The organism is Deltaproteobacteria bacterium (assembly GCA_020848745.1).
In the GTDB taxonomy this organism is placed as follows: Bacteria; Desulfobacterota; Binatia; order UTPRO1; family UTPRO1; genus UTPRO1.
The window spans coordinates 1-52,923 of record JADLHM010000155.1 but is presented as its reverse complement, the minus strand read 5'-3'; the positions used below and the strand labels follow the sequence as shown (position 1 = coordinate 52,923).

At 71.8% G+C, this 52,923-nt stretch carries 45 protein-coding genes; 44 read left to right on the top strand and 1 reads right to left on the bottom strand.

Features of this window, described 5'->3' with window-relative positions; translation table 11 throughout:
- Positions 1-206: 206 nt before the first annotated feature.
- The 43 genes from trpD to IT293_22125 all read left to right on the top strand — a co-directional run bounded on the left by trpD (position 207) and on the right by IT293_22125 (position 49,861).
- Positions 207-1,229, top strand: coding sequence for an anthranilate phosphoribosyltransferase (gene trpD / locus IT293_22335; protein ID MCC6767398.1), 1,023 nt, complete (start codon positions 207-209; stop codon positions 1,227-1,229).
- Entirely contained in the window at positions 1,226-1,999 is a 774-nt protein-coding gene (gene trpC / locus IT293_22330; GenBank protein ID MCC6767397.1) for an indole-3-glycerol phosphate synthase TrpC, read from the top strand. Before trpD ends, trpC begins: the two co-directional genes overlap by 4 nt.
- A gap of 5 nt (positions 2,000-2,004) precedes the next feature.
- Positions 2,005-2,628 (top strand): phosphoribosylanthranilate isomerase, encoded by a 624-nt coding sequence (locus tag IT293_22325; protein MCC6767396.1) that lies wholly within the window; start codon positions 2,005-2,007, stop codon positions 2,626-2,628.
- Positions 2,612-3,829 (top strand): tryptophan synthase subunit beta, encoded by a 1,218-nt coding sequence (gene trpB / locus IT293_22320; GenBank protein MCC6767395.1) that lies wholly within the window; start codon positions 2,612-2,614, stop codon positions 3,827-3,829. Before IT293_22325 ends, trpB begins: the two co-directional genes overlap by 17 nt.
- The gene (locus IT293_22315; GenBank protein MCC6767394.1) at positions 3,826-4,629 is read left to right on the top strand and encodes a tryptophan synthase subunit alpha; all 804 of its coding nucleotides are present in this window, start codon (positions 3,826-3,828) and stop codon (positions 4,627-4,629) included. The genes trpB and IT293_22315 overlap by 4 nt, the downstream gene beginning before the upstream one ends.
- A gap of 25 nt (positions 4,630-4,654) precedes the next feature.
- Positions 4,655-5,479 carry an acetyl-CoA carboxylase carboxyltransferase subunit beta gene (locus tag IT293_22310; GenBank protein MCC6767393.1) on the top strand — a complete coding sequence of 275 codons (825 nt, stop codon included), beginning with the start codon at positions 4,655-4,657 and terminating at the stop codon, positions 5,477-5,479.
- A 6-nt stretch (positions 5,480-5,485) separates the two neighbouring features.
- Positions 5,486-6,799: a bifunctional folylpolyglutamate synthase/dihydrofolate synthase gene (locus IT293_22305; protein MCC6767392.1), complete on the top strand. Its 1,314-nt coding sequence runs from the start codon at positions 5,486-5,488 to the stop codon at positions 6,797-6,799.
- On the top strand, positions 6,793-9,273 hold the full coding sequence (locus IT293_22300) for an LPS-assembly protein LptD (GenBank protein MCC6767391.1): 2,481 nt from the start codon (positions 6,793-6,795) through the stop codon (positions 9,271-9,273). The genes IT293_22305 and IT293_22300 overlap by 7 nt, the downstream gene beginning before the upstream one ends.
- A complete protein-coding gene (locus tag IT293_22295) occupies positions 9,273-10,034 on the top strand; it encodes an NTP transferase domain-containing protein (protein MCC6767390.1) in 762 nt (253 codons plus the stop codon). The genes IT293_22300 and IT293_22295 overlap by 1 nt, the downstream gene beginning before the upstream one ends.
- Positions 10,031-10,486: a dTDP-4-dehydrorhamnose 3,5-epimerase family protein gene (locus IT293_22290; GenBank protein MCC6767389.1), complete on the top strand. Its 456-nt coding sequence runs from the start codon at positions 10,031-10,033 to the stop codon at positions 10,484-10,486. The genes IT293_22295 and IT293_22290 overlap by 4 nt, the downstream gene beginning before the upstream one ends.
- 4 nt (positions 10,487-10,490) lie before the next feature.
- Positions 10,491-11,534, top strand: coding sequence for a dTDP-glucose 4,6-dehydratase (gene rfbB / locus IT293_22285; GenBank protein MCC6767388.1), 1,044 nt, complete (start codon positions 10,491-10,493; stop codon positions 11,532-11,534).
- Positions 11,531-12,493, top strand: a complete 963-nt coding sequence (gene gmd, locus IT293_22280) for a GDP-mannose 4,6-dehydratase (protein ID MCC6767387.1) — start codon at positions 11,531-11,533, stop codon at positions 12,491-12,493. Before rfbB ends, gmd begins: the two co-directional genes overlap by 4 nt.
- 3 nt (positions 12,494-12,496) lie before the next feature.
- Positions 12,497-13,471, top strand: coding sequence for a GDP-mannose 4,6-dehydratase (locus IT293_22275; protein ID MCC6767386.1), 975 nt, complete (start codon positions 12,497-12,499; stop codon positions 13,469-13,471).
- Positions 13,472-13,537: 66 nt separating this feature from the next.
- Positions 13,538-15,256, top strand: coding sequence for a type II secretion system ATPase GspE (gspE, locus tag IT293_22270; protein MCC6767385.1), 1,719 nt, complete (start codon positions 13,538-13,540; stop codon positions 15,254-15,256).
- Positions 15,253-16,227 carry a glycosyltransferase family 2 protein gene (locus IT293_22265; protein ID MCC6767384.1) on the top strand — a complete coding sequence of 325 codons (975 nt, stop codon included), beginning with the start codon at positions 15,253-15,255 and terminating at the stop codon, positions 16,225-16,227. The genes gspE and IT293_22265 overlap by 4 nt, the downstream gene beginning before the upstream one ends.
- 18 nt (positions 16,228-16,245) lie before the next feature.
- Positions 16,246-17,616: an alkaline phosphatase family protein gene (locus IT293_22260; GenBank protein MCC6767383.1), complete on the top strand. Its 1,371-nt coding sequence runs from the start codon at positions 16,246-16,248 to the stop codon at positions 17,614-17,616.
- Positions 17,617-17,624: 8 nt separating this feature from the next.
- Positions 17,625-18,791 (top strand): glycosyltransferase family 4 protein, encoded by a 1,167-nt coding sequence (locus IT293_22255; GenBank protein MCC6767382.1) that lies wholly within the window; start codon positions 17,625-17,627, stop codon positions 18,789-18,791.
- A 28-nt stretch (positions 18,792-18,819) separates the two neighbouring features.
- Positions 18,820-20,049: a type II secretion system F family protein gene (locus tag IT293_22250; protein MCC6767381.1), complete on the top strand. Its 1,230-nt coding sequence runs from the start codon at positions 18,820-18,822 to the stop codon at positions 20,047-20,049.
- Positions 20,050-20,067: 18 nt separating this feature from the next.
- The gene (gene gspG, locus IT293_22245; GenBank protein ID MCC6767380.1) at positions 20,068-20,514 is read left to right on the top strand and encodes a type II secretion system major pseudopilin GspG; all 447 of its coding nucleotides are present in this window, start codon (positions 20,068-20,070) and stop codon (positions 20,512-20,514) included.
- A 7-nt stretch (positions 20,515-20,521) separates the two neighbouring features.
- Complete coding sequence (locus IT293_22240; GenBank protein ID MCC6767379.1) at positions 20,522-20,998, top strand: prepilin-type N-terminal cleavage/methylation domain-containing protein; 477 nt, start codon at positions 20,522-20,524, stop codon at positions 20,996-20,998.
- Positions 20,995-21,426: a prepilin-type N-terminal cleavage/methylation domain-containing protein gene (locus tag IT293_22235; GenBank protein ID MCC6767378.1), complete on the top strand. Its 432-nt coding sequence runs from the start codon at positions 20,995-20,997 to the stop codon at positions 21,424-21,426. The genes IT293_22240 and IT293_22235 overlap by 4 nt, the downstream gene beginning before the upstream one ends.
- Entirely contained in the window at positions 21,423-22,175 is a 753-nt protein-coding gene (locus IT293_22230) for a prepilin-type N-terminal cleavage/methylation domain-containing protein (protein ID MCC6767377.1), read from the top strand. The genes IT293_22235 and IT293_22230 overlap by 4 nt, the downstream gene beginning before the upstream one ends.
- Positions 22,172-23,164 carry a general secretion pathway protein GspK gene (locus IT293_22225; GenBank protein ID MCC6767376.1) on the top strand — a complete coding sequence of 331 codons (993 nt, stop codon included), beginning with the start codon at positions 22,172-22,174 and terminating at the stop codon, positions 23,162-23,164. The genes IT293_22230 and IT293_22225 overlap by 4 nt, the downstream gene beginning before the upstream one ends.
- A 3-nt stretch (positions 23,165-23,167) precedes the next feature.
- A complete protein-coding gene (locus tag IT293_22220; protein ID MCC6767375.1) occupies positions 23,168-24,589 on the top strand; it encodes a PilN domain-containing protein in 1,422 nt (473 codons plus the stop codon).
- Complete coding sequence (locus IT293_22215) at positions 24,586-25,284, top strand: type II secretion system protein M (protein MCC6767374.1); 699 nt, start codon at positions 24,586-24,588, stop codon at positions 25,282-25,284. Before IT293_22220 ends, IT293_22215 begins: the two co-directional genes overlap by 4 nt.
- On the top strand, positions 25,284-25,967 hold the full coding sequence (locus IT293_22210) for a hypothetical protein (protein ID MCC6767373.1): 684 nt from the start codon (positions 25,284-25,286) through the stop codon (positions 25,965-25,967). Before IT293_22215 ends, IT293_22210 begins: the two co-directional genes overlap by 1 nt.
- Positions 25,968-25,985: 18 nt before the next feature.
- On the top strand, positions 25,986-28,439 hold the full coding sequence (gene gspD, locus IT293_22205; GenBank protein MCC6767372.1) for a type II secretion system secretin GspD: 2,454 nt from the start codon (positions 25,986-25,988) through the stop codon (positions 28,437-28,439).
- Positions 28,440-28,458: 19 nt separating this feature from the next.
- Positions 28,459-30,060 carry a tetratricopeptide repeat protein gene (locus IT293_22200; GenBank protein MCC6767371.1) on the top strand — a complete coding sequence of 534 codons (1,602 nt, stop codon included), beginning with the start codon at positions 28,459-28,461 and terminating at the stop codon, positions 30,058-30,060.
- Entirely contained in the window at positions 30,057-30,920 is an 864-nt protein-coding gene (locus tag IT293_22195) for an ABC transporter permease (GenBank protein MCC6767370.1), read from the top strand. Before IT293_22200 ends, IT293_22195 begins: the two co-directional genes overlap by 4 nt.
- A complete protein-coding gene (locus IT293_22190) occupies positions 30,917-32,113 on the top strand; it encodes an ABC transporter ATP-binding protein (GenBank protein ID MCC6767369.1) in 1,197 nt (398 codons plus the stop codon). Before IT293_22195 ends, IT293_22190 begins: the two co-directional genes overlap by 4 nt.
- The gene (locus IT293_22185; protein MCC6767368.1) at positions 32,095-33,105 is read left to right on the top strand and encodes a lysophospholipid acyltransferase family protein; all 1,011 of its coding nucleotides are present in this window, start codon (positions 32,095-32,097) and stop codon (positions 33,103-33,105) included. Before IT293_22190 ends, IT293_22185 begins: the two co-directional genes overlap by 19 nt.
- A complete protein-coding gene (locus IT293_22180) occupies positions 33,095-33,550 on the top strand; it encodes a hypothetical protein (GenBank protein MCC6767367.1) in 456 nt (151 codons plus the stop codon). Before IT293_22185 ends, IT293_22180 begins: the two co-directional genes overlap by 11 nt.
- Positions 33,551-33,825: 275 nt before the next feature.
- Positions 33,826-34,893 carry a hypothetical protein gene (locus IT293_22175; protein MCC6767366.1) on the top strand — a complete coding sequence of 356 codons (1,068 nt, stop codon included), beginning with the start codon at positions 33,826-33,828 and terminating at the stop codon, positions 34,891-34,893.
- 152 nt (positions 34,894-35,045) lie between these two features.
- Entirely contained in the window at positions 35,046-36,455 is a 1,410-nt protein-coding gene (locus IT293_22170) for an exo-alpha-sialidase (protein ID MCC6767365.1), read from the top strand.
- Positions 36,456-36,510: 55 nt separating this feature from the next.
- Positions 36,511-39,321, top strand: coding sequence for a hypothetical protein (locus IT293_22165; GenBank protein MCC6767364.1), 2,811 nt, complete (start codon positions 36,511-36,513; stop codon positions 39,319-39,321).
- Complete coding sequence (locus tag IT293_22160; GenBank protein ID MCC6767363.1) at positions 39,318-41,177, top strand: hypothetical protein; 1,860 nt, start codon at positions 39,318-39,320, stop codon at positions 41,175-41,177. Before IT293_22165 ends, IT293_22160 begins: the two co-directional genes overlap by 4 nt.
- A gap of 29 nt (positions 41,178-41,206) precedes the next feature.
- The gene (locus IT293_22155) at positions 41,207-43,285 is read left to right on the top strand and encodes a methyltransferase domain-containing protein (GenBank protein ID MCC6767362.1); all 2,079 of its coding nucleotides are present in this window, start codon (positions 41,207-41,209) and stop codon (positions 43,283-43,285) included.
- Entirely contained in the window at positions 43,282-44,412 is a 1,131-nt protein-coding gene (locus tag IT293_22150) for a glycosyltransferase (GenBank protein MCC6767361.1), read from the top strand. Before IT293_22155 ends, IT293_22150 begins: the two co-directional genes overlap by 4 nt.
- 12 nt (positions 44,413-44,424) lie before the next feature.
- Positions 44,425-45,498 (top strand): hypothetical protein, encoded by a 1,074-nt coding sequence (locus IT293_22145; protein ID MCC6767360.1) that lies wholly within the window; start codon positions 44,425-44,427, stop codon positions 45,496-45,498.
- Between the two features lie 192 nt (positions 45,499-45,690).
- The gene (locus IT293_22140) at positions 45,691-46,656 is read left to right on the top strand and encodes a glycosyltransferase (protein MCC6767359.1); all 966 of its coding nucleotides are present in this window, start codon (positions 45,691-45,693) and stop codon (positions 46,654-46,656) included.
- On the top strand, positions 46,653-47,498 hold the full coding sequence (locus tag IT293_22135) for a glycosyltransferase family 2 protein (protein MCC6767358.1): 846 nt from the start codon (positions 46,653-46,655) through the stop codon (positions 47,496-47,498). Before IT293_22140 ends, IT293_22135 begins: the two co-directional genes overlap by 4 nt.
- Positions 47,495-48,451 (top strand): glycosyltransferase family 2 protein, encoded by a 957-nt coding sequence (locus IT293_22130; protein ID MCC6767357.1) that lies wholly within the window; start codon positions 47,495-47,497, stop codon positions 48,449-48,451. The genes IT293_22135 and IT293_22130 overlap by 4 nt, the downstream gene beginning before the upstream one ends.
- A 6-nt stretch (positions 48,452-48,457) precedes the next feature.
- Entirely contained in the window at positions 48,458-49,861 is a 1,404-nt protein-coding gene (locus IT293_22125) for a sugar transferase (protein MCC6767356.1), read from the top strand.
- Positions 49,862-49,876: 15 nt separating this feature from the next.
- Here the strand turns inward: IT293_22125 and IT293_22120 are convergent, their stop codons facing one another.
- A complete protein-coding gene (locus IT293_22120) occupies positions 49,877-50,665 on the bottom strand; it encodes an enoyl-CoA hydratase/isomerase family protein (GenBank protein ID MCC6767355.1) in 789 nt (262 codons plus the stop codon).
- Positions 50,666-50,838: 173 nt separating this feature from the next.
- Between IT293_22120 and IT293_22115 the strand changes: the two genes are divergently transcribed.
- Entirely contained in the window at positions 50,839-52,344 is a 1,506-nt protein-coding gene (locus IT293_22115; GenBank protein ID MCC6767354.1) for an aldehyde dehydrogenase family protein, read from the top strand.
- The last annotated feature ends 579 nt before the right edge of the window (positions 52,345-52,923 follow it).

Genomic DNA, 52,923 nt, shown 5'->3' with positions numbered 1-52,923 from the left:
TCCCCTCCCGTCGCCGGGCTTCAGAGCGCCGTCGCATCGCGGCGTCGCACGTCCTCGGAATACCTTCCAGGTATTCCTGCGGGTTGCTCCTTGCGCTGCTCGGCGCTCTTCGCCCGGCTCGGTCCGGAGATTTCTTCACAACCTCTGAGGCGCGAGACGGCGTGACGGGCTCCGGCAGCGAGGCCGCGGACGCGGCGGCACGGCGCGTGCGCGAGGCGATCGCGGCGGCGATCGCGGGTCGCGATCTCGGCGAGCAGGCCATGCAGGAGGTCGTCGACGTGATGATGAGCGGCGCCGCGACCCCGGCGCAGATCGGGAGTCTGCTCACGGCGCTTCGTATGAAGGGGGAAAGCGTCGACGAGCTCGTCGGGACGGCGCGCGCGATGCGCGCCCACATGCTCCGCGTACCGTGGGGGGGCCTCGCCGTCGACACCTGCGGCACCGGGGGGGACGGCGCCGACCTCTTCAACGTCTCGACGGCGGTCGCGTTGGTCGTGGCGGGCGCGGGCGTCGCCGTCGCGAAGCACGGCAATCGCGCCCAGTCCGGCCGCGTCGGCGGCGCCGACGTGCTCGAGACGCTCGGTGTTCGCATCGACCTGCCGCCGGACGGCGTCGCCCGTTGTCTCGAACGGGCGGGCGTCGGCTTCTGCTTCGCGCCTCGCTTCCACGCGGCCATGCGCTACGCCGCGGGTCCGCGTCGCGAGATCGGGCTCCGCACGATCTTCAATTTGGTCGGTCCGCTCGCCAATCCCGCCGGAGCGACGGTGCAGCTCGTCGGTGTCTCGGAGCCGCGGTGGACCGCGCCGATGGCCGAGGCGCTCCGCCGACTCGGCACGACGCGCGCCCTCGTCGTGCACGGCTCGGGGCTCGACGAGATCAGTACGATCGGGCCGACGCGGGTGAGCGAGGTCGGATCCGACGGCGTCCGCACCTATGACCTGGCGCCCTCCGACTTCGGGCTCGCTCGATGCGACGCGCCGCCGCGCGTCGCCGACGCCGCCGGCAGCGCGGCGATCCTCCGCGACGTGCTCGCCGGAGTCGGGGGAGGTGCGCGCGACCTCGTCCTGGTGAACGCCGCGGCGACGCTGGTACTCGCCGGTCGCGCCGCGGACTGGCGCGTGGGCATGGCCGTCGCGGCGGCGACGATCGACGGCGGCGCGGCGGCGCGGGCGCTTGCGCGTCTCGTCGAGACGAGCAACGAGTACGAGGACGGAGCCCGACCCGCATGAGCACGCTCCAGGCCATCGTCGACCACACCGCGCGGGAGCTCGAGGCGCGTCGGCGCGCCCGGCCTCTGCGGGCGCTCACCGAGGCGCCGCTCTTCGCGCGCCCGCGCCGCGACTTCGCAGCCGCGCTCCGCGCACCGGGACGACGCATCGTCGCGGAGGTGAAGCGCGCGTCGCCGTCGCTCGGCCGCATCCGCGACGATTTCGATCCGGTGGCGATCGCGACCGGCTATGCGGCCGCGGGCGCTGCCGCGATCTCCGTGTTGACGGAGGAGCGCTTCTTCGAGGGGAGCCTCGACTACTTGGCCGCCATTCGCGAGGGCGTCGACGTTCCGCTTCTTCGCAAGGATTTCCTGTTCGAGCCGTATCAGGTGTACGAAGCGCGGGCAGCGGGCGCCGACGCGTTCCTCCTGATCGCCGCCATCCTGCGGACGGAGATCATTCGCGAGCTCGTGGCGCTCGGCCGCGAGATGAGCATGACGGCGCTCGTCGAGGTTCACACCGCCGAGCAGTTGGAGCGCGCGCTCGCCGCCGACGCGAGCGTCGTCGGCATCAACAATCGCGACCTGGACACGTTCGTCACCCGCCTCGAGACCGGTCTCGAGCTCGTCGGCTCCGTGCCCGCCGACCGCACGGTCGTCGTCGAGAGCGGGCTCAAGACCGCCGCGGACGTCGGGCGCTTCGAGGCGGTCGGCGTCCGTGCGTTCCTGATCGGCGAGGCGTTCATGCGCGCCCCGGATCCCGGGGCGGCGCTGCGCGGGCTCCTCGCGTGACCGCAGTGCGCGAACGCCCCCTCTGCGTGAAGGTCTGCGGCATCACGCGCCCCGAGGACGCCGTCGCCGCAATCGAGTCCGGCGCCGATCTCCTCGGCTTCAATTTCTATCCGAAGAGCCCGCGGTACATCGCCCCGGATGACGCGGCGCCCATCGTCGCGTTGCTGCCGCGCCGGGTGCTGGCCGTCGGTGTCTTCGTGGACGCCGAGCGGCCGGCCGTGGAGCGCGCGCTCGCGACGGCGAAGCTCGGGCTCCTGCAGTTCCACGGCCACGAGAGCCCGGACTACTGCCGGGGCTTCGCGGTACCGGCGATGAAGGCGCTCCGCGTGGCGAGCCTCACCGATCTCGAGACGGCCGCCGCGCCGTACCCCGAGGGGTGGCTGCTCGTCGACGCGGCCGACCCGACCCGCTACGGCGGCACAGGCCGGGCGCTGCCGATCGAGCCGGTCGCGCGGGACCTCGCGCGGCGGCTCTTCGTCGCGGGCGGCCTCGCGCCCGACACCGTCACCGACGTCGTGCGCCGCCTCCGTCCGCTCGGCGTCGACGTCTGCTCGGGTGTGGAGCGCGCGCCCGGCATCAAGGACCACGCGCTCCTGAGAGATTTCGTGACCCATGCCAAGACTGCCTGATCAGCGCGGCCACTTCGGTCCGTACGGCGGCCGCTACGTGAGCGAGACGCTGATGCCGGCGTTGCTCGAGCTCGAGCGCGCGTACAACCGCCTCCACAAGGAAGCGCGCTTCAGGCGCGACCTCCGTGAGCTGCACGAGCGCTACACCGGACGCCCGACGCCGCTCTACTTTGCGGAGCGCCTCACACGCGCGCTCGGCGGGGCGCGCATCTACTTGAAGCGCGAGGATCTCTGCCACACCGGCGCGCACAAGATCAACAACACGCTCGGCCAGATCCTGCTCGCGAAGCGCATGGGCAAGACGCGCATCATCGCCGAGACCGGTGCCGGTCAGCACGGCGTCGCGACGGCCACCGCGGCGGCGCTCTTCGGCTTCAAGTGCGAGGTCTACATGGGGAGCGAGGACGTTCGGCGTCAGGCGCTGAACGTCTTCCGCATGAAGCTCCTCGGGGCGACCGTCCACCCCGTCGACTCGGGGAGCCGCACGCTCAAGGACGCGCTCAACGAAGCGATGCGCGACTGGATCACGAACGTGCGCGACACCTTCTACATCATCGGCTCCGTGGCGGGTCCCCATCCGTACCCGATGATGGTGCGTGACTTCCAGTCGGTGATCGGCCGCGAGGCGCGCCGGCAGATCCGGCACGTCGCCGGGAAGCTTCCCGACGTGCTGATCGCGTGCGTCGGCGGGGGCAGCAACGCGATCGGCCTCTTCCACCCGTTTCTCGGCGACCGCAACGTGCGGATGATCGGCGTCGAGGCGGCGGGGCGCGGCGTCGAGACCGGCCAGCACGCCGCCTCGTTGACGGCGGGCCATGTCGGGGTCCTCCACGGCAACAAGACGTATGTGCTCCAGAGCGAGACGGGGCAGGTGCAGATCGCGCACTCGATCTCGGCCGGGCTCGACTACCCGGCGGTCGGCCCCGAGCACAGCTATCTCAAGGACAGCGGCCGCGTCGGCTACGAGACCGTCGGCGACGAGGCCGCCGTGGCGGCGCTCCGCATGCTGGCGGAGCGGGAGGGCATCCTCGCCGCGCTCGAGAGCTCGCACGCCGTGGCCGCCGCGATGCGCGTCGCGCCGACGCTGCCGCGGCGCGCGATCGTCCTCGTGAACCTCTCCGGACGCGGCGACAAGGACATGGAGACGGTCGCGGACTACCTGGGGATCCGGCTTCGCGAGCCCGGGGAGGAGCGCGCATGAGCCGGATCGCCGAGACCTTCGCCCGGCTCCGGGCCGAGAAGCGCGCGGGGTTCATCCCGTTCATCATGGCGGGCGATCCGGACCTCGACGTCACGCGCGAGCTGCTGCGGGCGGCGCTCGACGCCGGCGTCGATCTCATCGAGCTCGGGGTGCCGTTCTCCGATCCGATGGCCGACGGACCCGCGCTGCAACGCTCGGCGGAGCGCGCGCTCGCCGTCGGCACGACGCTCACGGGCGTGCTCGATCTCGTGGCCGAAGTGCGGCGGGACTCGCCGGTGCCGATCGTGCTCTTCGGCTACGCCAACCCGTTCCTGCGTTACGGCGCCGAGCGGCTTGCCCGGGACGCGGCGGCGAGCGGCGTCGACGGCGTCCTCTGCGTCGACATCCCGCCGGAGGAGGCCGACGACCTCGAGCCGGCGCTCGCCGCCGCCGGCCTCGACATGATCTTCCTCCTCGCGCCGACGAGCGACCGTTCGCGGATCGACGCCGTGCGCGCCCGGGCGCGCGGCTTCGTCTATTACGTGTCGATCACCGGCACGACGGGTGCCGCGGCGCCCGATGCCGCGGCGGTCGCGGCGATGGTCGACAACGTGCGGTCTCGGGTCGGCCTGCCGGTCGGCATCGGCTTCGGGATCACGGGGCCCGAGCAGGCGGCAACGCTCGCGCGTGTCGGCGACGCGGTCGTCGTCGGGAGCGCGGTCATGCGGCTCGTCGAGGAGCACCCGGGCGCCGCGTTCCTGCCGGCGGCGCGCGCGCTCCTGCGGAGCCTGGCGGACGCGGTGCACGCGGCGCGCGCGTGAGCGCCCGTCCGTCACGGAGCGGCGGATGACGACGTCCGCCGCCGAGCTCTGGACCCGCTGCGACGGGTGCCGCGAGCTCGTCTACCGGAAGCAGCTCGAACGTCGTCTCTACGTCTGTCCCCGCTGCGGGCACCACCAGCGGCTCACCGCCGAGCAGCGTCTGCAGCTGCTCCTCGATCGTGGGACCTTCGTCGAGCGCGACGCCGGGATCGGGTCGCGCGACGTCCTCGGGTTTCCCGACCAACCTCCCTACGCCGAACGGTTGCGCGAGATGCAGGATCGCGCCGGCCATCACGAGGCCGTGATCACGGGCACCGGCCGGATCGGCGGGAGGGAGGTCGCGATCGCCGTCTTCAACTTCCACTTCCTCGGGGGCACCATGGGATCGGCCGTGGGGGAGAAGCTCACGCGCTTGATCGAGCACGCTTGCGCGGCCCGCCTGCCGCTCGTCATCGTGTCGGCCTCGGGCGGCGCGCGCATGCAGGAAGGCATCCACTCGCTGATGCAGATGGCGAAGCTCACCGGCGCGCTCGGGCGTCTGCGCGAGGCCGGCGTGCCCTACGTCTCGATCTGCACGGACCCGACGACCGGCGGCGTCGCGGCGTCGGTGGCGCTTCTCGGCGACGTCAATCTCGCCGAGCCGCGTGCCCTCGTCGGTTTCGCCGGGCCGCGGGTCGTCGCGCAGACGTTGAACGAGGAGTTGCCGGCGGAGTTCCAGCGCGCCGAGTTCCTCCTGCGGCACGGCATGCTCGACGCGGTCGTCGAACGCCGCGATCTCCGCCGGACGCTGGCGCGCGTGCTCGCGCTCCTGCCGACGCGAGGCGAATCCGCCGACGGCCGCGGGCGCTGACCCGCGATGGCGGTCGACGCGTACGTCGCCACGCTGGCGTGGCTCTATCGCCTCGAGGCGCGCCACGGCATCGACCTCAAGCTCGAGCGGGTCCGGCGCGCCGCCGCCGTGCTCGGCCATCCCGAGGGCGCGGCCCCCACATTCCACGTCGCCGGCACGAACGGGAAGGGCTCCACCGCCGCGATGCTCGCCGCGATGCTCACCGCGGGCGGGGTGCGCGTCGGGCTCTACACGTCGCCGCACCTCGTCTCGTTTCGCGAACGCATCCTGATCGCGGGCATGCCGATCACGGAGGCGGCCGTCGTCGACGGTGTCGCGAAGATCCGCGGCACCCTCGGTCGGGCGATGGACCTCACGTGCTTCGAAGTTTCGACGCTGCTCGCGTGGGGGGCGTTCCGGGCCGCGGCCGTGGATGTCGTCGTGCTCGAGGTCGGGCTCGGCGGTCGGCTCGACGCGACGAACCTGGCGACACCGGAGGTGGCGGTGGTGACGAACGTCGGGTTCGATCACGAAGCCTGGCTCGGTGATACGCTCCCGGCGATCGCGCGGGAGAAGGCGGGGATCGTGAAGGCGGGTGTGCCGGTGGTGTCCGGCGCGAGGGGCGTTGCGGGCGACGTCGTGGCGGCGCGCGCGCGGGAGGTCGGGAGCCCGCTCGAGGTGCTCGGCCGCGACTTCGCGCTCGAGCCCGATGCCGACGGAACGCTCGCGTATCGTTCGGCTCGCGGGGTGATCTCGCCGGTGACGCTCGGCCTCGCCGGTGCCCATCAGCGGCGGAACGCCGCGCTCGCGGTCCGCGCCCTCGAGCTCGTGCCGCGCCTCACGCCGTCCGTCGCGGCGATTCGTGCCGGGCTCGCCGACGTCCGCTGGCCCGGGCGCCTTCAGGTAGTGTGCCGCGAACCCCTTGTGCTATTGGATGGCGCCCACAATGCGGCGGGTGTCGAGGCGCTGGCGGAGGACGTGCGCGTTCGTGCCGCCGGGCGCCGTGTGCGGGTACTGTTCGGCGTGATGCGTGACAAAGGGTGGCAGACCATGCTGCGGGGGCTCGCCGAGGTGACGTCCGAGATCGTCGTCACGCGCCCGCGCCAACCGCGGAGCGCCTCGCCCGCCGACGTCGCGGGTGCGGCTCCGTGCCCCGTGCGCGTCGTCGACGATCCCGTGGCGGCGTATCGCGAGCTCCTCGCCACGAGCGCCCCGGACGACGTCGTGGTCGTGGCCGGCTCGCTCTTCCTCATCGGCGATCTCCTGCCCGTGATCGATCCGTCGCTCGCCGTGGCGGCGGAGCGTGAGCGTGCCGCGGCCGCGCTCGCCGGGCGATGCTGAGCCGCGTCGCACGGGTCGTCGCCGCGGCGCTCTGGCTCGGCGTGCTGACGGGCTCCGTGGCGGCCCGCGACATCCCCGGACTCTCGCACCTCGGGGAGAGCGAGGCCGGCGAGGTGATCATCGACGCCGAGCACGTCGAGTACGACCAGCGCGCGAACGTGGTGACCGCGCGCGGCGCGGTCAAGATCACCCGCGGCGACATGACGCTGACCGCGGACACCGTGGAGGTGAACCGCACCACGCAGGTGGCGAACGCGAAGGGCAACGTGGTCGTCGTCGACCCGCAGGGCACGCTTTCCGCCGACGTCCTGACCCTCGATCTCGTGCAGGAGACGGGGTCGATGGACGAGGGCGCCGTCTTCCTGAACGCCAACCGCTACCAGCTCTCCGGCCAGCGCTTCGAGAAGTCGGTCGGGCAGAGCTACCGCGTCGTCAACGGTCGCTTCACGACCTGCGTCTGCAAGAAGGACGAGTCGCCGAGCTGGAGCATCCGCGGTCAGCGCATCACGCTCGACCTCGAGGGCTACGGACGCGTCAAGGGTGGGACGTTCGCCGTTCACGACGTTCCGATCCTGTACGTGCCGTACGGGATCTTTCCGGTGCGCCGCGAGCGGCAGACCGGCCTGCTGTTCCCGCGCTTCGGATACTCGAATCGGCGGGGCTTTCAGTTCGAGCAGCCGTTGTTCCTGAACTTCAACAAGAGCCACGACGCGACGGTCTCGGTGGACCTCGAGACCAAGGCGCGCGTCGGCGCGCTCGCCGAGTATCGCTACGCGCTCAGTCCCGACACCCTGGGCGAGGTGAGCGGCTCGTACTTCAACGAATCCATCCGCGGCGCGAGCTCGGAGGACGTCGTCAACACGAACATCGCCGACCCCAACATCCCGATCGACCGTTGGAGCGCCGGCATGACGCACGACCAGTGGCTGCCCTACGGCTTCAAGGGATACGCCGACGTGCTGCGAGTGAGCGACGACCTGTTCCTGCGCGAGATCAACGTCTTCACGTTCAATCCCGGCGTCGACGTGGCGCTGCGGACGCGGCGCTTCGAGCGTTCGCGGCTTGCGGTCGAGCGGGTGTTCGACGACGGCCTGCTGCTGGCGACAAGCACCTGGTACCAGGACTTCATCAATCCGGATCGCTACGTGTTCCAGGCGCCGCCGCGCTTCGACGCGTGGACGCAGTCACGCTTCTTCGACGACCGCGTGCTCGTGAGCTTCACCGGCGGGGCCGTGAACTACACGCGCGATCGCGGCTACGACGGGCAGCGGATCGACCTCCGTCCCGAGGTCGAGCTGCCGTGGCGGTACGGCTCGTTCGTGCGCGGGTCGTTCCGCGGCGGTTTTCGCGAGACGGCCTATCACCTCGAGGACACGAGCGTGCCGACGCAGGTCAACACCAACCCCGCCGATCCCGGGAGCCAGCCGCCGAGCATCCTGCCGGCCCTCGATCAGAGCGCGAGCCGCGAGCTCTTCTACCTCCGAGGCGACGTCGGCACCGCGGTGTCGCGCGTCTATCCGTTCGAGCGGTTCGGGCTGGTGCGCCTCAAGCACACGATCGAGCCGGAGGTCGGGTATCTCTTCGTGCCCCGGACGGACACGCGCCAGGCGGCGCTCCCCCTCTTCGACGACGTCGACCGCGTGAACCAGCGGAGCGTCGCGACCTACGGCGTCACGAGCCGAGTCCTCGGACGCCTCGCGGCGCCGCCGTCCGCCGCCGACCACACGGAGCAGCATCGGCACTCGGTCGCCGAGCATGCCTCCCTCGACGGGACCCGTGACGAATCGGAGGCGCTCGGCACGGGCGTGGAGGCCGTGCCGACGGCGGCGGCGTCGGGGGGCATGCGCGAGCTCGCGCGCTTCTCGCTCTTCCAGAGCTACGACTTCGCGAACGCGAGCGGCGACTTCATCGACGAGGTCGACCCCGACACCGGGGAGGTCCTGCGCGGGAAGGGGAGCCGGGCGTCGGACCTCTCGGTGTATCTGCGCCTCACCCCGTCGCCCTTCCTGAGCTTCGAGGGGCGCACCGACTACAGCGTGACCGGGGAGGGCACCAAGAGCGCGACCGTGGGCCTTTTCTTGACCGATTGGCGGGCCGCGGCGGACGATTTCGAGCTCCAGGCCTTGCGCGGCCGCACGCGAGTCGGCATCGGCTATCGCTTCGTCGCCAACCAGGCCGTGGAGGAGGTAAACGGGAGCATGCTGGTGCGCTTCATGAAGCAGCTCTACGGCGCCTACGAGGCGCGATACGACAATCGCAGCGGTCGCTTCCTGGAGCACCGGTACGGCCTCAGGTTCGTCTCGAAGCAGGAATGCTGGGTCGTCGATCTCGGCGTGTCCGATCGGGTGAACCCCGACGAAACGGAGGTGCGATTCTTGGTGTCCCTGGTCGGCCTCGCGCAGTTCGGCAAGGAGCCGTTCCGACAGTCGCTCGGCGCCATCGCGGCGCCCGTGCACGGCTTCATGGGCGAATGATGAAAGGCGTCATTCTCGCCGGCGGCCTCGGCACCCGGCTCCACCCCCTCACGCGCATCACCAACAAGCATCTGCTGCCGGTCTTCGATCGGCCCATGATCTACTATCCGCTGCAGGCGCTGATCGACGCCGGCATCCGCGACATCCTGCTCGTGACCGGCGGCAACAACGCGGGCGACCTCTTGAAGCTGCTCGGCAACGGCAAGGACTTCGGCCTGCAGCACTTGAACTATACGTATCAGGAGGGCGAGGGCGGCATCGCGGCCGCGCTCTCGCTGGCGGAGCACTTCGTCGACGGCGAGCGGGTGTGCGTCGTGCTCGGGGACAACATCATCGAGCGAAACTTCGCGGCGTCGGCGGCGAAGTTCGCGCGGGGCACCGAGGGCGCGCGCATCCTCCTGAAGGCGGTGCCCGATCCCGAGCGCTTCGGCGTGGCGGCGTTCCGCGGCAAGCGCATCGTCGCGATCGAGGAGAAGCCGCGCCGTCCGAAGAGTCGCTACGCGGTCACCGGCATCTACATGTACGACGCCCGCGTGTTCGACGTGATCCGGACCCTGAAGCCGTCGGGACGCGGCGAGCTGGAGATCACCGACGTCAACAACTGGTATCTCCGGCAGGGCGAGCTCGGCTACGAGATCCTGCGCGGATGGTGGACCGACGCCGGCACCTTCGAGGCGCTGCACCGCGCGGGGAATCTCGTGGCGCGGACCGGCGCGAACAAGCTCGACCCGCCGCGCGCGAAGACGAGGAGAAAGCGATGATCCAAGGCGTCCACCTGAAGCGACTGACCGTGCATACGGACGACCGCGGCTTCCTCATGGAGGTCCTGAAATCGGACGATCCGTGCTTCCAGACCATCAAGCAGACGACCTACACCGAGGCGTTTCCGGGCGTCATCAAGGCCTTCCACTGGCACCGTCGGCAGTGGGACATGTGGTTCTTCGTGCGCGGCATGGCGCAAGTCGTGCTCCACGACCTGCGGCCCGAGTCGCCGACGCACCGGCAGACGAACGTGGTCGTGATGGGCGACCGCGCTCCCGGTCTGCTCGCCATTCCGGTCGGCGTCGCGCACGGCTACCGCGTCCTCGGACACGAGCCGGCAGGGCTGCTCTACCATACGACCGAGGCGTACGATCCGAAGGACCCCGACGAGGAGCGCATCCCCTTCGACGATCCGACCATCGGATTCGACTGGACGACGCGGCCGCGCTGAGATCATGAAGCTCCTCGTGACCGGCGGCGCCGGCTTCATCGGCGCGAACTACGTCCAGTACGTGCTGGCGACGCACCCGGGCGACGCGATCGTCACGCTCGACCTGCTGACGTACGCCGGGAACCTCGCGAATCTCGAGGCGGTGCTCGGCGACCCGCGCCACCGCTTCGTGCGCGGCGACATCGCCGACCGCGAGGCGGTCACGGCCGCGATCGGCGACGGCGTCGACGCGATCGTGAACTTTGCCGCCGAGTCGCACGTCGACCGCTCGATCACGGACGCCGGCGCGTTCCTCGCGACCAACGTCGTCGGGACCCAGGTGCTCCTCGACGCGGCGCGGGCGCACGGCGTCGGACGCTTCCTGCAGGTCTCGACGGACGAGGTGTACGGGAGCCTCGGACCGACCGGCGCCTTCAGCGAGGAGACGCCGCTCGCGCCGAACAGCCCGTACGCCGCCAGCAAGGCGGCCGCCGATCTGCTCGTGCGCGCCGCCCATCACACCCACGGGCTCCCCGCCCTGGTGACGCGCTGCTCGAACAACTACGGCCCATACCAGTTCCCCGAGAAGCTGATCCCGCTCTTCGTCACCAACGCGCTCGCCGGTCAGCCGCTGCCGCTCTACGGCGACGGCCGCCAGGTGCGCGATTGGATCCACGTCGAGGACCATTGCCGGGGCGTCGACCTCGTGCTGCGCGGGGGGCGGGTCGGCGAGGTCTACAACCTCGGCGGCGGCAACGAGCGCGAGAACATCGAGATCGCGGGCCTCATTCTGGATGCGCTCGGCAAGCCGCGGAGCCTGATCCGGCACGTCACCGATCGGCTCGGTCACGACCGCCGCTACGCGATCGACGCGCGCAAGATCGAGCGCGAGCTCGGCTGGAAGCCGCGCCGCGATTTCACGAGCGGGCTCCGCGACACCATCGAATGGTATCGGGCGCAGCGGGCGTGGTGGGAGGCCGTGAAGAGCGGAGCCTATCTGGACTATTACGAGCGCATGTACGGCCAGCGCCTGCGCGGCGCCGCCGGCGCCGAGGAGGATCGCACGTGAAGCGCGCGCTCATTACGGGGATCACCGGACAGGACGGCTCGTACCTCGCCGAGTTCCTGCTCGCGAAGGGGTACGACGTCTACGGCATGGTGCGCCGCGCCAGTACCGAGAACTTCGAGCGCATCGAGCCGTTTCGCGACCGCATCCGGCTCGTCCAGGGCGACCTCCTGGACCCGATGTCGCTGATCACCCTGCTCGAGGAGATCCGTCCGCAGGAGCTCTACAACCTCGCGGCGCAATCGTTCGTGCCGACGTCGTGGAAGCAGCCGGTGTTGACCGCCGAGTTCGACGCGATCGGCGTCACGAGGGCGCTCGAGGCGATCCGGCTCGTCGACCGGCAGATCCGCTTCTATCAAGCCTCGTCGAGCGAGATGTTCGGCAAGGTACGGGAGGTGCCGCAGAGCGAGCTCACGCCCTTCCATCCGCGGAGCCCGTACGGGGTTGCGAAGGTGTACGCGCACTACATCACGGTCAACTACCGCGAGAGCTACGGGATCTTCGCGTGCTCGGGGATCCTCTTCAATCACGAGTCGCCGCGGCGCGGGAAGGAGTTCGTCACGCGTAAAGTCACCGACGGCGTGGCGCGCATCCACCTCGGCCTCCAGAGCGAGCTCAGGCTCGGGAATCTGGAGGCGCGGCGCGACTGGGGATTCGCCGGCGACTACGTCGAGGCGATGTGGCTGATGCTCCAGCAGGCCGAGCCCGACGACTACGTCGTCGCGACCGGCGAGTCGCACACGGTCGCGGAGCTCGCGGAGATCGCGTTCAGGCACGCCGGGCTCGACTGGAAGCAGTACGTGCGCGAGGACCCGTCGCTGAAGCGTCCGGCCGAGGTCGATCTCCTCGTCGGCGATGCCGCAAAGGCGCGGAGCACACTCGGCTGGAAGCCGCGGGTGTCCTTCCCCGAGCTCATCGGCATGATGGTGGACGCCGACGTCGCGCGCCTGCGGCGTTCGTAGCGCGTGCGCTACTTCGTCACCGGGATCGGCGGATTCGCGGGTGCGCACCTCGCGGCCGCGCTGCTCGCGGCCGGGCACGAGGTGACCGGCCTCGTCCGGACGCGCCGCGCTCATCCGGGGTTGGACGCGCTCGCGGCGTCGTATCCGGCGTTTCGCCCCGATGCGCTCGCGTGCGGCGACGTCGCCGATCCGGAGGTCGTGCGGGCGGCGCTCGCGGCGGCGCGACCGGACGGAGTCTTCCATCTCGCCGGCATCGCGTTCGTGCCCCGCGCCGCCGCCGATCCCGCCCGAGCGCTCACGGTGAACGTGCTCGGCACGCGCAACGTGCTCGCGGCGGCGGAGCGGGAGGCGCCGGCGTGCCGGGTCGTGGTGGTGGGATCCGCCGACGTCTACGGCGCCGCGGCGAACGCCGCCGGGCCGATCAGCGAGGAGCGCGCGCTCCGTCCCGTCAGCACCTACGGCCTCTCGAAAGCCGCGGCCGACATGGCGGCCTTCCAGGCGTGGTGGGAGACCGGGCTCGCGGTCATCCGGGCGCGCGCGTTCAACCATACCGGGCCCGGGCAGAGCGACGACTTCGTCTGCTCGAACTTCGCGCGGCAGATCGCGCGCATCGAGCGCGGCGCCGCGCCGGCGGTGCTGCGGGTCGGGAATCTCGCGAGCGCCCGCGACTTCTCGGACGTCCGCGACGTCGTGCGCGGCTACGTGGCCCTGATGGAGCGGGGGGTGCCCGGCGAGGCCTACAATCTCTGCCGCGGGGAGGCGGTCACGATCGGCGCGATCGTCGAGCACCTGCGGGCCGAGGTCGGCGTGCCGTTCGAGGTCGTCGAGGAGACGACGCGCGTCCGGCGGCGCGAGATTCCGCGCGTGGTCGGCGACGCGCGCCGCGCGCATGCGCTCGGCTGGGCCCCGACGATCCCGCTCGCCCGGACGCTTGGCGAGCTGCTCGACCATTGGCGCGCGGCCGACGGCCGGGGGTGAGCGCTCGCGCTCCCGACGACGGAAGTCACCTTGAGGGCGCTAGATCAGCATGTTAGGGAACCTTCGATGGAAGCGCAGGCCGTCGAGCGGAAGCCCCTCGAGGACCTGCTCCTCGGGCGCGGCAGGATCAGTCCCGACGACCTCCGCAAGGTCCGGCTGTTGCAGCAGGAACGCGGCGAGCGCATCGAGCGGCTGCTCCTCGACCTCGGCTTCATCTCCGAGGACGACCTGATCAGCCTGCTCTCGGAGCATCTCGGGGTGCCCGTCATCGGCCGCAAGGAGTTCCCGCAGGCCCCGGTCGCCCTCCAGGGGGTGAATCCCCAGTTCCTGAAGCACGCGAAGATCCTGCCGCTCGAGATCCAGGACGGCACCCTGTCGGTCGCGATGGCCGATCCGGCCGACCTCTACAGCCTCCAGGGGCTCGAGGTCGCCACCGGCCTCGCGGTGAAGCCGCGTCTCGGTCGCGAGAAGGAGATCCTCGCGGCGCTCGAAAGCTACGACAGCACCGGCCAGCCGGCCGCCGACGAGGGGGACGGCACGCTCGCGTACATCGGTGACGACGAGGAGGACGTGAACCACCTCCGCGACCTCGCGAGCGAGGCGCCCGTCATCCGGCTCGTCAACCTGCTCATCAACCGCGCCGTCGAGCAGCGCGCGTCCGACATCCACATCGAGCCCTTCGAGAACGAGCTCAAGATCCGCTACCGCATCGACGGCGTGCTGCACGACATCGACTCGCCGCCGCGCCGCCAGCAGGCCGCCATCGTCTCGCGCGTGAAGATCATGGCGAAGCTCAACATCGCGGAGCGCCGCCTGCCGCAGGACGGCCGCATCAAGCTCCGCACCATGGGCAAGGAGATCGACCTCCGCGTCTCGACGCTGCCGACCCTCTACGGCGAGAGCGTCGTCATGCGTATTCTCGACCGGTCGAGCATCGTGCTCGACCTCGAGCAGCTCGGCTTTCCGGCCGACACCCTGGAGCAGTTGGAGCACCTGATCCTGCGGCCGTACGGCATGATCCTGGTGACGGGTCCGACCGGCAGCGGCAAGACGACCACGCTCTACGGCGCGCTCGAAAAGATCAACTCGCCCGACAAGAAGATCATCACCATCGAGGATCCGGTCGAGTACCAGGTGAGCGGCGTCAACCAGATCCACGTGAAGCCGCAGATCGGCCTCACGTTCGCGAACGGCTTGCGCTCGATCGTCCGTCAGGATCCCGACGTCATCATGGTCGGCGAGATCCGCGACCCCGAGACGGCCGAGATCGCGGTCCAGGCTGCGCTCACCGGCCACCTGGTCTTCTCGACCCTGCACACCAACGACGCCGCGGGCGCCGTGAGCCGCCTGCTCGAGATGGGCGTCGAGGACTACCTGCTGGCGTCGTCGCTGCTCGGCGTGCTGGCGCAGCGACTCGTCCGCAAGGTGTGTCCGAAATGCCGCGTGCCCGTCCCGCCGGGCGAAGCGTTCTTCGCCGCCGGCGACATGACCACGGCTGCGGCCGAGCGCTTCAGCAGCGTCGCCGCCAACGGCTCGCAGATCTACCGCGCCGCCGGCTGCGAGGACTGCTCCGGCACCGGCTACCGCGGGCGCAGCGGCATCTACGAGATGCTCCTCATGAACGAGTCGATTCGCGAGCTCATCCTGAAGCACGCGTCCGCGGACGTCATCAAGGCGGCGGCGGTCGCCAGGGGCATGCGGACGCTCCGTGACGACGGCTGGCTCAAGGTCCGGGAGGGCGTCACCACCGTGGCCGAGGTGCTGCGCGTGACGCAGGACGAATGAGCGAGCCGGCTCGCGCGCGCGATGCGACGGCCGGCGCGTCGGTGGACGTGTCGGTGGTCGTCCCGGTCTACAACGAGCGTCCGACGATCGTCGCGCTCTTCGACGAATGCCGCGCGGTGCTCGATCCGCTCGGCGTCGCCTGGGAGCTGATCTTCGTCGACGACGGCTCGAACGACGGCTCGTTCGACGAGATCGCCGAGCTGCAAGCCCGCGACGCGCGCTGTCGCGGGCTTCGTCTCCGCGCCAACCTCGGCAAGGCGGCGGCGCTCGCGGTCGGGTTCCGCGCGGCGCGCGGCGAGCGCCTGGTCACCATGGACGGCGACCTGCAGGACGACCCCGCCGAAGTGCCGCGCATGCTGGCGACGTTGGACGCCGGCGCCGACCTCGTGTGCGGGTGGAAGATCGACCGCCGAGATTCTCTGTCGCGCGTCGTCGCGTCGCGCATCTTCAACGGCGTGTCGCGCTTCGTGTCGGGCATCGAGCTGCACGACATGAACTGCGGCCTCAAGGCGTTTCGCCGCGAGGTCACGGCCGAGGTGCCGCTCTACGGCGAGCTGCACCGCTTCATTCCGATGCTCGCGGCGGGGCAGGGCTTCCGGGTGACCGAGCAGCCGGTGTCGCACCGTCCCCGGGCCTTCGGGCGGTCGCGCTACGGGTGGTCGCGCGCGCTCCGCGGCATGATGGACATGATCACGGTGATCTGTCTCACGCGCTACAACCGTCGTCCGGCGCATTTTTTCTCGCTGCCCGGCGCGGCGCTCGTCATGGTCGGGAGCGTCCTCTGCGCGTACATCGCCGCGCTCCGTCTCGTGTACGGCAACATCCAGAGCCGCCATCCGCTCCTCATCTTCGCGGTGCTGCTCGTGGTGGTCGGCGTGCAGCTCTTCACGACCGGGCTCGTCGGCGAGATGCTGGTCGACGCGGGCCGGCGCGTCGACGACGACTATCACCGCGCGCGCAAGATCGGCTGAGGCGGCGCGCGCCGGCCGATGGGGCTGCTCGATCGTTGGCGGCGCGGGGGCCCCGCGAAGCGGCGCGCGGCGCTCGTAGGCCTGGACGGCGTCGGGCTGTCGCTCGCGCGGACGCTCGTCGACGCCGGCGTGATGCCGCGCCTCGCGGCCATCTGCCGCGCGGGGACGATGGCGCCGATGACGTCGACGCTGCCCACGATCTCCAACGTGTCGTGGACGAGCCTCGTGACCGGCGTGAACCCGGGTCGCCACGGGATCTACGGCTTCACCGACCTGGCGCGCGACCGCTACACGACCACGTTCCCGAACTCCGGACACGTCCGGGCGCCGGCGTTCTGGGACGCGCTCGGCGCCGGCGGCCGGGCCTCGGTCGTGTTGAACGTGCCCGGGACGTATCCCGCGAAGGACATCGTCGGGACCCTCGTGTCCGGGTTCGTCGCCGTGAGCCTCGAGCGCGCGGTCCGGCCTCCCGCGGCGCTCGCGGTGCTGCGGGCGCAGGGGTATCGCGTCGACGTGGACTACGTGAACGCCGACCGGCGTCCCGAGGCCTTCTTCGACGATCTCTTCGCGACGCTCGCCGCGCGCCGGCGGGTGTTCCGCCATTTCCTCGCGGGCGAGTGGGACTGCTTCCTCGGCGTCGTCACCGAGACGGACCGCCTCCATCACTACTTCTGGCACGCCTGGACGGATCGCGCGCACCGCTGGCACCAGCGCTTCCTCGATTTCTACGCCGAGGTGGACGCGGCGATCGGGGAGGTGGCGGACGCGGTCGGCGACGCCACGCCGCTCTTCGTCGTCGCCGACCACGGTCATACGGCGATCGAGAGCGAGTGCCATCCCAACGTCTGGCTCCAGCGCGAGGGGCTGCTGCGCTTCGCGAGCGAGCCGCCGCGCGCCCTCGCGGACATGGACCGCGGCTCGCGCGTCTTCGTGCTCGACCCCGGCCGGATCTACCTGCACCTGCGCGGGCGCTTCGCCGAGGGCGTCGTCGCGCCGGGGGCCGAGGCGGACGAGGTGCTCGCGCGCGTCGTCGAGGGCTTGCGCGGCCTCGCGTATCCGGAAGGCGCCGTGGGCGACGGGCGGCGACCGGTCGTGGCGGTGCGTCGGCGCGACGAGCTCTACTCCGGGCCGCACGTGGAGGATGCGCCCGACGCGGTCATCGAGCCGCGGGCGGGCTTCGATTTCAAAGGTTCGATCGGGCGCCGCGCACTCTTCGACCGAAGCCCGCTCACCGGCATGCACACCTACGACGACGCGCTCTTCTGCGTGAATCGTCCCGACGTGCCGACGGACGGGCTCACCGTCACCGACGTGGCGCCGACGGTGTTGGCGTGGCTCGGCTGTCCGCCGCTCGTCCCGATGGACGGGCGGGCGCGAGTGGCCGTGTGAGCGGGCGCATGCGCTTCGCCTTGATCGGTCCGAGCGCTCCGTATCGCGGCGGCATCGCGGAGTATCACGATCGGCTGGCGGGCGCGCTCGCGGCGGCGGGGCACGAAGTCCGGCGCATCTCCTTCCGCCGCATGTATCCTCGCATCCTCTTCCCGGGGCGGACGCAGTTCGTCGAGTCGTCCGCGGGCGACGCCCGATCAGAAGGACCGGCGGCGCTGCCGCCGCCCGAGGCGATCCTCGACTCGGTCGGGCCGGCGAGCTGGCTCGCCGCCGCGCGTCGGGCCGCCGAGGCCGAGGTCGCACTCGTCGAATGGTGGCATCCGTTCTTCGCGCCCGCGCTCGCGGTGATCGCGGCGCGGCTCCGCCGCGGCGGCGTGCCGGCGATCTTCGTCTGCCACAACCTCGATCCGCACGAGCCGATGCCGGGCGGCGGCTGGCTCGCCGCGCGCGCGCTCGGGCGTGCGGCCGCGTTCGTCGCGCAGAGCGAGCGCGACGCCGCGCGGCTCGGGCGGAGCCATCCCGGGAGACCGGTGGCACTGGTGCTGCCGCCCGCGACGACGCCGCCGCCCTGTCCGCACGGCGGCGCGCGTGACGCCTGCGCCGCCGCGCTCGGGATCCCGGGTGCGCCGCGGCGGCTCCTCTTCTTCGGCTACGTGCGCGAGTACAAGGGACTGCCGACCCTCATCGAGGCGCTGACCCGGCTCGACCCGGGCGTGCAACTCGTCGTCGCGGGCGAGATCTACCACCACGACGCCGGGCATTATCGGGCGTCGGCGATCCGGCACGGGGTGGGGGATCGCGTCGTGATCATGGACCGCTTCCTCGGGGCCTCCGAGGTGGGATGCTGCTTCCACGCGAGCGACCTCGTCGTCCTGCCCTACTGGGAAGCGAGCCAGAGCGCGGTGGTTCCCCTCGCGATGGCGAGCGGCCGAGCGGTCGTCGCGACCCGCGTGGGCGGCCTCCCGGACCTGGTGCGCGACGGCGTCACGGGCCTGCTCGTCCCGCCGCGTGACCCCGTCGCCCTCGCGGACGCGATCGCCCATGCCCTCGATGTTCGCGACGAGATGGGTCGAGCGGCACGCGACGCAGCGGTGCGGCTCGATTGGCGGGCGGCCGCTCGCACGATCGCCGATCTCGCGGCCACCGCTATATGCGAGCCGTCAGGCCCGTGTTAAGGAGCCGAATCGCTTTCCGCGAGGTCGCATGGCGCAATTTCAGTATCGAGCAACCGACTTTCAGGGGAAGATCGTCGAGGGCTCGATGGAGGCCGGCGAGGAGCGCTCGGTCGTCCAGCGCCTGCGCGAAAAGGGGCTGATTCCCATCCGGATCGGGGTCGGCACCACCGCCGCCCCGCGCGCCGCCGGCAAGGCGATCACGCTTCCGAGCTTCGGGCGGAAGGGGGTCAAGACCGCCGAGCTCCTCATCTTCACCCGCGAGCTCGCGACGCTGCTCCAGGCGGGCATGCCGCTCGACCGCAGCCTCACCACCCTCACCCAGCTGGCGCAGACCCCGGAGCTCAAGCGGGTCACGTCCGAGGTGCTCGAATCCGTGCGGGGCGGCACGGCGCTCGCCGAGGCGCTCGGCCAGCACCCGAAGGTGTTCCCACCCCTCTACGTCAACATGGTCAAGGCCGGCGAGGTCGGCGGTGTGCTCGACCAGGTGTTGCAGCGGCTCGTCGAGTATCTGCAGAGCGCCGAGGAGCTTCGCGACGAGGTCATCTCCGCCCTCACGTACCCGCTGATCCTGGTGGGCGTCGGCGGCGTCTCGGTCGCGATCCTGCTGATCTTCGTGCTGCCGAAGTTCGCGACGATGTTCGCGGACCTCGGGCAGGCGCTTCCCCTGTCGACGCGCATGATGCTGGCCATCAGCGATGCCGCGACGAGCCCGTGGTCGCTGATCGGGGTGCCGGCCGTCTGCGCGGCGCTCTTCGGCCTCTACCGCTACTTCTCGACCACCAAGCGCATGGCCTTCGACGCCTTCAAGCTGCGCATGCCGGTCGTCGGCAACCTGCTGCGGCTCACCGAGGTGGCGCGCTTCGGGCGGACGCTCGGCGTGCTGCTCCGCAGCGGCGTGCCGATGTTGCAGGCGCTCGACATCGTGCGCGCCGTCGCCACCAATCAGGTGATCGCGCAGGCTTTGAACGAGGTGCAGGTGGGCGTGCGCGAGGGCGCCGGCATGGCCGCGCCGCTCGGGCGGAGCGGGGTGTTCCCGCAGCTCGCGCTGCAGATGATCGCGGTCGGCGAGGATACGGGAAAGCTCGACGAGATGCTGGTGACGACGGCCGATTTCTTCGACCGCGAGGTCCGCAACGACGTCAAGCGGCTCACCAGGCTCCTCGAGCCGGCGATGATCTTGATCATGGGGCTCGTCGTGGGCTTCATGGTGATCTCGATGCTGATGGCCGTCTTCAGCATCAACGACGTCGACATCTGATTCCTGGAGGGTGAACGCATGAACGAAACGCGCACGGACGATCGCAACCGGCCGCGACGACGCCAGGGCGGCTTCACGCTCGTCGAGCTGCTGGTCGTGATGGTGATCCTCGGCCTGCTCGCGGCGCTCGTGGTGCCCGCGTATCTCGGTCGCGAGCGGAAGGCCCGCACCCAGGCCGCCAGGACCCAGATCGAGCTGCTCGGCACCGCGCTCGACACGTTCCGGCTCGACGTCGGTCGCTATCCGTCGAGCCAGGAGGGGTTGAACGCCCTGCAGGAGGGCCGGGGCATCCCCGGGTGGGACGGCCCCTACTTGAAGAAGGGCGTGCCCCCGGATCCGTGGGGTCGGCCGTTCGTCTACGTGAGCCCGGGCGAGCACGGCGAGTACGATCTCTACACGTACGGCGCCGACGGCGCGCCCGGCGGCGACGGCGACGCGCGAGACCTCGCGAGCTGGGCCGGCTGAGCGGGTCGTGCGGCGCCGGGCGCGCGGAGCGCGCACGCCGGAGAGCGGATTCTCACTCTTCGAGCTGATCGTCGTGCTGATGATCGTCGCGATCGCGAGCGGGCTCGCGGCGCCGGGCATCCAGAGCGGTTGGCGCGCCCGTGAGGTGCGGAGCGGTACGCGCTCGCTGGCGGCCGTGATGCGCGGTCTGCGCGAGCGTGCCGTGCGGCGCGGTGTCGAGCAGGAGCTCGTGATCGACGCCGACGGGCAGACGTATCGCTGGACGGGCGACCAGCAGGCGACGCTGCCCGGCGGAGCCGCGGTGACCGGCATCCGCGGCGGGTGGCGCGATCAGGACGGCGGCGCGCGGGTGGTGTTCTATCCGAACGGCGGCTCGAGCGGGATCGCGCTCGTCGTCGGACAGCAGGACGGCGACAGCCTGAGCTTCGCGATCCGCGTGGACTCGCTGCTCGGGACGGTCGTGATCCAGGACGCGACGACGTGAGGACGTCCGTGTCACGCGTCCGCCGCTCGGCGGGCTTCACGTTGATCGAGGTGGCGATCGCGATGGCGATCGTCGGTGTCGGGGTCGTCGCGGTACTGCAGATCTTCACCGCCGCGCTCCGTACCGAGCGCGCGGCCGGGGTGCGGGCGCGCGCCGCCATGCAGGCCCGCGCCCTCCTCGAGCAGACCATGACCGAGCCCGATCCGGCGGCCGGACAGGACAGCGGCGAGCTGCCGGGGGGCTATCGCTACGAGCGCCGCGTCCGCGAGGCGACCGAGCTGCTCGAGGGCAGCGGCCGCCAGCTCGACGTGAAGAGCGACATCACCATCTTCGAGATCGAGGTGTCCGTGCTGTGGGCGCAGGCGGAAGACCGCGAGGGCGTGTACACCGTGCGCACGTTGCGCGTCGGGCCGAGCCCGCAGGCATGACGATCCGCGGCCGGCAATCCGGCTTCACGCTCCTCGAGCTGGTGCTGGCGCTCGTGATCTTCGGGATGATCTCGGCCATCGTCTATAGCGCCTTCTATTTCGGACACCGCGCGGTGACGAGCGGGGAGCGGTCCGCGGACGAGAACCAGCGCATGCGGCTCGCCGAGGAGATGCTCGGCCGCCAGGTGCGGTCGGCGGTCTACTATTTCGCGCACTACGACGACGAGGAGAACGTCCCGTTCTTCCTCGGCGCCGCCGATGGCTTGATGTTCGTGACGAGCGCGCCGCAGAGCCGCGGAGGAACCGGGCTCGCCGCCGTCACCTATCGGCTCGTCGAGGGGAAGCTGGTGGTCGAGGAGCGCGTCAACTTCACCCCGAAGGACCTCTACGATGCGCCCTCCGACGGATCGGTCCAGCGCGCGGTCCTGCTCGAGGGCTTCACGTCGTTCCGCTTCGAGTACATGGCCGCCGAGGAGCGCGATCTCGGGTGGGTCGACAAGTGGGACGCGCGCGACGAGGACGACCTGCCGGGGCTCGTGCGCGTCACGGTCGACGGCCTGCCGTATTTCGGCGGCGCGCCGTGGATCCGCGAGATCCCGCTCTTCACCCGGGCGGCCGGCTGGGGCACGAACGACTTCCAGGAGCCGCCGGAGGACGAGACCGAGGACGACGAGCAGGGCATGACGACGACGACCGGCGGATCGGGCGGGGACGACGAGGTCGACGAGGACGAGGAGCTCGACCAGTGAGGAACGCCCGCGGCGAGCGCGGCATCGCGCTCCTCATGGTGATCTGGATCTTCATGGTCCTGAGCGTGCTCTCCGCCGAGTTCTCGCGCGCCATGCGCGACGACGCGATCGCGACCCAGAACCTGGCCGAGGAGGTGCAGGCCCGGGGGGTGGCCATCGGCGGCATCAATCGTGCCATCTACCGCCTGCTGTACGCGCGCCAGACGCAAGCGGAGGACGACGATCCGGACGCGGCCGACGCCGACGCGCCCCCCCCGTGGCTGCCCGACGGCCGCTGGCACGAGGAGCCGTACTGGGGGGGGACCTACGGGGTCCGGCTGATCGACGAGGGCGGGAAGATCTCCTTGAACCGGGCGGACGAGACCCTGCTCCGGAAGGTCTTCGAGGTGCTCGGGATGAAGGCGGACGAGCAGGAGGAGATCGTCGACGCCATCATCGACTGGCGCGACGGCGACGACCTCCACCGCCTGCACGGCGCCGAGGACGAGTACTACATGAAGCTCGCCGAGCCCTACCACGCCAAGAACGGCCCCTTCGATTCGGTGGACGAGCTCCTCCAAGTTCGTGGTATTACGCGCGAGCTGTTCTTCGGGGTGCGGGGTCGGGGGCTCGGATCGGACGAGACGCCGCCGATTCCGCTACGGGAAGTCTTTTCCGTCTTCAACCGGAGCGCTAACATCAACGTCCGGACGGCACCGGTGGCGGTGCTGCGGGTGGTGCTGGGAGGGGATGAGGAGGCCGTGGACGAGATCGTCACCGCGCGGGACGAGGATCCGAGCAGCGTACTGGGCTTGATTCGCGCCAAGGTTGCGGATCAGGTGCTGGCGCGCCGGCTGGTGGATCGGGCGCCGAGCCGGGTCGCGATCGAAGCCCGCGCCACGATGCAGAACGGACGGGTGCAGGCCCGCGTCGGGGCGGTGGTGGAGATCCCCGAGGACGGCGACGGCTTCCACATCGACCGGTGGTACGACCGCCTGCCGGCATTCTGATCCATGGACCTTTCGACCTTCTCGCAGCGGATACGCCGCGTCGACTTCCTCGACGGGCTCGGGATCTACGTCGGCCCCGAGCACGTGTCGCTGGCGCTGGTGCGAAAGCGCCTGCTGCGGGTCGCCCTCGTCCAGAACCGGACGTACCCGCTGGCTCCGGTGTCGCGGCCGGAGGAGCGGCTGCGGAGCCTCGCGGAGGCGGTTGCCGCCTTCAAGCGCGAGACCAGGGCCGAACCGGGGGCGGTGCACCTCTGCCTCGCCCGCCAGGAACTCCTGCTGAACCGCCTGGTCCTCCCGATCGCGGCCCGGGAGAACCTGGCCCAGGTGCTCGAGTACGAGATCGAGCGCGTGATTCCGCTGCCGCGCGACGAGATCTTCTACGACTACCAGGTCAGGGAGTCCGGGCAGGGCGAGAACGGGAGGCTCGCGGTCCTGGTGGTGTCGGTGCCGCGCCGCGTGGTGCGCCAGTACGTGGACGCCCTGGAGGGCGCCGGCATCCGGCCGAAGTCGGTCGCCGTCGCCGCGGCGGCGCTCGGCGACTATACCGCGTTCTGCCGCGGCGCCCTCGCGCAGCCCGTGGCGCTCCTCGTACGCGACGGGGGCGGCGGCGAGGGCGAGCTCGCGGTCTTCGTCGAGCGCCAGCTGGTCGCGAGCCACGCGCTGCGCGGCCACGCGCCGTCGAGCGCCGAGGTGAACGCGATGGTGCGCCGCGACCTCGCCGAGGTGTTCCACGCCGTCGAGGCCCCGGTCGATCTCCTGGTCGCGGCGGCGCCGAACGGCAGCGGGAACGGGACGGGCTCCGAGGGCACCCTCGATCTCTTCGCGCTCGCGAGCGGCCGGCTCGAGGCGCCGACCAGCTTCTTCGACGCCGCCGATCCGTCCCTCCTTCCCGCCGTCGGCGCGGCGCTCGGCGCCGTGCGCGAGGGCGTGGTCGACATCGACCTGCTGCCCGCGGAGCACCGCCCGGTGCAGGAGGGCCTGCTCGTTCCGTTGCTCCTCATGGTCCTCGCGGTCGTCCTGGCCCTCGTCTACGGCGGCAGCGTCGTCGTGCGCGACGAGATGACCCGTCGGACGCTCGCCCGCGAGGTCGAGGAGCTCGAGCCCCAGGTCGCCGCGATCAAGAAGCAGGAGTCCGACGTCCGGAAGTTCCAGTCCCAGATCGCGACGCTCAGCGAGAACCAGGACCGCCGCGTCGTGCACTACCTGAAGGAGCTGACCGACAAGATCCCGTCCGACGCGTATCTCACGACGCTCCGCTACCGGAACAACCGCATCGAGATGGACGGCTTCGCGACCAAGTCCTCCGAGCTCATCCAGATCCTCGAGAGCTCGCCGATGTTCAAGAACGCGCAGTTCACGTCGCCGATCACGCAGGGGCAGGGCGGGCAGGAGCGCTTCTCGATCGTCGCGGAGATCGAAGGATGAACTGGCGCGAGCGCTGGGCGCAATTCAGCGTCCGCGAGCGGCGGCTGATCGGGGCCGCCGGCGGCGTGCTCGGGCTCTTCCTCGTGCACCTGCTGGTGGTCTCGCCGTTCCTCTCCTACCGCCAGGATCTGCAGGACGACATCGCCGCGCATCGCGAGAAGATCGAGAACGGCAAGGCGTATCTCGCGCGGACGGCCGACATCACGCGGCAGCGCGACGGGCTCCAGAAGCTCTATCAACAGGTGCACGCGCAGCTCGTCCCCGGCGACACGCCGACCCTGGCGGCCGCCAATCTCCAGAACACGCTGCACAGTCTCGCGGGCGAGAAGGGCGTCGAGATCCAGAGCACGCAGGTCATGCGCGACGACGCCGTCGGCGAGTTCCGCCGCATCGCCGTCCGCATCACCGTCACCGGCGATCTGAAGCAGGTCGCGGACTTCCTGGCCGGAGTGGAGCACGGACAGACCCGGGTCCTGATCCCGTTTCTCGAGATCAGCCGTCGCGGCGCCGTGCTCCGCGGCAAGGCGGCGCGGGCGCTCTCGGCGACGATCGAGGTGACGGCGTTCCTCCAAGGGGCGCCCGCCGCCGCGGGCGGCAAGGCGCCCGCCGCGGCAGCGGGCGGGCCGGCCGGGTCCGCGCCGGCCGGGGCGCCGAGCGCGGCGCCGGTGGCGTCTCCGGCGGGAGGCACCGCCTGATGCGGCGCGTGTTGATCCTCAACATCCTCCTCCTCGTCGTCGTGGCCGGACTGCTGTTCCAGATCGTCACGCTCTGGTGGGTCCGTACGCCCGAGGCCGAGGCGATCGCGCCGCGCGAGGCCAAGGCCCAGAAGCTCGACCTTCCAAAGGTCGACCGTCGCCCGGCGCCGCCGAATCTCGCGACCCAGATCGCCGACAAGGACCTCTTCGACCAGTCGCGGACCGGGGTGCAGCCCGGGCAGGCGGCCGCCGTGACCACGAACGAGCCCGTCCGCCCGCTTACACTGGTCCTCCTGGGGGTCTCGGGGGGTGGCCCGGAGCGCGAAGCTCTGGTCAAAGATACGACGCAACCGAAGCCCCAGTGGCTCCGGCAAGGCGAGGACGTGGGGGGCTACAAGGTGGGACGGATCGACCCCACCGCGATCGTGATGGTAGGACCGGACGGACAAGAAACGACGCTGGTGATCAACGTCGAGAAGGCCAGGGCCGGCCAACCGGCGGCCGCGACCGGGCCGGCCGGCATCCAGCCCACGCCGACCCCGGCCGCCGGTGCCACGCGCACTCCCCGGAGCGTCATGTCGCCCGGCGCGGCGCGCACCCCGGCAGCCGACATCAAGGAGAAGATCGAGCGGCTCCGGCAGGAGGCGCGCAAGCGCCGCGGCCAGGCCGCCGAAGCACAGTAGGTACGGGAGGAGGGTCGCATGACACGAACAGTCCTGAGGATCGTCGCCGCGATCGTGGTGGTCGGGACCACCGCGCTCGCGCGCGCCGAGACTCCCGCGCCGACCCCGGGCGCCCCCGCCCCGAACGGCGGGCCGAGCGCGGCGCCCGAGGCGGCCAAGACGAGCCCCGCTCCCGACGACTCCGTCGTGTTGAACTTCGAAGGGGCCGACATCCGCGAGGTGATCCACAGCCTCGCCGACTCCCTCGGCATCAACTACCAGATCGATCCCCGCATCCAGGGTCAGGTGACGATCCGCACGACCGGGCCGATCGCCAAGGAGGATCTCTTCCCGATCTTCAACCGCATCCTGCGCTCGAACGGCATCTCCGCGGTGCAGGTGGGCGACATCTACCAGATCATCCCCGTGGCCGAAGCGAAGACGAAGGCGATCATCCCGGTCGCCCCCGGCGAGAAGCGACAAGCCTCCCGCGAGGATGCGTTCATCATCGAGGTGGTGAAGGTCGAGCACGTGGCGGCGCAGGAGATGGTGAACGTTCTCCAGCCCTTCGTGACGCCGGGCGGCGACGTCATCCCCTACGCGCGCGCGAACCTCCTGATCGTGACCGATCTCGAGTCGAACGTCATCCGCTTGAAGGACCTGGTCGCCACCTTCGATCGCGACGCGTTCCGCGACCTGCGGGCCAAGGTCTACAAGATCGAGCACGCCAACATCGAGGAGATCGGCCAGGAGCTGATCGCGATCCTGGATACCTACGGCGTCACGCCGGCCTCGGCGGAGGAACGGGGCGTCTACATCATCCCGCTGCAGCGCCTGAACTCGCTCGTGATCGTCGCGTTCAATCCGACGATCTTCGCCGAGGTCGACCGCTGGATGAAGTTGCTCGACGTTCCGCCCGAGGAGGGGGCCGGGCGCTCGGTGCACGTGTACGCGGTCGAGAACGCCAAGGCCGCCGACCTCGCCGAGATCCTGAGCGAGCTCTACGGGGAAGGATCGTCCTCGCGCCAGAGCCAGCAGCAGGGCTTCACGCCGTTCGGCACCCGGCAGCGCGGCGGCATCGGCGGCGCGCAGGCCGCCGGCCGCCATGGCGGGCCCGTGGTCGGGCGGCAGAACAATCCCGCGCCGGTGGTTGGCGCGCCGGCCGCCCCGCGGGTGAACCAGATGCTCGACGGCTTCGACGACTACGCGCCGTTGCAGCAGTTCGACGACAGCAGCGGGATCGGTTCGAGCTCGTCGAGCTCGAGCCGGCGCGGCCGGAGCGGCGGTATCGGCGGCAGCTCGAGCCGCGGCGGGTTCGGGAACACGAACAACTCGAGCAGCGGGTTCGGCAACTCGCAGGGCGCCCAGGGTTTCGTGCTCGCCGGCGGCGAGCCCGGCGACATCTTCCGCCAGGAGGTGCGTATCGTCGCCGACGACGTGACCAACTCGCTCGTCGTGCTGGCCACCAAGAAGGACTACGCCGACATCCGCGAGGTGCTGCGCCGCCTCGACGTCGTCCCCCGCCAGGTGCTGATCGAGGTGCTGGTCGCGGAGGTGACGCTCGGCGACGACATGAAGTTCGGCGTCGAGTGGGCAATGGCGGACCAGAGCCGGGCGCGTTCGGCGGGAGGCGCCCGCGCAATCGACCGCATCACCGGGAGCCCCACGAATACCAACGCGGACTCCGACAACGCCAACAACAACGCGAGCCTCTTCGACCTCAACGCGCTCGGCAGCCGTGCCGCCGACGTCGTGCCGCTTCCCGGCACGGGCATGTTCGGCATCATCAGCGACAACCGGAACTTCGCGCTCGTGATGAACGCCGCCGCCGGCAAGAACAAGCTGAAGGTGCTCTCCGCGCCCCACATCATGACGGCGGACAACCACGAGGCGCACATCCTGGTCGGCAACGAGGTGCCGATCGTCACGACCCAGAGCAACGCCACGACGACCCAGACGAACGGCACGTCGAACATCCTGCAGAACATCCAGTACCGCGACACCGGCGTCATCCTGACCGTGCTCCCGCAGGTGAACTCCGAGGGGCTCGTCAACATGCAGATCCGCCAGGAGGTGAGCCAGGTCGCGAGCGCCACGACGGGCGGGATCCAGTCGCCGACCTTCTCCACCCGCGAGTCCGAGACGACCGTGGTGGTCCAGAGCGGCGAGACGATCGTCATCGGCGGCATCATCGACGACACCGTCGACCGCGCCCGCACGGGCGTGCCGTTCTTGATGGACATCCCGGTCGTCGGCCGCGCCTTCCGCATCGAGAGCGACACCGTCCGGCGGACCGAGCTGATCGTCCTGCTGACGCCCCACGTCGTGCGCGACCGGCAGGAGTCGCGGAACGCGACCGAGGCCTTCAAGTCGCGCTTGAAGGGCATGGAGCGCGACCTGTACCGCTACGAGCGGAGCCGTCCGGACTACGGCAGCGGCCAGCCGTCCGACGAAACCCTCGACGAAATGCGCGTGAGCCCTCCGGCGCCGTGAGACGGGCGCCGACGCGTCGATGACCACCTGGCTCGGGCGCGCCGTTCTGATCGTGGCCGTCGCCGCGACGTTCGCCAACGCGATCGGAAACGGCTTCGTCTACGACGACCAGCTGGTCATCGTCGACGACCCGGCGGTGCGCCTGCCGCTCTCCGCGGGCTTCTCGGGCCTGCACTATCGGCCGCTGCGCACGCTGTCCTACCGGCTCGACCACGCCGTCGCGGGCATGGATCCGCGCGCCTTCCACCTGAGCAACGTGCTCTACCACGGCGTCGCGGTGGTGCTCGTGCACGCTCTCCTGGGAGCGCTCGGCGTCTCGCCGCCGGCGGCGCTCGCGGGCGCGCTCGTCTTCGCCCTGCACCCCGTGCAGACGGACGCGGTGAGCTACGCCGCCGGCCGTCGCGACGTCCTCTGCGGGCTCTTCTACGCGCTCGGGGTCGTCGCCTACCTCGGCTGGCGGCGGACCCCGCGCGCGGCGACGCTCGTGCTCGTGGCGCTGGCGTACGTGCTCGCGATCCTCGCGAAGGAGATGGCGGTGACGCTGCCGCTCGTCTGCCTGCTGATCGACCGCTGGACGCGCCGCCGCGCCGACGCGCCATCCGCGGCGGGCGCGTTCACGGCGCGGCGCCTCGCGACTCTCGGCGCGCTCGCCGGGCTCGGCGTGCTCGCCCTCGCGCTCACCTATGGCGGACACGTGCTCCACATCGCGACGGCGCGTCCCTGGCACGGCGGCAGCTTCGGTGCGAACGTGGCGACGGTGGCACGGGTGTGGGTGAAGTACGCGCAGCTCGTCGTGTGGCCCGCGACGCTTTCCGCCGACTACAGCTACGACGCGTTTCCGGTCTCGACGAACCTCCTCGACCCGCGCGCGCTCGCGAGCTTCGTGGTGCTCGTCGGGCTCGCGGCGGTCGCGGCCACCCGTTGGCGGCGCGGTGACGCGATCGGACTCGGGCTCGCGTGGGCCGCCGTCACGCTCCTGCCCGTGTCGCATCTCGTCCCGTTTCGCGAGCTCCTCGCGGAGCACTACCTCTACGTGCCGATGATGGGGATCGCGCTGGTCGCGGGCGGTCTCGTGGACGGTGCGCGCGCGCGCTGGCCGGCGCGGCGGACGGCCGTGGCGGCGGCGGTGCTGGTCGCGATCGGCGCGCTCGGGGCGCGTACGATCGTCCGCAACCGCGACTGGCGGGACCGTGTTACGCTCTGGTCGGCGACGGTCGCGGCCGCGCCGCGCTGCGCCCGCGCGCAGTACAATCTCGGGCAGGCCTACTTCGAGCGGAGCCGGCTCGCCGACGCCGAGCGCGCCTGGCTCGCGGCCGCGGCGCTCCAGCCCGACGACGTCGAGACCACCCGCAACCTCGGCATGCTGTACTACCGTCTCGGGAAGCACGAGGCCGCCGCCGCGAAGATCGACGCGGTGATCGCCGCCAAGCCGGATGACGGGGAGGCCTACACGCTCGCCGGCTACATCGCCCTCGATCGCGGCAAGCCGGAGCGGGCGCGAGAGTACTTCGACGCGGCGCTCGCCCGCCTCCCTGCGGAGCGGGCCGAGAAGGCGCGCGGCGGCCGCGAGCGGGCGCTGCGCGCGGCGAGCTCCGGCGGCGCGGCCCCGAGGACGCCGTGAGCGCGCACGGGGCGCCGGTCCGTACCGTCGTCGCGGGTGAACGCGGTTCCGGCCGGGCGGCGCCCCTCGCCATGGCGCGGGCCGTCTGGTCGGCGCGCACGGTCGTCCGCGCGCTCGTGGTGCGCGACCTGCGCGGCCGCTACGTCGGCTCGGCGCTCGGCACGTTCTGGTCGATCGCGCAGCCGCTCTTGCAGCTCGCGACGTACACCTTCGTCTTCGCGACCGTGATGCAGGTGCGCGTGACGGACGCCGGCGGCGGCGACGTGCCGTTCGTCCTCTATCTCGCCTGCGGACTCTTCCCGTGGCTCGCGATCCAGGAGGCGATCACGCGCAGCGCCACGTGCCTGGTCGACAATCCGACGCTGGTGAAGCGGGTGATCTTTCCGGTCGAGGTGCTCCCCGTGCAGCTCGCGTGCGCCGCGGTCGTGCACCAGGTGATCGCGACGGCGCTCCTGCTCCTCCTGATGGCGGCGCTCGGGTTCCCGCCGCGTCCGACGCTCGCCGTCTGGCCGTTGCTGCTCGCCGCCGAGCTCGCCGTGGCCGTCGGCCTCGGCTGGGCGGCGGCGACGCTGCACGTCTTCTTCCGCGACACCGCGCAGGCCCTCGGGGTGTTGCTGCCGGTGTGGTTCTACCTGACCCCCATCCTCTACCCGCAGCACCTCGTGCCGCCGTTCCTGCGGCCGGTCCTGGCGTTGAACCCGATGACGGCGCTCGTGCGGGCGCATCGTGACGTGGTGCTCTACGGCATCGCGCCGAACGGCGCGGAGGTTCTTCAGATCGCGACCGCGAGTCTCGCGACGTTCGCGATCGGGGCCTGGATCTTCGCCCGCGCGCGCGGCGAGTTCGCGGATCTGGTGTGACGATGATCGCGGTGCGGGCGGAGCGACTCGGCAAGGCGTATCGGCTCTACGCGCGCCCGCTCGATCGGGCGTTCGAATGGCTCTCGCGGCGACCGCGGCACCAGGAGTTCTGGGCGCTCCGCGATCTCGACCTCGACGTACGGGCCGGCGAGTCGATCGGGATCATCGGCGAGAACGGCGCCGGCAAGTCGACGTTGCTGGCCTTGCTCACCGGCACGACGCGGCCGACGACGGGGCGGGTCGCCGTGCACGGGACGCTCGCCGCGATCCTGGAGCTCGGCGCCGGATTCCATCCCGAGTTCAGCGGCCGCCACAACGCCCGCATGCACGCGGCGCTCTTCGGCATCACCGGCGACGAGGCCGAGCGCCGCATCGGGGAGGCGATCGCCTTCTCGGAGCTCGGCGGCTTCATCGAGCAGCCGGTACGCACGTACTCCTCGGGCATGTACGTGCGGCTCGCCTTCGCGCTCGCGGTGAGCGTCGATCCCGACATGCTGATCATCGACGAGGCGCTCGCCGTCGGCGACCAGCACTTCCAGACGAAGTGCGTCGACCGCATCACCGAGTTCCGCGAGCGGGGCAAGACGATCCTCTTCTGCTCGCACGCGATGTACCAGGTGAAGAAGCTCTGCGACCGCGCGCTCTGGCTCCGCCAGGGTCGCGTGGAGGCGCTCGGGCCGGTCGACGAGGTGATCGACGGGTATCTCGAGTACACGCGCGTGCGCGACGAGGAGCAGGTCGCGTCCCAGCCGGCGGCCGGGCGCGATCCGGCGGTCCTGCGCCTGGTCGAGGTCGCGCTCGAAGGCGGCGACGGGCAGGAGCCGCCGACCTGGCAGAGCGGCGCGCCCTTCACGGTCCGGGTCGTGCTCGAACGCGGGCGCGACGCGGCGCTCGAGCCGGGGGTCGGCATCGCCTTCGTGCGCAACGACGGCCTCGTCTGCTATTGCGTATCGACCGAGATGGACGCGGTCGGCATGCACGCCCGTCCCGACGGGCGCTTCGAAGCGGTTCTCCACGTGCCCCGGCTGCCGCTCCTCGGCGGGGGGTACTACTTGAACGTCGCGACCATCGACAACCGCTCGGCGCTGCTGATCTACGACGTCCAGGAGCGTCGCTGTCCGTTTCGCGTCCGCAATCGCTCGGACGAGTTCGGCGTCATGCGGATGGACCACCAATGGGTCGCGCCGTCGTGAGCGGCGGCGCGTCGGCGCGCTGGATCCGCGCCGCGATGGAGCTCGACTACTTCACGATCATGCCGGCGTTGGCGCGCGTTTCGTGGCGCGCCGCGCTCTGGTGGGGGCGGCGCCGCGGCGACGTCCGCTACTGGTGGCGTACCGTCGGCCGCGAGGCCGCGATCGCCAACATCCGGCGGGCGTATGGCGACGCGCTCACGGCCGCCGCGGCGCGGCGCGCGATCCGCCGCTGCTTCCAGACCCAGGCGTGCGAGGAATCCGAGGCGTTCTTCTATCCGGAGCTCGGCGCGGAGGGCGTCGATCGCGTCGTCGCCGTGCAGGGCCGCGAGCACCTCGATGCCGCGCTCGCGGGTGGGTGCGGCGCGATCGTGTTCTCGTCGCACTACGGCAGCATGTGCCTCGCGATCATCGCGCTCGCTCGGCTCGGCTATCGCATGAACGTCATCGCGCGTTCGCTCGAGCCCGACGACAATCCGCTCCACGACGCCGTGCGCCGCTACGGTGCGCGCAAGGTCGCCGCCCTGGAGCGCATCGTCGGGAGCTCCTTCATCCTCCCCGGAACGCCGGACGCGATGGCGCGCATCCGGGCCGCGCTCGGAGCGGGGCAGGTGGTGTACATGCTGATCGACGTGCCGCCCGAGCTGGTCCGCCATCGCGGTCGGGTCCGCTTCCTCGGCCACGTCGCCGAGTTCCCCCTCGGGATCGAATACCTCGCCGGTGAAACCGGGGCGGCGCTCGTGCCCTTCACGGTGCGGCGCGACGCGCCGGGCCGCACGCACACGCTCACGGTGCTGCCGAGGGTCCCGGGGCCGGAAGCCGGAGCGGGAACGCTGCAGCGGTGCATCGACGTGGTCGAGCGCGAGATCGCCGTCGATCCGGCGCAATTCTTCATGTGGGAGTACGCCCGCAGCTTCTGGGTCGAGGAGCCGCTCCCAGCCACGATTGACGCAGGGGGTCGCAGTGGATACGAGGCAGGTGCGCATGCGACTTGAGGGGTGGGGCGAGACGACGAGCCGGGCGGCGGCGCTGGCGGGAGTCCTCGGATTGGCGCTCGTGACTGCGCTCGGGGCCGGGGGCGGGTGTCGGAAAACCGACCCGGCGGCCTCCCTGAAGGAGCGTGCATCCGCCTACTGGGGCCTCAAGCAGTCCAAGGGGTGGCCCGAGGTGTACGACAAGTACGTCGACCCGGAGGCCAGGAAGTCGCTGTCGCGCGACGCCTTCCTGAAGCGCCGCTTCCTCGCCTTCGACATCCTAAGTTACGAAATCAGCGACGTTAAGCAGGACGGAGACGACAAGGCGACCGTCGCCGTCCGCAACGAGGTCAATTTCCCCCTGAAGACGCCCGAGGGCGAGCTGACATTCATCAAGAAGCAGGTCACCACCAACGACCAATGGGTGCGGCGCGACGGCGTCTGGTACGTGGTGATGGCCGAATGAGGCTCTCGAGCCTTGACACATTTCAAAACCTCGGGTTAGGATGCGCCGCGTTTTTAGGGTGAGGATGGTTGGGGGTCGTGGGTCTTCTTTTTGGGTCTCGTAATCAAAGTTTCAGCGAGTGACGCGCTCCCCAGCGGTCGTTGGTCGGAAGGACCGGAAGGGGGATGGGTGCTCACGATTGCCAAGAGATCGCGCCATCACCGGACCGGCGCGATGTGCAGTAGGTCAGTGAAGTCTCACAGCGAACGAGTGGAGACGAAAGGAGAGAGAGCACTATGAGGAAGGGCATCAAGTTTAGTTTTGGGGCGGCCCTCGCGGGCGTGGCGTTTGCCACGTGTCCCGTGCAGGCGGCCGAGCTCGGTGACACGGTCACCACGATCCAGCCGGCGGTGGCGCTGATCATGCCGTTCGACGTCACGGACGGGAAGGCGAGCTTCCAGCTCGTGAGCCGCATCGGTGGCGAGGACTCGGATCCCCTGGCGACCCACTGGTCGTTCTGGTCCGAGAGCTGCGACCACCTCGCGGACGTCTTCATCTGCCTGACGCCGCGTGACACCGTGGTCGTGGACCCGACCGCCCTCCAGGGTCAGATCCAGACCGGCCAGAGCAACATCAACACTGGCCCCGTGATCAACCTGACGGGTGAGAAGGGCTTCGTCACGGTTACGTCGTTCGATGCCGACACCAACAGCCAGACCTGCGAGCCCGAGGATCCGGAAGCGCCGAGCGGCACTCCGGCCCTCATCGGCAGCTGGGTCGTCGCCAACACCGCGACCAACGCGGCGTTCGGCAACAACGCGATCGGCGTCGTCGACGGCCAGACGCTTCCCGCTGGTGGGGACTTCTTCCTCACTGGTCCGGTCGCGGCCGGCCTCTTCCTGCAGACCTTCAACCCGCTCGACCTCCAGGATTCCGAGGTCTTCTTCATCGGGGTGGCGTTCCCTGCGGGCAATGCGCAGTTCTCGGAGTCCGAGATCGGCCCGATCCCGTCCGCACTCACGAACGGCTCGGCCGTCTGCTGCAACGCGCAGTACTACGACAACGTCGAGTCCTTCGTGTCGCTGCCGGACATCTGCGTCACGTGCTCGAGCACGGCGAAGATCGCCGAGAACGATTCCCTCGCGGCCATCGATCTCCCGGCCATCATCCCGGCCTCGATCCCGGCCGAGACTTCGGGTTTCGTTCGCATCACGAACTGCCAGGTCGGTAGCGACGAAGGCAATGTGCCGATCGGCGACACCACGATCAACGGCATCGACCTGACCACCTTCCTGTTCGCGTATCACGGCCAGGCGGTGGGTCCGTACGGCACCTCGGTGCTCGGTCGCTACACCGCGGAGTAATCCTGTCCTAAGCAGGACCTCCGAGTGAAGAACGAGGGGACGGCGTTTCGTACGCCGTCCCCTCTCTTTTTGCCCGCTCGGCCATGACGACCACCACCAGGATGGGTGCCCCCTTGCGATGCTGCCGCCGCGGTCTCCGGACGTCTCTGCTCGTGTCCTTCTTCGTCCTGGTGCTCGGATGTCAGCCGAAGGGGCCCGAGCTCGCCGAGATCGAGCGGCTGAACGGCGAGGCCGGGAACGTCGGGCGCTACCAGGTCGCGTACTACGCCGCGATCCACGCGCTCGCGAACGGCGGCGCGGTGGCGATCTGGATGCGGGACGAGCCGCCCTATCGGCCGGTCGTCTTCCGGCGGGCCCCGAAGGCGGATGAGCCGTTCGGTCCGGAAGCCCACCTGAGCCCCGACGACATGCTGAGGACGATCACGATCGGTCTCACCATGCTGCGGGGCGCGGCTGACGGCGAGTTCTTCGCGGCCTGGCAGGCGCGGCGGCCGGAGACCGGGAACAAGTTCGTCGTGTTCCGCAGCACCCGCGACGGCGGCGCGAGCTGGTCGGATCCGCGCGTGCTCAACACGGAGCCGATGGCATTCGCTCCGGCCATCGCGACCGACCGGAGCGGCGGCGTGACGGTCGCCTGGCCCGACGAGCGCGGCTACACGACCGGCGTCTTCGTGAACCACTCCCTCGATCGCGGCGCGACCTGGCTGCCGCAGGACGTGCGGATCGACGACGGGGAGGGCGGGGGCCTCATGGCGAACGCCGTTTCCGTGGCGAGCGACGGGGAGCACCGGGTCGTCGCGGTCTGGGAGGAGCAGGCGTCGGGGGCGGGGCGCGTGGTGATGGCGGCCGCCTCTTCGGACCGCGGAGCCACGTGGTCGAAGCCCGTTCGGGTCGACGACGGCAAGGGGCGCGGTGCGCCGCTGGCGCCGCGCGCCGCCTTCGCCAGCGGGCGCGCGGTCGTCCTCTGGACGGCCGCCGTCGGCGGGATCAACGCCTTCGCCGAGGTCTGGGCCGACTCCTCGGCGGACGGCGGGATCACCTGGGGCACGGACGTGCTGCTGCACGAGCAGCCGGGAGGGACGGCTCCGACGGTGCAGCTCTTCTCGGACGGGAAGCGCGCCGCAGTGGTCTTCGAGGCGAAGGCGCGTGGCGGCGCCGAGGCGGTGTACTACGTGAGCTTGCGGCCGGACGGCGCCTGGAGCCCCGGCAAGGACGCGGTCGCGCCGTTGACGCCCGCCGACGTCAAGGCCAGCGCGCCGCGCCTGGCATCGGGATCCGACGGGACGCTCTATCTCGTCTACGCCGCCGGCGCGCGCGGCGTCCGGTTGACGCGGTCGAAGGACGACGGTGCCACGTGGGAGGCGCCGCTCGCCGTGGTCGACCGCCCGGAGGCCGAGGGCCAGGGCACCGTGCGCTTTCCGCAGATCGCCGTCGGCGGCGCCACCGCCTACGTGATGTGGGAAGAGTGGGGCGACGCGCGCGCCGTCATCAAGACGCTCGGCGACGCGCAGAACAAGCGGCCGCCGCTTGATCTGTACGTGCGCCGCATCGCGTTTCACTGAAGGCCGCCGCGCGGCCGCGGCTGTGCGGCGGCGCCGCGGGGAGGGCTCTGGATTCGTGTCGGTCGCGCCGGCGTTGCTCGTGTTCCTGGTGCTGCACGGGATCTTCTTCGCCGACGTCGTCTTCGACGGGCGCTCGCTCTCGGCCGCGTCGTCGACGGCCGGGCTGACTGCGCGGGGCCCCCTCGACGCGCCCGATCCGGCGCCGCCGCCGCACCTCCTCGACGTCGAGGGCGCCGCGTGGGTCGACGAGCCGAGCCCGTACCTCGCGCGGGCGGGGTTCGCCGCCGGCGAACTCCCCCTCTGGAGCCCGGGGAGCGGCCTCGGCAGCCCGCTCGCCGCGAACCTGAACTCCGGCGCCGGGAATCCGCTGCAGCTGCCGCTGAACCTCTGGCCGTCCCCGACCCACGCCGATCTCTTCTACCTGGCCCGGCTGCTCCTCCTCGCGTGCGCCACGTGGGCCTTCCTGCGAGAGATCCGTCTCGCTTCCGCCGCCGCGTGTCTCGGTGCCGCGCTCGTCGCCTACGGCGGGTACCCGCTCGGGTGGATCGCGCACCATCCCCTCTCGACCGAGGTGTTCCTGCCGCTCATGCTCCTCGGCTTCGAGCGTGGCCGGGCGGGGCGCGTCGGCGGCTGGACACTCCTCGCGTTCGCCGCCGCCGGCTCGGTGCTCGGGGGCAAGCTGCAGGCGAGCCTGCTCTGCGTCGCGTTCACCACGGCGTGGGCGCTCGTGCGCGCGCCACGGCGCCGCGGCGGCCGGGGGATTGCGACGCTCGCGTCGACGGCGGCGGGTCTCGTCCTCGCCGCCGGGCTCGCCGGGTTCCTGCTGGTGCCGGCGCTCGAGTCGATGGCGCGCGCGTCGGGACTCACGCTCGGCGGCCGTTCGCAGCTCGCGGGCTTCGTCGTGCCGTGGCCGTCGCTCGCGAGCCTGGCGGTGCCGGCGCTCTTCGTGGCGCCGGGGCGGGCGTTCGCCGACGGTCTGCTTACCCCGTCGCTCGGCGGCGCGGCGGTCGTGCTGGGGGCCCTCGGCGTCGCGGCCCGGGCCGCGCCCATGCGCCACGGGGCGCTCTGCTGCGCCGCCTGGGCGGTCGCGCTGCTGGCGCGGAACGTCGGCGCGTTCGGCGATCTCGCGGTGCACCTGCCGGTGCTGCGGGGCATTCTGTTCGTGAAGTACACGTTCACGGTCGTGTTCGCGGTCGCGGTCGCGGCCGCGATCGGGTTCGACGCGCTCCTCGCGGGACGCTGCGAGGACCGCTCGGCGCGCCGCGCGATCCTCGTCGCCTGGCTCGCGCTCGCCGCCCTCGCCGGAGCGGCCGTGTGGCGCGCGCCCCTGCCGACGCATGCGGCGGCGCTCGCGCTCCCGGGGATCCTCTCGTTGGCGCTCGGCGCCGCGGTCGGGTTCTGGTGGGGCGGGCGCGTCGGGCGCGGGCTCGCGGCCTGGGTGCTCGCCGCGATCGCGCTCGTCGAGCTCTGGGCGGCGGCGCCGCATCGCCATCCGCCGCGGCTCGACCCGTACCGCGCGCCTCCGTACGTCGCGTTCCTGCGCGGCGCGGAAGCGGGCCGCATCGTCGCCGATCCGGACCTCGCGGTGCCGCTCACGTCGGTGGCGGCCGGGCTCGCGGACGTCCGGTCGATCGACGTGTTGACGCCGGGCGCCACCTACGCCTTCTTCACGCGCCTGCTGAGCTTCTGCGGCCGGGTGATCCACTTCACGGTCGACCCCGACGTGCCGCTCGCGGCGACGGCGCCCGCCGCCGACCTCGCCGGCGTGCGCTGGGTCGTGACGCGCCGGCCGCTCGTGGTCGACGATCTGGCGATCCGGGTACGGCGCCAGGTCGGCCGGGAACGCACCGCGCGCCTGCTCGCGGGGCTGACGCGCCTCGCGGTCGTGGGCGGCCCGCTCGCGATCGGACCGATCGCCGCCGCCGGGGAGGAGCGCTTCGCGTTCAGCGTGCCGACGCCGTTCACGCTCGACGTGACGGCCGTCACGGAGGCGGGCGAGCTCGCGTTCGGCGCGCTGGTGCGCGGCGCCGCTTCCGCCGTCGAGGTGCGCACGGTCGTCGACGGCGTCGCATCGGACGCGTCGGGCGCGCCGCGCCGCCTCGGGACCGGCGAGGCGTGGCAGGAGGAGCGCGTCGCCCTCGGGCGCGCCGGCGAGGCGCGGCGCGTGCGCGTGCGCGTGACGGCCGCGAGCGTCGACGGCGCGCCGGCGGTCGTCGCGCTCGGCGATCTCGGCTTCGGCCCGGGCGCGGCGGTCGAGGCGCGCCTCGGCGCGGAGCGCGGAACCCGGCACGCGGCCGAGGCCGCGGCGCTCCGCGAGGCGTTTCGCGATCCGCTGGTCGGCGCCGTCGTCTACGAGAACGCGAACGCGCTGCCGCGGGCATTCCGGGTCCGGAACGTCGAGCCGACGGCGAGCGAGGAGGCGGCGCTCGGACGTCTCGGCGACGGTTTCGACTTTCGCACGACCGCGCTCGTACCGAAGGCCGACGCGGCGGCGTTGAGCGCGGCCCTCGCGGTGCGCACCGCGCCCGCCGCCGGCGCCGACGACGATTCCGGTACGGCGATCGAGCGCGAGACGCCCGGCTCGGTGACCGTCGCGACCGCCGGCCCGGCGCCGGCGCTCCTCGTGCTCGCCGACCTCGCCTATCCCGGCTGGCGCGCCGACGTCGACGGCCGCGCTGCGACCGTGCACACGGTCGACGGCGTGCTGCGCGGAGTCCTGGTGCCGGCGGGGCGCCATGTCGTGACGTTCCGGTACCGACCGACGTCGTGGATCGTCGGCGGCGCGCTCTCGCTGCTGGCCGCGGCGCTCCTCGTGCCGTACGCTCGGATCGGCGCGCGGCTGCACGCCGAACGCGAGGCGGCGTGAGCACGCGCCCGACGCGCGGGGAGCTCGCGCTCGCCGCCGCGCTCCTGGCGCTCGGCGCGGCGCTCCGCTGCTGGCGCCTCGACCTCGGCTGGTTCGGGGTCGACCAGGCGCGCGACGTCCAGACGGCGCTCGACGTCGCGGCGGGAAGCGGCTTCCCGATCGTCGGACCGACCATGCGCCGGGTGACGAGCCTCGGCGCGCTCTATCACTACGTCTGGGCCCTACCGCATCTCGCGAGCGACGAGCCCCTCGCGGCCTATCGCTTCGCGGCCGGTCTCGGCGTCGCGACGCTCGTCGCGACCTGGCTCTGCGCGCGGCGCTGGTGGGGGGCGCGGCCGGCTCTCGTGGCGCTCGCCGTGCTCGCGACGTCGCGGGTCGCGATCATCGACGGGCGTGTGGCCTGGGCGCCCGCGGCGCTGCCGCCGGTCGCGCTCGCGCTCGTCGCCCTCCTCGCGGGGCCCGCGACGCCGGCGCGCCTGGCGCTCGTCGGGGCGACGCTCGGGCTCGCCGTGCAGCTCCATCTGGCGATGGCGGCATGGGTCGTGGCGGCGGCCGGGCTCGTGCTCGCCCGCCGGCCGACGCGCGCCGCGCTCGCGGCGGGCGTCATGGGCGGGATCGCGACCGGATTTCCGGCCGCGTACGCCGCGCTCGCGAACGCCGGGCGCGATGCCGGCCTGGCGACCCTGCCGAGCCGCGGCCCGCCGCCCGACGTGCTCGCGCGGCTCGTGGCGGCATGGTGCCTGGAATGGCGCGTGCCCGAGGCCTTCTGGCAGTGGCCGGATGCGCCCGCTCCCGCGCCGCTCGTCGCGCGCGGCCTCGCCGTGCTCGTCGCGACGGCGGCGGGGCTCGGGATCGGGCGCGCCGTCCTCCGCGCGCGCCGCGGCGACCGGCCGGCCGCGGTGCTCGCCGTCGTCACCGCGTGCCAGCTCGGCATGGTCGTCCTGCTTCCCGGCGAGGCCTGGTACTACTACCTCGACGCGCTCCTGCCGCTCGCGGCGCTCGCGGCCGGCCTGCTGGTCGCGGGCGACGCGCGATCGACGCTCGGACGCGCGGCGGCCGCCGTCCTCATCGGAGCGTCGACGCTCCTCGGCGGATGGAGCGCCGACTGGCTCGCGACGATCGCCCGCCACGGCTACCTCGCCCTCGCGCCGGCCGCGCTCACTCTCGACGGCGCCGGCGGCCGCGACGCTCCCGTGCCGGGTCGGTTGCTCACGATGGGAGTGAAGCGCGAGCTCGCGGCGCTGCTGGCGGACGACGGCGCGGCCTTCCCTGCGCGCTGGGCGAGCGTCCACGGGCCGGCGTTCGACGACGCGACCGGCGACAACGGCTTCTGGCTCGCGCGCGCGGCGCCGCCGAGCGGGGGGGCGAGGGCGCCACGCCACGTCGTGCTCTGGTATCGCGACGATCCCGGCGCGCCCGTCGTCGCGCCGCCACGGTTCGAGCTCGTCGACCTCGGGCCCCTGCGGGTCGCGCGCTACCGCCCCGCGGTGGCGTACGAGTCCTGCCGCGGGGACGATGGGGCGCCGGTGACCGTGCCGATCCGCGTCCTGCCCGCCCCGCGCCGCTACGGCGACGGTACGATCGCGCGTCCGACGTCGCTGCCGCGCCGGGTGACGTGCGAGATCGACGTTCCCGCGGGCGGCGTTCGCGTCGTCGCGTCGGTCGGGAGCGGCACCGTGACGGTGCGGGAGGACGCCGGGCCGAGCGGCTCCGCGGGATCGGCGAGCGCGCTCTGCTTCGCGAACGGTCCGCGGCGCGCGCGCGTCGTCGTCGACGCGTCGGCGGACGCGGCGGGTGAGCTCGATCTCTACGAGCGCCCCGATCCGGCGTGTGACGCCGGCAAAATTGCGCCGTGATTTTGCGCCGTGCTATGAGCGCGCGCATCATGTCGTCCGCGCCCGACCTGGACGCGCGCGCGCTCGGAGCCCTCTACGACGAGGGCTACTACCACGGGGTCAACAGCGGATACCCGTCGTCCGGCTACGAGAGCGAGCACGCGAGCTGGTATCATTGGGTGGCGCACCTGGCGACGCGCTACGCGCCGGGCGCGCGCTGGCTCGATCTCGGGTGCGCCTACGGCTACCTCGTCGCCGAGGCGCGTGCGGGCGGCTTCGCGGCGGTCGGCGTCGACGTGAGCGCCTATGCGCTCGCGCGCGCGCGCGACGAGGCGCCGGCGGCCGCGGGGCGCGTCCTGCGCGGGCTCGCGGATCGATTGCCGTTCGCGGACGGCGCCTTCGACGTGGTGAGCGCGTTCGACGTGCTCGAGCATCTGCACGAGCCCGAGCCGGCGCTCGCCGAGATCGCCCGGGTGCTGAAACCCGGCGGGGCGCTCATCGGCGCGACGCCCGATCCGCTGTATTTCGGCGGCGACGAGGAGACGCATTACTCGGAGCGTCCGCCGTCCTACTGGGTCGACCGATTGCTCGCACTCGGGTTCACGGTGGACTTCCGCTTCTTCCAGGCGCCCTACAATCTGGAGATCGCGGCCGTGCGATCCGGCGCCGCGGGGCTCGCGCCCGCCGGTGGGCTACGCCCGGAGGGATTCGGAGCGGCGTCGACGCTCGGGACGGTCGCTGGTTCCGCGGCGGCGCGGGTCGCGGTCCGGGTGCGGGCGGGATTCGTGGCGGCGCCGCAGCCCGACGCGCCCGACGCCCAGTGGAGCGGCGCCGCCGACGGCCTCTGCTATCTCCTGGTCGCCGGGCGCGAGCCCTGCCGCGTCACCGTGCGGGTCGAGGCGTGCGCCGAGCGCGCCGGCGACCTCGTGGCGCAGATCGGCGACCAGGAGATCGGCCGCGCGCCGCTCGCCGAGGCGCCGTGTGCCCTCGAGCTGCCGAGCGTGCCGCTCGCCGCAGGCGGACACGGGCTCCGCCTGCGGGCGAGCTCGCCGCTGCTCGTACGGCGACTCGAGGTGGTGGCCGAGACCGCCACGCGGGTCGAGCTCTTCGCCCGGCTGCCCTTCGACATGTACCAACGCTACGACCACGCGCGCGCGGCGACGGCGCGGCTCGGCACGTCGCCCCGGCGCGTGCTGGACGTCGGCGGCGTGATGGGCGGCGCGCACGGTCATTTCGCGACGCTCGCCGACTTCTTTCCCGACGACACGACGTGTGCCGTCGACGTCCGGGTCGCGGATCATCCCGATCACCGCGCGGTCGCGGAGCCGCCGCTGCCGTTCGCGGACGCGAGCTTCGATCTCGTGCTCTGCCAGGACGTGCTCGAGCACGTGCCGCCGGACGGGCGGACGCTGCTCCTCGACGAGCTGCGCCGCGTCTCGCGGCGCTTCGTCGTGCTCGGCGCGCCGTTCGCGACGCCCGGCGTCCGGGAGGCCGACGCGCTCCTGTTCGCGCTCGTCGAGGCCCGCCACGGCTACGCGCACGATTTCCTCCGCGAGCACCTGGCGCACGGTCATCCCGACCTCTCGGCGACCATCGCCTACTTCGAGGAGGCGGGGGCGAGCCTCGTCGCGCTGCCCAACGGGTACCTGCCGTACTGGAGCCTCATGCAGGCCGCGAACCTGCTGCTCGCCGAGCCGGTCCTCGGCGAGCGCTACGCGCGCGGGCAGGCGCGCTACAACGGCCAGGTGGCCGATCGGCGCGAGCCGGCGTATCGCCATCTCCTCGTGGTCGACCTCACGGGCGCGACCGACTGGTGTCGCGACGTGCGGCGGCTCGCCACCGACGACGGGGGCACGGACGCCGCCGCGCGTCGCCTGCGCGACGCGACCGCGCTCTCGGAGATCCTGACGCTCGCGGCCGGGGCGTCGTCGAACGCCGCGGCGCCGGCGCCGCCGCCCGAGCCCGTCACGGCGGAGCCGGTCGTCGTGGCAACCGCGGATCCGGCGCCCCCAGCCGGGGCCGTCGAGGATGCGCGCTTCGCGGCGCGGGTGCGGGCGCATCCGGCCTATCGCGTCTACGGCGGGTTCCGGAAGGTCGTCCGCCGGCTCGCCGGAGGCGAGCGGACATGAGCGCGGGCGTCGCCACGGTCGCGATCGTCAACTGGAACGGTCGCCACCACCTCGAGACCTGCCTGCCGTCGGTCTTCGCGCTCGAGCACCCCGGCATGGACCTCGAGTGCGTGGTCGTCGACAACGGGTCGACCGACGGCTCGGTTGCCTGGCTCGGGCGCGAGTGGCCCGCGGTCCGCGTCGTCGCGCACGACGCGAACCGCGGCTTCGCGGCGGCCGCGAACGATGCGGCCACGGCGGCTTCCGGCGACGTCGTCGCGTTCCTCAACAACGACTGTCGGGTAGCGTCGACGTGGCTCGTCCGGCTCGTCGAGGCGCTCCGCGCCGAGGACGCCGCCGCGGCGGGAAGCTGCATGCTCGACTGGGACGGCGCGCGCGTCGACTTCGGGGGCGCGGCGATGAACTTCCACGGTCACGGCAGCCACCGCGGCTGGGGGCGTCCGTACGTCGCGGACCCGGCGGCCCGACCGGAGCCGGCGCTCTTCGGGTGCGGCGGCGCGCTCGCGGTCGATCGCGCTCGCTTCCTCGCGGCCGGCGGCTTCGACGCGGAGTACTTTGCCTACTTCGAGGACGTCGACCTCGGATGGCGTTTCTGGGTGCTCGGCGAGCGCGTGCTCTACGTGCCGACGGCCGTCGCGTACCACCGTCACCGCGGTTCGAGCATGGATGTCGGACGCTGGCGCTTCCTCCTCGAACGGAACGCCCTCGCGTCGTGCTTCAAGAACTACGAAGACGCGAGCCTCGACGTCGTGCTGCCGGCGGCGCGCGTGCTCCTCGCCGAACGCGCGCGGCTCGCGCGCGGTCCCGAGGCGGGGGCGTTCGCGGAGGCCGGGCGCGCCTTCGACGCGCGGCTTCCGGCGCTGCGAGCGGCTCGCGACGCGGTGCAAGCGCGGCGCCGGCGATCCGACCGGGACGTCCTGCCGCTCTTCCGCGAGCCCTTCCGTCCGAGCGCCTTCGGGCGCGTGTATTGGGCGGCCCAGCGACGGGTCGTCCATGTCCACGACCTGGCCCGCGTGTTCGGCGCCGCCACCGTCGCCGGCGCCGACGGGCTCGGCGACTTCATCGACGAGCTCGAGGGCCGGATCGAGGAGCTCGACGCCCGCCTTCCCGAGCCGCGCGAAGGCTGAGAGAATCCGCCGATGATGGCATGGACCCGACGACGATTCCTCGGCTTCGCCGCCGGCGCCGCGGCGCTCGCGGCGTCGCGCCCGCGCGCGGCGGGCGCCGCCACCGCCCGGACGATCGAGGCGCTCCGCGGCCTCGTCACCCAGCGCGCGCTCGCGAGCGACGATCCGTGGGTGCTGATGCACGTCGTCCTCGCGCTCGGGCCCGACGCGAAGAATTCCGCCGGTCCCATCCTGGACGCCGTGATCGCGCGCTATGCCGCCCGCACGCCCAAGGGCGAGCGCTCGTACGTGGGGTTTCCGATCAACGTCGAGGCGCACCCGAACCACTTCCTCGAGATCATGGACGCGACCGGCGTGCCGCCCGCGCGCCGCTTCGCCGCCGCGGGCGGCCCGATCGGCGTCGACGACCTCCTCGTCGGCGCGCGGGCGCTCTTCACGCCGACGATCGCGGGTCCGGAGCTGTCGTGGACGCTCAGCGTCTTCACCAGGGCGATGCCGCCGTCGGCCGACCGCTTCGCGAACGCCGACGGCCAGACGTTCACCGTGGCGGCGCTCGTCGAGACGGCGGCGCAGGTGGCGGAGGTCGGCTATGCCGACACCGTCGCCGCGATGCGCGGCACGAAGGCGTACGGCCGGAGCACGCTCCAGACCTACGCCTGTAACGGCAGCCACGTGCTCTACGGGCTCTACGACGCCCTCCGGCACGGGTACGAGGCGAAGAGCCTGCGCCGGCGCGTCGGTGACCTTACGCGGGCGACGTACTTCCGCCTCGCCGCCGAGGTGGCGCTGATCGACCAGGCCCTCGCGAGCCCGGCGCAGCAGTTGAACGCCGACGCCGCGAAGCTCCAGTTCCTCGGCCACTCGATCGAGAACCTGCGGTACGCCGAGCGCTGGGGCATCTACGCGCCGTCGGACGCGGAGCGCGCCGCGCGTACGACCGCGGAGCGCGCGCTCGGCGAAGTCGTGCAGCGCATCACCACGGTCCACAACCTCGACGCGCTCGCCGCGTCGGTGCCGCGCGCTTATCGCATCGTGCTCGGGGACGCCTGCCACGCGCTGCACGGCCTGACGAGTGAGCCGGCGTGACCTAAAGAGCCTATCCCACAAGGTGCCGCCGGCTGCGGCGCATGGAGCCTGGCTGCGAGCCGCGTGCTCGCGCCTCCCTTGTGCGGCGTAGCCTCTGGCTACGCCTCCGCGGTCGGCACTGCGCTTGCGTCTCTCGCTCAGGCTCCGTGCGCCTCGCTCTCGGCGGCACCTTGTGGGATAAGCTCTGAGTCCGTGACCCTCGGCGACCTCGCGATCGTCGTCGTGACCTGGCAGAGCGCCGCCGAGGTGCCGGCGCTGCTGGCGTCGCTCGCGCCGACCCTCGCGGCCGGCGCGGAGCTCGTCGTCGTCGACAACGCGTCGACCGACGCGACGGTGGCGGAGGTGCGGCGGCACGCACCGGCGGCGCGCGTGGTCGCCAACGCCGCGAATCGCGGCTTCGCCGCCGCCGCGAACCAAGGGTTCGCGGCGACCGGGCGGGCCGTCGTGCTCTTCCTGAACCCGGACGTCGTGGTCGAGCCCGACGCCGTGCCGCTCGCACTCGCGTGCCTCGACCGCCAGCCGTCGGTCGCGCTCGTCGGGTGCCGTACGCTCAACGCCGACGGGACGCCGCAGCCGACGGTCGATCGCTTCCACTCGGTGCGGGGGCTGGTCGCCGAGGCGCTCGGCGAGCGGCGGCGCGGGCCGCGCGGCACCGCGCCCTCCGCGAGCGGGCTCGTCGACTGGGTGTACGGGTCGTTCCTGCTCGCCCGCCGAGCGGCGCTCGCGCCGATCGGCGGATTCGACGAGGCCTACGAGATGTACGGCGAGGACCTCGACCTCTGTCATCGCCTCAGCGCGGCGGGGTGGCGCGTCGGCTACTGCGCGGAGGCGGTGATCGTGCACCACGGCAACCGCAGCGGCGCGGCCCGCTACGGCGCGAATCGCGATCGCGCCGTGCTGTGCGGGACGCTCCGCTTCTTCCGGCGCCGGCGCGGCCGGCCGGCGGAGCTCGGTTTCCGGGTCGCGGCCGGGGCGGGCTTCGCCGCCAAGGCGGCGTTCGCGGCCTGGGCGGCGCGCGGCGGTGACGCGACGGCGGCCGGGCGCGCGCGGCGGTACGCCGGCATGGCGGGCCTCTGTCTCAGCGGCGATCCGGCGGGGCGGCGCGCCGACCGAGCGCGGTTGCGGGTCCGGCGGCCTCCTGGGATAGAGGGGGCGTGACAGAACCGGGCCCCGGGATCGTCAAAGGCCCAGGCGGGGAAGCGCCGGTGGTGTCGATCGTCATCCTGACCTGGAACTCGCGCGCGCTCCTCGAGGACTGCCTGGCGGCGCTCCCGGCCGCGACGGCGCCGCTTCCGATCGAGGTCATCGTGGTCGACAACGGCTCGCGCGACGGCACGGCGGAATGGCTCGCCGCGCGCTCCGACCTCGTGACGATCACGAACGCGACCAACCGGGGCGTCGCGCCGGCCCGCAACCAGGGGCTGCGGCGCGCGCGTGGCGAGCTCGTCGCGCTCCTCGACGTCGACACCGTTGCGGCGCCGCGGTCGTTCGCGACGCTGGTGGCGCGTCTGCACTCGGCGCCGGACGTCGGCCTGGTGGGACCGAAGCTCGTCGATCCCGACGGCGCGTTGCAGTACAGCTGCCGGCGCTTCCCGACGCTCGTCGACAAGGTGCTGCGGCGCTTGCCGTCCCGCTTGGGGCGGGCGGTCGTCGACGACGTCGAGCTCCGCTGGTGGGATCACGCGGGCGTGCGCGAGGTCGACTACGTGATCGGCGCGTGTCAGGTGATCCGCAAGGCGGCGCTCGACGAGGTCGGGCTCCTCGACGAGCGCATCTTCTACGGGCCCGAGGACGTCGATCTCTGTCTCCGCATGCACCGCGCGGGGTGGCGCGTCGAGTACGTGCCGGAGGCCGTCGTGATGCACCTCGAGCGCCGCGTGACTCGGACGCTGCTCTCGGCGCTGACCGCGCGGCACGTGTACGGGCTCGGATACTTCTTCTGGAAGCACGGCTATCTTCTCACGCGGCCGACCCTCGAGACGGTGCGCCGGGCGGCATGAGCTCGGCCGCGAACGACGTCCGGCCGCCGGCGGCCACGATCGGCGTGCCGGCGAGCACCGGCGAGAACGATCTGCCCGCGACGCTCGAGAGCCTTGCGGCGAGCGCCGCCCGCCTCGACGAACCGGTCGAGATCGTGGTGGCGGTGAACGGTCCGCACGAGCCGGCGGCGGCCGTCGTGGGCGTCGAGGCGTTCGCGCGGAGCGCGGCGCTGCCGTTCGTCCCGCCCGACGCGGCGCCGCCCGCGACCGGCTCGTGCGTCCGCCTGCTCCGCCTCGCACCCCGCAGCAAGACCGCCGCCTGGAACGCGATCCGCGCCGCCGCGCGGGCGCCGGTGATCGTCTTCGCCGACGCGGACGTGCGCGTCGCCCCGGAAGCCCTCGCACTCCTCGTGCGCCGCCTCGAGGCGTCGCCTGAGCTCGCGATCGTCGCCGGCCGCGAGGAGCCCGTGGTCACGCCCGCCGACGGGCTCGTCGCGCGGGTCGCCGCGCTGCCGCATCGGTTCGACTTCGGCAACGTGCCGGGGCGGCTCTACGCGCTCCGCACGGCGGCCCTGCCGGAGCCGATGCCGGCGTCGGTGCTGCACGAGGACGCGTACCTCTCGGTCCGCCTCGGCCGGGCGCGCTTCGCCAAGGAACCCGGCGCGGTCGTCCGGCTGCGTCCGCCGACGACGTGGGAGGAATACCTCCGCCAGCGCATTCGGAACGAGGTCGGCAAGCTCCAGCTCGAGCGTGAGTTCCCGGACCTCCACCGCGTGCACGGCTTCGGGGTCTATCCGTGGCGGCGCTTCGTCCGCGAGATCGCGCCGCACGAGTATCCGCTTGTCGCGCTCTCGATGGCGGCCCGCGCCTACGCGCGCGCCCGCGCGCTCCGCCGGATCCGGCGCGGCTTCGACCACGGCTGGAGCGTGCTGCCGTCGACGAAGCGCTGGCCCGCCGCCGGCGCCGGGACCTGAGCCGCCGTGCAGCGCAGCGGTCTCCGCGAGCAGAGCACGATCGCGCTGCTTCTCCTCTGCGATCTCGCGTGGGCGATCGCCGCCTACGCGCTCGCGTTCTTCCTGCGCATCTATTTCCCGCTGCCGCTCACGACCGATTTCCTGCCGGTCGCGCGCCTCTTCGAGCTGCGCCACATGCTGCCGGCGATCCTCCTTGCCGAGGTCGTGACGCTCTACTTCTTCGGGTTCTACGACTTGCGGGCGCTGCGCACCGGCTTCCGGCCGGTCGTCAACAGCGTGACCGCGCTCTTCGTGCACCTGCTCGCCACCACGGCGCTCTATTTCTTCAGCGGTGACGTCAACTTCCCCCGCTCCGTCCTGGTCGTGTACTGGCTCGTGAACGCGGCGGGGGTCGCGGCGATTCGCGAGTGGGTCAGGCGGCGCCTCGCGGCGTCGTCGCCGGTGCGCGTCTTGCTGGTGGGGACCGCGGAGGAGATCGGGCAGTTCCTCGAAGGGGTCGGCGAGCCGCGCCTGCATCACGTCGACATCGTGGGCGCGGTCGCCGTCGCGGCCGACGGGAACGGGCAGGCGCCGTCGCCGTTCGTCGGCGGCCTACCGTGGCTCGGCGAGGTGGGTGACCTGCCGCGCCTCCTCGTCGAGCACGACGTCGGCGAGATCGTGCTCCTCTCGCCGCTCTCGTGGCGCGATCGCCTCGTCGACCGCATGCTGCGGCAGAGCCGCCGGCCGCGCGTGAGCGTGGTGCCCTCCGTGTACGACATCCTCGTCGGCCGCGTGTCGTCCGGGCGCATCCACGACATCCCGGTCGTCGAGGTCGTGAAGAATCCGCGCGACGACCTGGCCTACCTCTTCAAGCGCAGTAGCGATTTCCTGATCGCGGGCGTGCTGCTCGTCGCGACGCTGCCGATCGCCGTCCTCGCCGCCGTTGCCGTCAAGCTCGGCTCACCGGGTCCGATCTTCTACCGGCAGCGCCGGGTGGGCCAGGGCGGTGAGCAGTTCACGATCTGGAAGTTCCGCACCATGTTCGAGAACGCCGAGCGCGGGAGCGGTCCGGTGCTCGCGAGCCACGAGGACCAGCGCGTGACGCCCGTCGGCCGCATCCTACGCGCGAGCCGCGTCGACGAGATCCCGCAGCTCTGGAACGTGCTGAACGGCACGATGAGCCTGATCGGGCCGCGTCCCGAGCGTCCGGAGTTCGTACGCCGCTACGCCGAGGAGATCCCCGGCTACCTCGAACGGCTGCAGGTGAAGCCGGGGCTCACGGGCCTCGCGCAGGTGAACGGCGAGTACCACACGAGCCCGGCGTACAAGCTCAAGTACGATCTCGCCTACATCTACAACTACTCGATCACCCTCGACCTCAAGATCATGGCCGAGACGGTGAAGGTGATGGTGACGCGGCGGGGGGTGTGACCCGCCCGCCGCTCGTCATTTCCCGGTGAAGGCCGGTTTCCGCTTCTCGAGGAACGCGCGGATGCCCTCCTGACCGTCGGGCGTGATCGCGGCGCCGGCGATGGCGCGCGCCTCGAGCTCCATCTGCGCTTCGAGCCCGTGCTCGAAGCTCTCGTTCAGGAGGGCCTTCGTCGCGCCGAACGAGCGCGTCGGGCCGGCGGCGAGCGTCGCCGCGAGCTTCGTCGCGGCCGGCAACAGCTCGTCGGCCGGGACGACCTGGTTCACGAGCCCCCAGTCGAGCGCCTCGGCCGCGGAGAGGCGGCGATTGGTGAGCATGAGCTCGCGCGTCCGGCGGTCGCCGATGCGGCGCGGCAGGAAGAAGGTGGAGCTGCCGTCGGGGACGAGGCCCGCCTGCGTGTAGGCCATCACGAAGCCCGCCGTGTCGCTCGCGAGCACCAGGTCGGCGGCGATCGCGAGGCTGAAACCGGCGCCGGCCGCCATGCCGTTCACCGCCGCGATGACCGGGGCGTCCATGCGCGTGAGGCGCGAGATCGCCGCGTGCAGGTACGCCGTCAGCTCCTTCAAGCGGCTCGCGATCGCCGGGCCCGTGTCCGCGAAGGCGCGGAGATCGCCGCCGGCGCAGAACATCTTGCCCGCGCCGGTCAGCACGACGGCGCGCACCTCGACATCGTCGTCGCACGCGATCGCCGCGTGCATCAGCTCGCGGGCGAGCGGCAGGTCGATGCTGTTGGCGGCGTTCGGCCGATTGAGGGTGAGGGTGGCGACCCCGTCGCGGCGCTCCAGGGTGAGGTTCTCGTAGGTCATCGCGGCTCCTTCGCGGCGCGTTTGATCACAGTTGCGCCGTCTCGGCGAACGGCGCGACAAACGGCGCGGCCGGGCTTGACCCACCCCCGGCGAGCTGACTAGCTACCCGACGCCCGGACGCCCGCCGTCACCCACGGCGCGGCGACTCGACCGGCGCCGAGAAGGAGTCAGCCATGAAAGAGTTCGGACTGTTCATCGACGGAGAGTGGCAGGCCGCCAAGGGCGGCAAGACCGCTCCCACCATCAATCCCGCGACCGAAGAGCCCTGGGCCACGGTCGCGGTTGCCGACCGCGAGGACGTGCGGAAGGCTGTCGCCGCCGCCAAGAAGGCCCACGACTCCGGCGTGTGGCGCAACAAGTCGCCGCAGGAGCGCGGCGAGATCCTCCAGAAGGTCGCGATGGCGATCTTCGAGCGCCAGGACGAGATCGCGGCGGCCGAGGTGCAGGACGGCGGCGGCACCATGCGGAAGGCGATGAGCATGGACGTCCCGGGCGCCGCCCAGACCTTCATGCACTTCGGACAGTTCATCTGCGGCGACGAGTACCAGGCGATGATCTGCGAGGAGTACGACGAGACGGTGCCGATCCCGTCGAAGAACCTCGTCGTGCGCGAGCCGATCGGCGTCTGCGCCGGCATCACGCCCTGGAACTTCCCGCTCATCATGGCCGCGTGGAAGATCGGCCCCGCGCTCGCGGCCGGGAACTGCGTCGTGCTGAAGCCGGCGTCGGTGACGCCGGTGTCGTCGCTCATGCTCGGCGAGATCTGCACCAAGGCCGGCGTGCCCGCGGGCGTCGTGAACGTCATCAGCGGGCCGGGCGGCACGGCGGGCGAGGAGCTCGCGACCTCGCCCGACGTCGGCAAGGTCGCCTTCACCGGCTCGACCGAGGTCGGCCGCCGCATCATGCAGCTCGGTGCCGGGACCTTGAAGAAGGTCACGCTCGAGCTCGGCGGCAAGTCGCCGAACATCATCCTCGACGACGCCAACCTCGATACCGCCGCCCTCGGCGCGCTCTTCGGTACCTTCATGCACCAGGGCCAGATCTGCGAGTCCGGCACGCGCGTGCTGGTGCACGAGAAGATCCACGACCGGTTCGTCGAGAAGATGATCGCCGGCATCGAGCGCATCCAGATCGGCGACACCATGGACATGACGACCGGCATGGGCCCGCTCGTGAGCGCGTCGCAGCGCGACACCGTCGAGAAGTACGTCGGGATCGGGCAGGAGCAGGGCGCCAAGCTCGTCGCCGGCGGCAAGCGTCCGGCGAGCATGGGCAAGGGCTATTACTACGAGCCCACGATCTTCGACGACGTCGACAACAAGATGCGGATCGCGCAGGAGGAGATCTTCGGGCCGGTCGTCTCGGTGATCCGCTACAAGGACGAAGCCGAGGCGATCCGCATCGCCAACGACTCGGTCTACGGGCTCGGCGGCGCGGTGTGGTCGTCGAACAGGGACCGGGCGATCGCGATGGCCAAGAAGATCGAGACCGGCACCGTGTGGGTGAACGACTACCACATGATCAATCTCCGGTTCCCGTTCGGTGGTTACAAGCAGAGCGGCGTCGGGCGCGAGCTCGGCAAGTGGGGGCTCGCGGAGTACCACGAGCTCAAGCACATCCACGTCGGCGAGGACACGCCGCCGGAGGGCAAGTTCTACCTGCAGCTGCTGTTGAACTAGGCGGCATTCGAGGTGTGCGGCCCCGGCTGTATGCAGCCGGGGCCAGCGTTCTGGCGCTTGTGATGATGCGCGAACGTGACCACGTGAGGACGGTCCGGATCGGGGAGCTGAAGACTCACCTGTCTCGGTATCTGCACGTCGTCCGGCGGGGCACACGCCTCATCGTGCTGGATCGAGATACCCCGGTTGCCGAGATCAGCCCCGTAGGCGTGGGGCGCACCACCACCGACCTTCGCGATGATCTCATCCGGCGTGGGGCTCTTGTTCCCGCTCCACGGAGCTCTCTGACGCTCGGCGAGCTCGGTCCTCCAGTACGCTGTCGAGGCGACGCACTCGCGGCCTTGCGCGCCGATCGCGACGACCACTGATTTCGCATGCAGTTCTGGGACAGCTCGGCGCTGCTGTCGCCAACTGCGGATCGAAGATCGACCGCGTGGGTATCGGCCCTCCGATATCGCTGGGGCGGCGGGCTGTGACCGTCAGCGGAGGTCCGACACCGAGACGATGCGCATACCGGGGACGTCGGGCAAACGTCGATCGTGGGTCACGAAGGCAGTCGCCCTCGCGTGCAGCGCGCCG

Excerpts from the sequence above, each read along its gene's own strand:
- rfbB (MCC6767388.1), top strand. The coding sequence starts at position 10,491 with ATGAAGCTCCTCGTGACCGGCGGCGCCGGCTTCATCGGCGCGAACTAC.
- IT293_22200 (MCC6767371.1), top strand. The coding sequence starts at position 28,459 with ATGACCACCTGGCTCGGGCGCGCCGTTCTGATCGTGGCCGTCGCCGCG.
- IT293_22150 (MCC6767361.1), top strand. The coding sequence starts at position 43,282 with ATGAGCGCGGGCGTCGCCACGGTCGCGATCGTCAACTGGAACGGTCGC.
- trpC (MCC6767397.1), top strand. The coding sequence starts at position 1,226 with ATGAGCACGCTCCAGGCCATCGTCGACCACACCGCGCGGGAGCTCGAG.
- IT293_22185 (MCC6767368.1), top strand. The coding sequence starts at position 32,095 with ATGGGTCGCGCCGTCGTGAGCGGCGGCGCGTCGGCGCGCTGGATCCGC.
- trpB (MCC6767395.1), top strand. The coding sequence starts at position 2,612 with ATGCCAAGACTGCCTGATCAGCGCGGCCACTTCGGTCCGTACGGCGGC.
- IT293_22215 (MCC6767374.1), top strand. The coding sequence starts at position 24,586 with ATGAACTGGCGCGAGCGCTGGGCGCAATTCAGCGTCCGCGAGCGGCGG.
- IT293_22180 (MCC6767367.1), top strand. The coding sequence starts at position 33,095 with ATGCGACTTGAGGGGTGGGGCGAGACGACGAGCCGGGCGGCGGCGCTG.
- IT293_22250 (MCC6767381.1), top strand. The coding sequence starts at position 18,820 with ATGGCGCAATTTCAGTATCGAGCAACCGACTTTCAGGGGAAGATCGTC.
- IT293_22255 (MCC6767382.1), top strand. The coding sequence starts at position 17,625 with ATGCGCTTCGCCTTGATCGGTCCGAGCGCTCCGTATCGCGGCGGCATC.
- IT293_22315 (MCC6767394.1), top strand. The coding sequence starts at position 3,826 with ATGAGCCGGATCGCCGAGACCTTCGCCCGGCTCCGGGCCGAGAAGCGC.
- IT293_22265 (MCC6767384.1), top strand. The coding sequence starts at position 15,253 with ATGAGCGAGCCGGCTCGCGCGCGCGATGCGACGGCCGGCGCGTCGGTG.
- IT293_22210 (MCC6767373.1), top strand. The coding sequence starts at position 25,284 with ATGCGGCGCGTGTTGATCCTCAACATCCTCCTCCTCGTCGTCGTGGCC.
- IT293_22260 (MCC6767383.1), top strand. The coding sequence starts at position 16,246 with ATGGGGCTGCTCGATCGTTGGCGGCGCGGGGGCCCCGCGAAGCGGCGC.
- IT293_22175 (MCC6767366.1), top strand. The coding sequence starts at position 33,826 with ATGAGGAAGGGCATCAAGTTTAGTTTTGGGGCGGCCCTCGCGGGCGTG.
- IT293_22230 (MCC6767377.1), top strand. The coding sequence starts at position 21,423 with ATGACGATCCGCGGCCGGCAATCCGGCTTCACGCTCCTCGAGCTGGTG.
- IT293_22310 (MCC6767393.1), top strand. The coding sequence starts at position 4,655 with ATGACGACGTCCGCCGCCGAGCTCTGGACCCGCTGCGACGGGTGCCGC.
- IT293_22295 (MCC6767390.1), top strand. The coding sequence starts at position 9,273 with ATGAAAGGCGTCATTCTCGCCGGCGGCCTCGGCACCCGGCTCCACCCC.
- IT293_22120 (MCC6767355.1), bottom strand. The coding sequence starts at position 50,665 with ATGACCTACGAGAACCTCACCCTGGAGCGCCGCGACGGGGTCGCCACC.
- IT293_22115 (MCC6767354.1), top strand. The coding sequence starts at position 50,839 with ATGAAAGAGTTCGGACTGTTCATCGACGGAGAGTGGCAGGCCGCCAAG.
- IT293_22300 (MCC6767391.1), top strand. The coding sequence starts at position 6,793 with ATGCTGAGCCGCGTCGCACGGGTCGTCGCCGCGGCGCTCTGGCTCGGC.
- gspG (MCC6767380.1), top strand. The coding sequence starts at position 20,068 with ATGAACGAAACGCGCACGGACGATCGCAACCGGCCGCGACGACGCCAG.
- IT293_22155 (MCC6767362.1), top strand. The coding sequence starts at position 41,207 with ATGTCGTCCGCGCCCGACCTGGACGCGCGCGCGCTCGGAGCCCTCTAC.
- IT293_22130 (MCC6767357.1), top strand. The coding sequence starts at position 47,495 with ATGAGCTCGGCCGCGAACGACGTCCGGCCGCCGGCGGCCACGATCGGC.
- gspD (MCC6767372.1), top strand. The coding sequence starts at position 25,986 with ATGACACGAACAGTCCTGAGGATCGTCGCCGCGATCGTGGTGGTCGGG.
- IT293_22145 (MCC6767360.1), top strand. The coding sequence starts at position 44,425 with ATGATGGCATGGACCCGACGACGATTCCTCGGCTTCGCCGCCGGCGCC.
- IT293_22305 (MCC6767392.1), top strand. The coding sequence starts at position 5,486 with ATGGCGGTCGACGCGTACGTCGCCACGCTGGCGTGGCTCTATCGCCTC.
- IT293_22220 (MCC6767375.1), top strand. The coding sequence starts at position 23,168 with ATGGACCTTTCGACCTTCTCGCAGCGGATACGCCGCGTCGACTTCCTC.
- IT293_22290 (MCC6767389.1), top strand. The coding sequence starts at position 10,031 with ATGATCCAAGGCGTCCACCTGAAGCGACTGACCGTGCATACGGACGAC.
- gspE (MCC6767385.1), top strand. The coding sequence starts at position 13,538 with ATGGAAGCGCAGGCCGTCGAGCGGAAGCCCCTCGAGGACCTGCTCCTC.